Origin of the sequence: Pseudomonas sp. G(2018) (assembly GCF_005502415.1) — a bacterium.
Taxonomy (GTDB): Bacteria; Pseudomonadota; Gammaproteobacteria; order Pseudomonadales; family Pseudomonadaceae; genus Aquipseudomonas.
In genome coordinates this window covers 1-56976 of the sequence record NZ_SCOO01000025.1, presented here as the reverse complement: position 1 = coordinate 56976, position 56976 = coordinate 1, and the positions used below count along the sequence as shown (strand labels likewise).

General features: G+C 60.0%; 53 protein-coding genes. 31 read left to right on the top strand and 22 right to left on the bottom strand.

What is annotated here, in order from left to right; all coding sequences use genetic code 11:
- Window positions 1–108: 108 nt before the first annotated feature.
- The 3 genes from ccoM to FFS64_RS21445 form a co-directional block, all read right to left on the bottom strand.
- On the bottom strand, window positions 109–225 hold the full coding sequence (gene ccoM, locus FFS64_RS32010; protein ID WP_008056860.1) for a cytochrome c oxidase subunit CcoM: 117 nt from the start codon (window positions 223–225) through the stop codon (window positions 109–111).
- A 142-nt stretch (window positions 226–367) separates the two neighbouring features.
- Window positions 368–583, bottom strand: coding sequence for a hypothetical protein (locus FFS64_RS21450; protein ID WP_137807065.1), 216 nt, complete (start codon window positions 581–583; stop codon window positions 368–370).
- Between the two features lie 58 nt (window positions 584–641).
- Window positions 642–983: an aspartate-semialdehyde dehydrogenase gene (locus tag FFS64_RS21445; protein WP_095195399.1), complete on the bottom strand. Its 342-nt coding sequence runs from the start codon at window positions 981–983 to the stop codon at window positions 642–644.
- Window positions 984–1201: 218 nt separating this feature from the next.
- Between FFS64_RS21445 and rapA the strand changes: the two genes are divergently transcribed.
- On the top strand, window positions 1202–4048 hold the full coding sequence (gene rapA / locus FFS64_RS21440; RefSeq protein ID WP_137807064.1) for an RNA polymerase-associated protein RapA: 2847 nt from the start codon (window positions 1202–1204) through the stop codon (window positions 4046–4048).
- 151 nt (window positions 4049–4199) lie between these two features.
- Here rapA and FFS64_RS21435 read toward each other — a convergent pair whose 3' ends face one another.
- Window positions 4200–5549, bottom strand: a complete 1350-nt coding sequence (locus FFS64_RS21435) for an MFS transporter (protein WP_137807063.1) — start codon at window positions 5547–5549, stop codon at window positions 4200–4202.
- A 290-nt stretch (window positions 5550–5839) separates the two neighbouring features.
- On the opposite strand from FFS64_RS21435, the gene FFS64_RS21430 reads away from it, so the two are divergent.
- Window positions 5840–8056, top strand: a complete 2217-nt coding sequence (locus tag FFS64_RS21430) for a bifunctional diguanylate cyclase/phosphodiesterase (protein WP_305955747.1) — start codon at window positions 5840–5842, stop codon at window positions 8054–8056.
- Here FFS64_RS21430 and FFS64_RS21425 read toward each other — a convergent pair.
- A complete protein-coding gene (locus FFS64_RS21425) occupies window positions 8013–8909 on the bottom strand; it encodes an NAD(P)-dependent oxidoreductase (protein ID WP_171017115.1) in 897 nt (298 codons plus the stop codon). The genes FFS64_RS21430 and FFS64_RS21425 overlap by 44 nt on opposite strands.
- Before the next feature lie 197 nt (window positions 8910–9106).
- Here FFS64_RS21425 and FFS64_RS21420 point away from each other — a divergent pair, with 197 nt between their 5' ends.
- Complete coding sequence (locus FFS64_RS21420; RefSeq protein WP_137807060.1) at window positions 9107–11302, top strand: hypothetical protein; 2196 nt, start codon at window positions 9107–9109, stop codon at window positions 11300–11302.
- A gap of 268 nt (window positions 11303–11570) precedes the next feature.
- Here FFS64_RS21420 and FFS64_RS21415 read toward each other — a convergent pair whose 3' ends face one another.
- A complete protein-coding gene (locus FFS64_RS21415) occupies window positions 11571–11876 on the bottom strand; it encodes a DUF2288 domain-containing protein (protein WP_095195394.1) in 306 nt (101 codons plus the stop codon).
- A 349-nt stretch (window positions 11877–12225) separates the two neighbouring features.
- Here FFS64_RS21415 and FFS64_RS21410 point away from each other — a divergent pair, with 349 nt between their 5' ends.
- The 5 genes from FFS64_RS21410 (at window position 12226) to FFS64_RS21385 (ending at window position 17228) form a co-directional block, all read left to right on the top strand.
- Entirely contained in the window at window positions 12226–13353 is a 1128-nt protein-coding gene (locus FFS64_RS21410) for a branched-chain amino acid ABC transporter substrate-binding protein (protein ID WP_137807059.1), read from the top strand.
- A gap of 232 nt (window positions 13354–13585) precedes the next feature.
- Complete coding sequence (livH, locus tag FFS64_RS21400) at window positions 13586–14509, top strand: high-affinity branched-chain amino acid ABC transporter permease LivH (protein ID WP_095195392.1); 924 nt, start codon at window positions 13586–13588, stop codon at window positions 14507–14509.
- Window positions 14506–15762, top strand: a complete 1257-nt coding sequence (locus FFS64_RS21395; protein WP_095195391.1) for a high-affinity branched-chain amino acid ABC transporter permease LivM — start codon at window positions 14506–14508, stop codon at window positions 15760–15762. Before livH ends, FFS64_RS21395 begins: the two co-directional genes overlap by 4 nt.
- Entirely contained in the window at window positions 15759–16526 is a 768-nt protein-coding gene (livG, locus tag FFS64_RS21390; RefSeq protein WP_137807058.1) for a high-affinity branched-chain amino acid ABC transporter ATP-binding protein LivG, read from the top strand. Before FFS64_RS21395 ends, livG begins: the two co-directional genes overlap by 4 nt.
- Window positions 16527–17228 (top strand): ABC transporter ATP-binding protein, encoded by a 702-nt coding sequence (locus tag FFS64_RS21385; RefSeq protein ID WP_057716104.1) that lies wholly within the window; start codon window positions 16527–16529, stop codon window positions 17226–17228.
- Between the two features lie 186 nt (window positions 17229–17414).
- On the opposite strand, the gene FFS64_RS21380 is transcribed toward FFS64_RS21385, so the two are convergent.
- The gene (locus FFS64_RS21380; protein ID WP_137807057.1) at window positions 17415–18323 is read right to left on the bottom strand and encodes a LysR family transcriptional regulator; all 909 of its coding nucleotides are present in this window, start codon (window positions 18321–18323) and stop codon (window positions 17415–17417) included.
- Window positions 18324–18428: 105 nt separating this feature from the next.
- On the opposite strand from FFS64_RS21380, the gene FFS64_RS21375 reads away from it, so the two are divergent.
- The 3 genes from FFS64_RS21375 (at window position 18429) to FFS64_RS21365 (ending at window position 21610) form a co-directional block, all read left to right on the top strand.
- The gene (locus FFS64_RS21375) at window positions 18429–19028 is read left to right on the top strand and encodes a short chain dehydrogenase (protein ID WP_137807056.1); all 600 of its coding nucleotides are present in this window, start codon (window positions 18429–18431) and stop codon (window positions 19026–19028) included.
- Between the two features lie 207 nt (window positions 19029–19235).
- Window positions 19236–19901, top strand: coding sequence for a COG3650 family protein (locus tag FFS64_RS21370; protein WP_137807055.1), 666 nt, complete (start codon window positions 19236–19238; stop codon window positions 19899–19901).
- A 95-nt stretch (window positions 19902–19996) separates the two neighbouring features.
- Entirely contained in the window at window positions 19997–21610 is a 1614-nt protein-coding gene (locus FFS64_RS21365; protein WP_137807054.1) for an NAD(P)/FAD-dependent oxidoreductase, read from the top strand.
- 116 nt (window positions 21611–21726) lie between these two features.
- Here FFS64_RS21365 and FFS64_RS21355 read toward each other — a convergent pair whose 3' ends face one another.
- A complete protein-coding gene (locus FFS64_RS21355) occupies window positions 21727–22821 on the bottom strand; it encodes a PLP-dependent cysteine synthase family protein (RefSeq protein WP_137807052.1) in 1095 nt (364 codons plus the stop codon).
- Window positions 22822–23059: 238 nt separating this feature from the next.
- Here FFS64_RS21355 and nhaA point away from each other — a divergent pair, with 238 nt between their 5' ends.
- A complete protein-coding gene (nhaA, locus tag FFS64_RS21350) occupies window positions 23060–24247 on the top strand; it encodes a Na+/H+ antiporter NhaA (RefSeq protein WP_137807051.1) in 1188 nt (395 codons plus the stop codon).
- Between the two features lie 83 nt (window positions 24248–24330).
- Here the strand turns inward: nhaA and FFS64_RS21345 are convergent, their stop codons facing one another.
- Window positions 24331–24795 carry a glycine zipper 2TM domain-containing protein gene (locus FFS64_RS21345; protein ID WP_137807050.1) on the bottom strand — a complete coding sequence of 155 codons (465 nt, stop codon included), beginning with the start codon at window positions 24793–24795 and terminating at the stop codon, window positions 24331–24333.
- A gap of 167 nt (window positions 24796–24962) precedes the next feature.
- Here FFS64_RS21345 and FFS64_RS21340 point away from each other — a divergent pair, with 167 nt between their 5' ends.
- Window positions 24963–25199, top strand: coding sequence for a hypothetical protein (locus tag FFS64_RS21340; RefSeq protein ID WP_137807049.1), 237 nt, complete (start codon window positions 24963–24965; stop codon window positions 25197–25199).
- Window positions 25200–25204: 5 nt separating this feature from the next.
- On the opposite strand, the gene pdxH is transcribed toward FFS64_RS21340, so the two are convergent.
- The 5 genes from pdxH to dinG all read right to left on the bottom strand — a co-directional run bounded on the left by pdxH (window position 25205) and on the right by dinG (window position 33108).
- On the bottom strand, window positions 25205–25852 hold the full coding sequence (gene pdxH, locus FFS64_RS21335; protein ID WP_137807048.1) for a pyridoxamine 5'-phosphate oxidase: 648 nt from the start codon (window positions 25850–25852) through the stop codon (window positions 25205–25207).
- Between the two features lie 26 nt (window positions 25853–25878).
- Window positions 25879–26865 (bottom strand): OmpA family protein, encoded by a 987-nt coding sequence (locus tag FFS64_RS21330; protein ID WP_137807047.1) that lies wholly within the window; start codon window positions 26863–26865, stop codon window positions 25879–25881.
- 115 nt (window positions 26866–26980) lie between these two features.
- Complete coding sequence (locus tag FFS64_RS21325; protein ID WP_137807046.1) at window positions 26981–28126, bottom strand: serine hydrolase domain-containing protein; 1146 nt, start codon at window positions 28124–28126, stop codon at window positions 26981–26983.
- 234 nt (window positions 28127–28360) lie between these two features.
- Window positions 28361–30868, bottom strand: coding sequence for a beta-galactosidase (locus FFS64_RS21320; protein WP_137807045.1), 2508 nt, complete (start codon window positions 30866–30868; stop codon window positions 28361–28363).
- Between the two features lie 95 nt (window positions 30869–30963).
- Window positions 30964–33108: an ATP-dependent DNA helicase DinG gene (dinG, locus tag FFS64_RS21315; RefSeq protein WP_137807044.1), complete on the bottom strand. Its 2145-nt coding sequence runs from the start codon at window positions 33106–33108 to the stop codon at window positions 30964–30966.
- Window positions 33109–33207: 99 nt separating this feature from the next.
- On the opposite strand from dinG, the gene FFS64_RS21310 reads away from it, so the two are divergent.
- Window positions 33208–33672 carry a CopD family protein gene (locus FFS64_RS21310; RefSeq protein WP_137807043.1) on the top strand — a complete coding sequence of 155 codons (465 nt, stop codon included), beginning with the start codon at window positions 33208–33210 and terminating at the stop codon, window positions 33670–33672.
- Between the two features lie 86 nt (window positions 33673–33758).
- Here FFS64_RS21310 and FFS64_RS21305 read toward each other — a convergent pair whose 3' ends face one another.
- From FFS64_RS21305 to FFS64_RS21290, 4 genes are all read right to left on the bottom strand, one after another.
- A complete protein-coding gene (locus FFS64_RS21305; RefSeq protein ID WP_137807042.1) occupies window positions 33759–34517 on the bottom strand; it encodes a collagen-like protein in 759 nt (252 codons plus the stop codon).
- Entirely contained in the window at window positions 34510–34788 is a 279-nt protein-coding gene (locus FFS64_RS21300) for a DUF1145 domain-containing protein (protein ID WP_137807041.1), read from the bottom strand. The genes FFS64_RS21305 and FFS64_RS21300 overlap by 8 nt, the downstream gene beginning before the upstream one ends.
- A gap of 147 nt (window positions 34789–34935) precedes the next feature.
- Window positions 34936–35649 carry an OmpA family protein gene (locus tag FFS64_RS21295; RefSeq protein ID WP_137807040.1) on the bottom strand — a complete coding sequence of 238 codons (714 nt, stop codon included), beginning with the start codon at window positions 35647–35649 and terminating at the stop codon, window positions 34936–34938.
- A gap of 89 nt (window positions 35650–35738) precedes the next feature.
- A complete protein-coding gene (locus FFS64_RS21290) occupies window positions 35739–36434 on the bottom strand; it encodes an OmpA family protein (protein WP_137807039.1) in 696 nt (231 codons plus the stop codon).
- A gap of 190 nt (window positions 36435–36624) precedes the next feature.
- Between FFS64_RS21290 and FFS64_RS21285 the strand changes: the two genes are divergently transcribed.
- The 4 genes from FFS64_RS21285 (at window position 36625) to FFS64_RS21270 (ending at window position 38420) form a co-directional block, all read left to right on the top strand.
- Window positions 36625–37122: a DUF6231 family protein gene (locus tag FFS64_RS21285; RefSeq protein ID WP_137807038.1), complete on the top strand. Its 498-nt coding sequence runs from the start codon at window positions 36625–36627 to the stop codon at window positions 37120–37122.
- 4 nt (window positions 37123–37126) lie between these two features.
- Window positions 37127–37603 carry a YchJ family protein gene (locus FFS64_RS21280; protein ID WP_137807037.1) on the top strand — a complete coding sequence of 159 codons (477 nt, stop codon included), beginning with the start codon at window positions 37127–37129 and terminating at the stop codon, window positions 37601–37603.
- 125 nt (window positions 37604–37728) lie between these two features.
- The gene (locus FFS64_RS21275) at window positions 37729–38223 is read left to right on the top strand and encodes an LEA type 2 family protein (RefSeq protein WP_137807036.1); all 495 of its coding nucleotides are present in this window, start codon (window positions 37729–37731) and stop codon (window positions 38221–38223) included.
- Complete coding sequence (locus tag FFS64_RS21270; RefSeq protein ID WP_034146774.1) at window positions 38220–38420, top strand: SEC-C metal-binding domain-containing protein; 201 nt, start codon at window positions 38220–38222, stop codon at window positions 38418–38420. The genes FFS64_RS21275 and FFS64_RS21270 overlap by 4 nt, the downstream gene beginning before the upstream one ends.
- Window positions 38421–38571: 151 nt before the next feature.
- Here FFS64_RS21270 and FFS64_RS21265 read toward each other — a convergent pair whose 3' ends face one another.
- The gene (locus FFS64_RS21265; protein WP_137807035.1) at window positions 38572–39123 is read right to left on the bottom strand and encodes a cysteine hydrolase family protein; all 552 of its coding nucleotides are present in this window, start codon (window positions 39121–39123) and stop codon (window positions 38572–38574) included.
- 191 nt (window positions 39124–39314) lie between these two features.
- Between FFS64_RS21265 and FFS64_RS21260 the strand changes: the two genes are divergently transcribed.
- From FFS64_RS21260 to FFS64_RS21220, 8 genes are all read left to right on the top strand, one after another.
- Window positions 39315–41765 carry a penicillin acylase family protein gene (locus FFS64_RS21260; RefSeq protein WP_137807034.1) on the top strand — a complete coding sequence of 817 codons (2451 nt, stop codon included), beginning with the start codon at window positions 39315–39317 and terminating at the stop codon, window positions 41763–41765.
- Window positions 41766–41960: 195 nt separating this feature from the next.
- Window positions 41961–42995, top strand: coding sequence for a ligase-associated DNA damage response exonuclease (locus FFS64_RS21250; protein ID WP_137807032.1), 1035 nt, complete (start codon window positions 41961–41963; stop codon window positions 42993–42995).
- Window positions 42992–44680 carry an ATP-dependent DNA ligase gene (locus FFS64_RS21245; protein ID WP_137807031.1) on the top strand — a complete coding sequence of 563 codons (1689 nt, stop codon included), beginning with the start codon at window positions 42992–42994 and terminating at the stop codon, window positions 44678–44680. The genes FFS64_RS21250 and FFS64_RS21245 overlap by 4 nt, the downstream gene beginning before the upstream one ends.
- Window positions 44681–44929: 249 nt before the next feature.
- On the top strand, window positions 44930–45712 hold the full coding sequence (locus FFS64_RS21240) for a transporter substrate-binding domain-containing protein (protein ID WP_137807030.1): 783 nt from the start codon (window positions 44930–44932) through the stop codon (window positions 45710–45712).
- 56 nt (window positions 45713–45768) lie between these two features.
- Window positions 45769–46497: an ABC transporter permease gene (locus FFS64_RS21235; protein ID WP_095197439.1), complete on the top strand. Its 729-nt coding sequence runs from the start codon at window positions 45769–45771 to the stop codon at window positions 46495–46497.
- Window positions 46494–47204 carry an ABC transporter permease gene (locus FFS64_RS21230; protein ID WP_095197440.1) on the top strand — a complete coding sequence of 237 codons (711 nt, stop codon included), beginning with the start codon at window positions 46494–46496 and terminating at the stop codon, window positions 47202–47204. The genes FFS64_RS21235 and FFS64_RS21230 overlap by 4 nt, the downstream gene beginning before the upstream one ends.
- Before the next feature lie 28 nt (window positions 47205–47232).
- Window positions 47233–48351 carry a succinylglutamate desuccinylase/aspartoacylase family protein gene (locus FFS64_RS21225; RefSeq protein ID WP_137807029.1) on the top strand — a complete coding sequence of 373 codons (1119 nt, stop codon included), beginning with the start codon at window positions 47233–47235 and terminating at the stop codon, window positions 48349–48351.
- A 13-nt stretch (window positions 48352–48364) separates the two neighbouring features.
- Window positions 48365–49129, top strand: a complete 765-nt coding sequence (locus FFS64_RS21220; protein ID WP_095197442.1) for an ABC transporter ATP-binding protein — start codon at window positions 48365–48367, stop codon at window positions 49127–49129.
- 123 nt (window positions 49130–49252) lie between these two features.
- Here FFS64_RS21220 and FFS64_RS21215 read toward each other — a convergent pair whose 3' ends face one another.
- Together FFS64_RS21215 and dcd are read right to left on the bottom strand one after the other, a co-directional pair.
- The gene (locus tag FFS64_RS21215; RefSeq protein WP_095197445.1) at window positions 49253–49462 is read right to left on the bottom strand and encodes a hypothetical protein; all 210 of its coding nucleotides are present in this window, start codon (window positions 49460–49462) and stop codon (window positions 49253–49255) included.
- 107 nt (window positions 49463–49569) lie between these two features.
- Window positions 49570–50136: a dCTP deaminase gene (gene dcd / locus FFS64_RS21210; RefSeq protein WP_007940589.1), complete on the bottom strand. Its 567-nt coding sequence runs from the start codon at window positions 50134–50136 to the stop codon at window positions 49570–49572.
- A 352-nt stretch (window positions 50137–50488) separates the two neighbouring features.
- Between dcd and FFS64_RS21205 the strand changes: the two genes are divergently transcribed.
- Window positions 50489–50698, top strand: a complete 210-nt coding sequence (locus tag FFS64_RS21205) for a cold-shock protein (protein WP_002554837.1) — start codon at window positions 50489–50491, stop codon at window positions 50696–50698.
- Window positions 50699–50857: 159 nt separating this feature from the next.
- Here FFS64_RS21205 and FFS64_RS21200 read toward each other — a convergent pair whose 3' ends face one another.
- Complete coding sequence (locus tag FFS64_RS21200; protein WP_137807028.1) at window positions 50858–51865, bottom strand: DUF481 domain-containing protein; 1008 nt, start codon at window positions 51863–51865, stop codon at window positions 50858–50860.
- 175 nt (window positions 51866–52040) lie between these two features.
- Here FFS64_RS21200 and FFS64_RS21195 point away from each other — a divergent pair, with 175 nt between their 5' ends.
- The 4 genes from FFS64_RS21195 to FFS64_RS21180 all read left to right on the top strand — a co-directional run bounded on the left by FFS64_RS21195 (window position 52041) and on the right by FFS64_RS21180 (window position 56828).
- Entirely contained in the window at window positions 52041–52394 is a 354-nt protein-coding gene (locus FFS64_RS21195; RefSeq protein ID WP_137807027.1) for an MGMT family protein, read from the top strand.
- 44 nt (window positions 52395–52438) lie between these two features.
- Window positions 52439–53998, top strand: a complete 1560-nt coding sequence (locus FFS64_RS21190; protein ID WP_137807026.1) for an AmpG family muropeptide MFS transporter — start codon at window positions 52439–52441, stop codon at window positions 53996–53998.
- A 143-nt stretch (window positions 53999–54141) separates the two neighbouring features.
- Window positions 54142–55857 (top strand): proline--tRNA ligase, encoded by a 1716-nt coding sequence (locus FFS64_RS21185; protein ID WP_137807025.1) that lies wholly within the window; start codon window positions 54142–54144, stop codon window positions 55855–55857.
- A 17-nt stretch (window positions 55858–55874) separates the two neighbouring features.
- A complete protein-coding gene (locus tag FFS64_RS21180) occupies window positions 55875–56828 on the top strand; it encodes a hypothetical protein (protein ID WP_095197025.1) in 954 nt (317 codons plus the stop codon).
- Window positions 56829–56976: the final 148 nt, after the last annotated feature.

Genomic DNA, 56976 nt, shown 5'->3' with positions numbered 1-56976 from the left:
CGCTCCCACAGCGAACTCTGCCAAGGCCGATAGATTTTCGCAGGCAAAAAAAAAAGGGCAACCGAAGTTGCCCAAAATGCCTTGCGTGCTCATTGCGTCCAGAAAGACCTACGGTTTTTTCCGTTTGTGCGAATCCTTCCAGATAAAAAATCCGAACCCTGCAAAAAACACCAGCATGAGGCTGACGGTCAGCACTCCGGCGATCACCACGTTGTCGAAAAACATGACGCGTCTCCTGCAGTTGCCCTGTTGCGATGGGGCTAAGTTAACCAATCGGGCAGGAGAGAATATTGACCGGGATCAATGTTGCCCGGGACCGGGCATATAAGGAGGGGGAAACTGACCTGCATCAATCGATGCAGGGGGCTCAACGCTTTTTCGGCTTGCTCTTCGTTTTGGTTTTTTGGCTTTTCTTCGCTTTCCCCAACGGCATGGCCTGTTCGAACGCCTGGCGCACTTCATTCAGGCGTTTGTCGTTAAGGTCATGGATACGCTTGGCGCGTTCGGCGTTGAGGTCGATCAGCTTGTCGTCTTGGCTCATGGCGTTCAGTGCATCGCTGGAAATGAAATTCAGCTGCCGCATCGTTCGGCAGGGTTGCGCCAATAATGAGGTCTGGCGACGGCGCTGACCAGCCACACCCTCAAATCTCGATATCGACCCACAAGCCCTGGCGCGGCTGGTCTTCCATCAGCGGCGCCACCGGTACGGTATTGTCGGCATTGAGTTCGTCACCGGGGATCGCCAGGTGCGCTTCGGGATCATCATCGGCTTCACGCCGGCGCCGCTCGCGCTCCTGCTGTCGGCGCTGTTCCTCGCGCAATAACAGAACGGCTTCTTCGCGGTCGCGGTTTTTCAGGTCGATGGTGCTGTCGGTGGAACTCTCCTGCATCGGCACCACAGGCGCGATGTCCGGGCGCGGGCGAACCGGGTCGTGCTGGGAAGTGATCGGCACGGCACTCAGGGGGAGCATCGGTGGCAGCATATAAATGGGTCTCCTGTCTGCAGGCTGTCGGCTGCGGGAATGGCGACTTGAGCCATCGGTCGCAAACTGTGACCCAATTGGCACTCGTTGGTGCCGTAGTCCACGCACCGCCTGTAAGTGGGCTAACGTAAACCCGAGAGTTTTTCTGAGAGTCCTTTGGCCCTGAAGCCCTCATTCCGTTAAGATAGCCCGCTTTTTCAAGGTGGGAGTCAGGCAGCATGGCGCAGCAGTATCAACCGGGGCAACGCTGGATTAGTGACAGCGAAGCCGAGCTGGGTTTGGGCACCGTTCTGGCACAGGACGGCCGCTTGCTGACCGTGCTCTATCCGGCCACTGGCGACACTCGCCAGTACGCGCTACGGAATGCGCCTCTCACTCGTGTAAGGTTTTCGCCGGGTGACAGCATCACTCACTTCGAAGGCTGGAAACTGACCGTTCGCGAAGTTGACGACATGGATGGCCTACTGGTCTACCACGGCCTCAACGCCCAGAACGAAGTGGTCACCCTGCCGGAAACCCAACTGTCGAATTTCATTCAGTTCCGCCTGGCCAGCGACCGCCTGTTCGCCGGCCAGATCGACCCGCTGGCCTGGTTCTCCCTGCGTTACCACACCCTCGAACACACCAGCCGCCAATTGCAGTCCTCGCTGTGGGGTTTGGGTGGCGTGCGTGCGCAACCGATCGCGCACCAGTTGCACATCGCCCGTGAAGTCGCCGACCGTATTGCGCCACGGGTTCTGCTGGCAGACGAAGTGGGCCTGGGCAAAACCATCGAAGCCGGCCTGGTGATCCATCGCCAACTGCTTTCGGGCCGCGCCAATCGCGTGCTGATCCTGGTGCCGGAAAACCTTCAGCACCAGTGGCTGGTGGAGATGCGCCGCCGTTTCAACCTGCAGGTCGCGCTGTTCGACGAAGAACGCTTCATCGAAAGCGATGCCTCCAACCCGTTCGAAGACACCCAGCTCGCGCTGGTTGCCCTGGAATGGCTGGTGGACGACGAGAAGGCCCAGGACGCGCTGTTCGCCGCCGGCTGGGATTTGCTGGTAGTCGACGAAGCGCACCACCTGGTGTGGCACGAAGATCAGGTCAGCCCTGAATATTCGCTGGTCGAGCAACTCGCCGAAACCATTCCCGGCGTGCTGCTGTTGACCGCAACCCCGGAACAACTGGGCCAGGACAGCCACTTTGCCCGTCTGCGCCTGCTTGACCCGAACCGCTTCCATGACCTGCACGCCTTCCGCGCCGAGAGCGAAAACTATCGCCCGGTGGCCGAGGCCGTTCAGGAGTTGCTGGACCAGGGACGTCTGTCGCCACAAGCGCATAAAACCATCCATGGTTTCCTCGGCGACGAAGGCGAAGCCCTGCTGACCGCAGTCAACGACGGCGACACCGAAGCCAGCGCCCGCCTGGTGCGGGAACTGCTGGATCGCCACGGCACCGGTCGCGTGCTGTTCCGTAATACCCGTACCGCGGTGCAGGGTTTCCCGGAACGCAAACTGCACCCGTATCCGCTGCCGTGCCCGGACGAATACCTCGAACTGCCACTGGGCGATCACGCCGAGCTGTATCCGGAAGTCAGCTTCCAGGCCCAGCCGGACGCCACCGAAGAAGAACGCTGGTGGAAATTCGACCCGCGTGTCGAGTGGCTGATCGACCAGTTGAAAATGCTCAAGCGGACCAAGGTGCTGGTGATCTGCGCCCATGCCGAAACCGCCATGGACCTGGAAGACGCCCTGCGCGTGCGCTCCGGCATTCCGGCCACGGTATTCCACGAGGGCATGAACATCCTCGAGCGTGACCGCGCCGCCGCTTACTTCGCCGACGAAGAATTTGGCGCGCAAGTGCTGATCTGTTCGGAAATCGGCAGTGAAGGCCGCAACTTCCAGTTCTCCCATCACCTGGTGCTGTTCGACCTGCCGTCCCACCCGGACCTGCTGGAACAGCGGATCGGTCGTCTGGACCGGATCGGTCAGAAACACACCATCGAATTGCACGTGCCCTACCTGGAAACCAGCCCGCAAGAGCGCCTGTTCCAGTGGTACCACGAGGCGTTGAACGCGTTCCTCAATACCTGCCCGACCGGCAACGCCTTGCAGCATCAGTTCGGCCCGCGCCTGCTGCCGCTGCTGGAAGAGGCCGACGATGGCGAATGGCAAACACTGATCGACGAAGCCCGTACCGAGCGTGAGCGCCTGGAAGCCGAACTGCACACCGGCCGCGACCGCTTGCTGGAGCTCAATTCCGGCGGTGCCGGCGAAGGTGAGTCGCTGGTTGACGCGATTCTTGAGCAGGACGACCAGTTCGCCCTGCCGATCTATATGGAAACCCTGTTCGACGCTTTCGGCATCGACAGCGAGGACCATTCGGAAAACGCCCTGATCCTCAAGCCGAGCGAAAAAATGCTCGATGCCAGCTTCCCGCTGGGCGACGACGAAGGCGTGACCATCACTTACGACCGCAACCAGGCGCTGTCCCGCGAGGACATGCAATTCATCACCTGGGAACACCCGATGGTGCAAGGCGGCATGGATCTGGTGCTGTCCGGTTCCATGGGCAACACCGCCGTGGCGCTGATCAAGAACAAGGCGCTGAAACCCGGCACCGTATTGCTGGAACTGCTCTACGTCAGCGAAGTGGTTGCCCCGCGCTCGCTGCAACTGGGCCGCTACCTGCCGCCGGCCGCATTGCGCTGCCTGCTCGATGCCAACGGCAATGACCTGTCGGCCCGGGTGTCGTTCGAGACCCTGAACGATCAACTCGAAAGCGTACCGCGCGCCAGCGCCAACAAGTTCATCCAGGCACAGCGCGATCAGTTGACGCCACGGATCAACGCCGGCGAAGACAAGATCTACCCGCGTCACGCCGAACGAGTGGCGGAGGCGCAACGTCGCCTGGCGGCTGATACCGATGAAGAACTGGCACGCTTGACCGCGTTGCAAGCGGTCAACCCGACCGTACGCGACAGCGAACTGGTTGCCCTGCGCAAACAACGCGAGCAAGGCCTGGCCATGCTCGACAAGGCTGCGCTGAGACTGGAAGCGATCCGGGTGTTGGTGGCGGGTTAACCCCCCTGCTCCACCGGTAAACAAGAAGGCCCGCAGCGATGCGGGCCTTTTTATTTGCCTGAGTTTTGTAGTGCTGCTGATGCCCCCTTCGCGAGCAGGCTCGCTCCCACAAATCAGCCCCCTGTGGGAGCGGGCTTGCCCGCGATGGCGATTATGCAGTCGCCGCAGAACCTTCAGGCTCAACCACCGCCACCAAACCCTCTTTCATCCGCTTGGCATCCCTTACAAAACACCGCGACGCCAGCACCAGAAACACCATGGTGAAAAACAGTGCCACCGGAATCAGGTACATCGCATCATGCAGACCGACCGCCTTGAACGCCTCGGTCATCTGTTCGGCACCCGCCGATAACATGGCCGTGTGCGCAAAGTGATCGGACAAGGCACCGACCACCACCGGCCCCAAACCACCACCCAACAGATAAAGCCCGGCGAAGAACAGCGCCATGGCCGTTGCCCGCAGACGCGGCTCGACCACATCCTGGATCGCCGTGTAAACGCAGGTGTAGAAGTTATAGGCGAACAGCCAGCCCACACTGAAAACGGCCACGAACACCCCGATCTCGATCCGCCCCGAATGCAGCGCCCACGCCGTGCACAAGGTAGAAATAATCAGACTGAACGCGGCGAACAGCAGACGACCATTGGCCACCCGCTGGTGGATCTTGTCCGCGATCCAGCCACCCAGGGTCAGGCCGACCAATCCGGTTACGCCGACAATGACCCCGGTCGCCACTGCCGCTTCCTGCAATGGCATCAGGAAATAGCGCTGCAGCATCGGCACCAGGAACGAGTTACAGGCATAAGTCGCGAAGTTGAAGCACAGGCCGGCCAGCACCAGCCACAGGAAGGTCGGCACCGCCAGGACACGACGAATCGGCCGGTCAACCTTCTCCTGCGACACCTGCACGCTTTCGGCCGCACCGCGCTTGGGCTCCTTGATGTAGAACATGAAGACCGCCAGGATCAACCCCGGCACTGCGGCGATGAAGAACGGCGCACGCCAGCTGTCGAACGCCTTGACCATCGCGCCGATGGTGAAGAACGCCAGCAACAGCCCCAACGGCAGCCCCAGCATGAAAATACCCATGGCCCGCGCCCGGCGATGAGCCGGAAACAAGTCGCCGATCAGCGAGTTGGCAGCCGGTGCATAGCTGGCTTCACCGATTCCGATGCCCATGCGCACGATCAGGAAGCTCCAGAAGCTGCCGACCATGCCATTGACCGCCGTCAGTCCGCTCCATGTCGCCAGGCCCCAACCCATCAGTTTGCTGCGCGAACCGGTGTCGGCCATCCGCCCCAGGGGCAGACCGGCGATTGCGTAAACGATGGTGAACGCCGTACCGATGATCCCCAGTTGAAAATCGCTGAGGTGCCACTCCATGCGGATCGGTTCGATGATGATGGCCGGGATGGTGCGGTCGAAAAAGTTGAACAGGTTGGCCAGGAACAGCAGGAACAGAATGCGCCAGGCATTCGCCGCTTGGGTCGAGTTCTGCATGGGTCCGTCTCTTTTATTGTTATGGGGCTTCACTGCCAGCGCATCCGAGCCCGGAACCTGCAATCTAGTCAGACCCGCCAACGCTGTCTGTAATTATTCGTAAAGCTGATACCTGTCCATGGCGCCCGGAGCTGCTCATGCAACGAGTTATTTCCAAACGCTCTAACGCTCATTCCAAAATGGTAGACATCAATTTGCCACTACCGCTTGCGATCCGTACCTGACCTCTATACTTCACGACATTCGCCGGCGCTGCTTGCACCGGTCAGGTAAACAACATGGGGCATGCTATGGAGTGGCTTGGTCTGCATTTCATTACCGAGCTGCCAGAGAGCGGGCAGGTCATACTCAATTGCATACATGACCCTTTTCTGGTGCTACTGGCTTATCTGGTTGCCTGTGCCGGTAGCTTTGCCACGCTGGACATGGCCGAGCGCGTCGCCCATGCGGAAAAACCCGCCTCCCGACGCTTATGGCGCTGGGGCGGTGCCGGGTGCCTGGCCGGCGGGATCTGGGCCATGCACTTCATCGGCATGCTGGCGTTCCAGGCGCCGGTCAATGTGCATTACCATCTACCCATCACCCTTGCCTCCCTGTTGATCGCCCTGCTGGCTTCATGGCTGGCGATGCACACGCTCAGTCGCCCTGCCTTGAACTTTTGGCAATGCCTGAAGGCTTCGATCTGGATCGGCCTGGGTATTGCCACCATGCATTACGTGGGCATGTCCGCCCTGCGCTCGCCGGCGATGGCCTACTATCAACCGACCTTGTTCGCTCTCTCCATCGTGGTGGCGATTGGCGCCAGCCTCGCGGCATTGCTGCTGGCGAACTACTTGCGCAACGGCACCGGGATGTTCCATCAGTTGCTCAAATACAGCGCCAGCCTGGTACTCGGGACAGGCATCATCAGCATGCATTTCACCGGCATGGCCGCCTTCAATCTGGTGCTGCCCACCGGTAGCCTCCTCACCCAACCCGGGGAAAACAACCATCTGCAGTTGGGCCTGACGGTCGCGGTGATGACACTGCTGATCATCGGCAGCAGCGTCAGTGCGGCGCTGGCGGACAAGAAGCTGCAACACAAGGAGCATGACCTGCAGCGGGTCAACTCACTGCTCACCCAACTGGATCAGGCACGCATGTCGCTGCAACAGGTGGCGCACTACGACCCTTTGACCAACCTGATCAACCGCCGCGGTTTCAACCAGCTGTTCGCCGAGAAACTCATCGAGAAAACCCATGGGGGCGGCATGCTCGCCGTGTTGTTCCTGGACATCGACCATTTCAAGCGCATCAACGACAGCCTCGGTCACGACGCCGGCGACGAGTTGCTCAAAGTGATCGCCAGCCACATCAAAGGCTCGGTGCGCAGCCATGAGGACGTGGTGGCGCGCTTTGGTGGCGACGAGTTCTGCATGCTCATCAACCTGCATGATCGCGAAGAAGCGCGGCACATGGCGCAGCGCATCATGTTGAAAATGAAGGAGCCCATCGAGCTGGCCGGGCGGCGCATGGTCATGACCACCAGCATCGGCATCAGCCTGTTTCCCGATGACGGCAAGACCTGCGACGAGCTGCTGAAAAACGCCGACCTGGCGCTGTATCAATCCAAGGGCAGTGGGCGCAATGGCCTGAATTTCTTCAGTGCCAACCTCAAGGCCCGTGCCACGCTGGAGCTGCAACTGGAGGAAGAGCTACGCCATGCCCTGCGCGAAGACACCGGCCTGATGCTCTATTACCAACCGATCTACGACTTGAAAACCGGCCAGGTGAGCAAGCTTGAAGCATTGATTCGCTGGCAACACCCGGTCCACGGATTCCTCGCACCTGACCGCTTCATCCCCCTCGCCGAGGCCAACGGCCTGATCACCGAACTGGACAACTGGGTGCTGCGCAAAGCCTGTGAAGACCTCGGTGAGTTGTCGCGCCAGGGGTGCGAAGCCCTGAAGATCGCCGTGAACTGCTCGCCCCTGAGCCTGGCGCGCGAGGAACTGGCGGGGAAAATCGAACAGGCATTGCGCTGCGCGGGGGTCGCGCCGCAACGACTGGAACTGGAGGTGACCGAAAATGCCCTGATGGGCAATATCGCCGACACTCTGGTGCTGCTGCGACAGATTCGAGACTTGGGAGTGTCGCTGTCGATCGATGATTTCGGCACCGGATACTCGTCTCTGGCCTACCTCAAGCGCTTGCCGCTGAACACGTTGAAAATCGACCGCTCATTCATTCAGGACATTCCCAAGTCGACCCAGGACATGGAAATCGTCCAGGCGATTATTGCCATGGCCCACACTCTGCATCTGGACGTGGTCACCGAAGGCGTCGAAACCTTCGAGCAATACCAGTTTCTCGAATGCCAAGATTGTGACTTCGTTCAGGGTTACCTGCTCAGCCGGCCGGTGCCGCTGGCTGAATTACGTCCGGTGTTGAACGAAATCAACCAGCGCAGGCACACCTACACCCCTACGTCGTTGAATTTGGTGCACGGTACATCTGCACTAATGTAGACGGGTCTTTTTCCAGGAACCCCTGCCCGCCATGCAGTCGCATCAGTTGCGCCGCCAGGCCGCTGATCGGTGTCGCCGAACCCTGCTCGCGGGAAAACTTCACCGCCGTGTCCAGATCCTTCAGCAAGGTCCGCACATGCCATTTCACCGGTTCGAAACGGCTCTCGGCCATTTGCGGGGCGAGGATCTGCAAAGGTTTCGAATCGGCAAAACCACCGGCCAGCGCCTCGGCGATCAGGCTCGCATCGACACCGGAACGCTCCGCCAGCGCCACCACTTCGGCAATCACCAGCGCATTGCAGGCGACGATCATCTGATTGCAGGCCTTGGTCACCTGCCCTGCTCCGACAGCGCCCATGTGGGTCACGCGCTGGCCCAGATTCAACAACACGGGCTTGATGCGTTCCAGATTCGCCGCATCGCCACCGACCATGATCGCCAGGCTCCCCGCCTCGGCACCGACCACGCCACCGGACACCGGCGCATCAAGCCAGCCCATGCCGGTTCGACTGACAAGCTCTGTCGCCATTTCCCGCGTCGCGGTGGGTTCCAGGCTGGAGAAATCCACCAGCAACTGGCCGCTTTTCGCGCCTTCGACCACCCCGGTCGCGCCAAACACCACTTCACGCACCACCGAGGTATCCGCCAGGCACAACAGCACCAGATCCGCGTGCCGGCACAACTCTGCCGGGGTCGCGACCTGGCGGGCACCCGCCTCGACCAGCGGCGCGCATTTAGCCGGATTACGGTTCCACACCGTCAGCGGATAACCCGCCGCCAGCAGGCGTCGACACATCGGCAGCCCCATCAGACCGATTCCGGCGAAACCCAACGAAGGTAGTGTTGACATCATTTTGCCTCTTTTTGATTAAAGATCGCCGAACATCGGCCGATTCATCATGACTCAGGAAAGGATTCCCCCGAGCGACGCTCAGGCCACGGCTCTGACGCTTGGGCCAAATACGCGCTGATAAAAGACGCGAGTTCTCATCCGTGACGGTTCGACGACAGCGTGTCGCCCGACCAACCAGCCCAGGTACATGGCGAACAATGACTTCCAAAAACAACCCGGCCACTGCGGTATCCGACCTGACCTTGAGCCCCGCGGCGAACAGCCCTTCATCGTCGAAGCCATTGCTCCCGTCACGCCCGCTGGCGACCCAGCAATACCTGTATTTCACCGAAACCAACACCGACCGCATCCTCGACAACCTCGACGGCCTGCGCGACATGGTGTTCCCGCGTCCACCGCACCTTGAAGGCGACAACGAACAGCACAGCGACCAGGAATTCCCGTCAGTGTGCCTGATCGGCCTGGGCCGCTGCGGTTCGAACATCGCGCTGGATGTGGCGGAGCTGGTATACAACGCCCGCAAGTTCTACCTCAACGAATTCAACAGTGAAGACCGCCTGTCGCCGGACAAGCGCTATGCCGAAAAAGGCTACAGCCCAGCCCAGTGGATTCGCACCAACCTGCGCCTGATGCCGAACAAGGCGACCAAACCGGTGTTCCTGGTAGAGCCGCTGGTGATGCTCGGCGACCTCGACAAAGACATCGCCGGTCGCATCCGTTTCTCGCGCAAGGGTGAAAAAAGCGGTTTCCTGCGCGACTACAGCAAAATGAAAATCATGGACTTGTCGGAAGTCCACGCCGGTGGTGCCGGTAACGCGCCGATCCTCGGCCAATACCTGGCCAAGATCATCCTGAACAAGGACACCCAGCGTTTCTCCAGCCCTGACTGGAAGATGATTCACTCGTACCTGATCGACAGCTGCGGCATCAAGGCCAACCAATCGCGCCTGTACTTCTCGATCTTCAGTGCCGGCGGCGGTACTGGCTCGGGCATGGCTTCGGAATTCGGCCTGGCCCAGCAACACTCGTACATGAACAAGACGTTCGACACCAAGCCGATGGATGAACACGACAGCAAGAGCGGTCACTCCTTCGTTTTCGAGCCGATTTTCACCAGCGGCATCTGCGTGCTGCCGAACATTTCCGATCACCGCAGTGAAATGTCCGAAGCGCTGCACATCAACGCCGGTCGCCTGCTTTGTAAATACCTGTCGGAAGAATGGGACTTCTCCTACAACTTCGCCAACGAAGACAGCAGCGAAGCCAGCGTCATGGGCCGCATCCGCCCCTGGAACGCGATGATGCTGATTTCCAACGACATCATGCGTTACGCCGAAGAAAGCGACGACGGCAACATCCAGAACATTGATGTCAATGCCATGGAAAAGCACGCCAACCAATACATCTCGCAGCAGATCTTCAACATTCTGACGGCGCAAGCGGTAACGACCGACTACGACCAGAACTATTTCCGTCGCGCCGGCATCGACATCGGCGAAACCATTCGCCTGGACGCCAACGACCTGTTCATGAGCCTGGCCGGCCCGGTGGCGATTGCCTACGCCGAGTCCGTGGTCCCGGAAACCCCGGCGCCTACCAGCGACAAGTTCAAAGTGTTCGAGAAAGAGCCGCAGCGCCTGAACATCGACGATCTGTTCTTCCGCTCCATCGACCTGCCGCACTTCAACAAGGTCACCCAGGCCATCGAAGGCATCAGCCTGCTGCCAATAGAGTCCAAGCGCTATCGTGCGTCGCTGGAGCAGTACAAGAATTCCAGCTACGACGCGGCGGCCCTGCACGACCTGCACTTCTTCAAGAACTGCTCGTCGGTGGTGTCGATCGTTTCGCTGCCGAAGGACTACAAGCTGTCCTACATGGACCTGAACCGGTTGAAGACCCATCTCAACAACCTGTTCCCCAATACCACGCTCAAACGCTACGCACTGGTAATCGGTGCCTCGGCCAACCTGTCGCTGACCACCCTGATCGCCAAGAGCCCGTGCCTGTCGGACGACTTCCTGACGCTGATCGTGGCCTTCATCAAACGTTGCTTCGCACGCAGTCCGTACCGTTTCGACGAAACCCTGGATAACTCGATGCTGGACTTCATCGTCAACGAAGAGTTCGACGAAGCGCGGATTGATGACTTGCTCAACGAGTTCGAGAACCCGGCGAAGATCCTCGATACCAACTGGTACGCGATCAAACCGATGTACGAGAAGAAATACCGCGAGCTGATCAACGACAAGGACAAGTTCGTCTCGATCAACGACATTCGTTTGTCGCGCGATTGCGTGAAGAAAGCGATCAAATACCTGCGTGAGATCTACCGTCACCGCATCGGCAAGACCAAGGTTATTTCGCTGAATAACCACACAGGTAAAACCTTCTAAGCCGCGTCGTTCCCTTCGCGAGCAGGCTCGCTCCCACAAGGTCATCACTGAATCCTGTGGGAGCGAGCCTGCTCGCGAAGACTTCCTCGGATTCACGCAATTCCAACACCCAGAAACAATTGAGCAGCCCTCAAGCTGCCCGCTCAACTGTTCCCGTTACGTTTACGTCACCGTGAAGCTGTGGCTTTTCTCTACGGCAACGTGCCATCACGCTACTCGGCTACACACTTTTGGTCAGCGGCGACGCGCACCAAACGAGTGCGCACTTTCAAGCCTTTGCTCTTTCCTGGATCAGGATCCACGGCGAAACCACCACTGCCCACAACTGCGGATCACGTTCGAAAAGATCCAGCGCCCGCGTTTCAGACAGCTTGGCGACCTTGTCACAGGCCAGCCAGGCAGCCACTTTCTCGCCTTCGTCGGTGGCCACGGCCTCGGCGGCGGCGATCAAATCCAGGCCGGGGTCGACCCACAATAGGGCACCCTTGGCAAAGAACGGCTCCAACTCCTTCCAGGTAATAGATGCGGTTTCACCAAGCAGCTTGGCATAGAGGGTGCTAGGTTCTTCAGTCATGGGTCCGGTCCGGAAAAGAAATCGACGCAATGATAACGTCGGTGGTCGGGCAGAAAAACCCAGATGCAATTTGTGTCACTGAACGAAAAGCGCAGGAAAGCCAAGGAATGCACGGAATCTGGCTATAAGCCCGTCAACACCCCGCCGCAATTCTGACTTTTTCTTTCAAAAAAGCGACACCCTCAAGTTTTGCCCCCTGGCGCCAGCTTCCCAGGCTGACAATCGGCGCTCTACACTGTACCGGTACAGTTGCCGAGGGGCTTTTCCGGGGAATGTCGTAGATACTGACCCGGTTCTGCTGCCGACGGCGCCAGGACTATAAAAACTACAACAGTAAGAGTGGAGCACTATGACTAAGGCTACTAAGCAGATTTCCAAACTGTTTGCCGCTATGGTTCTGGCCGGGGTTGCCAGCCATTCGTTCGCAGCTGACACCATCAAGATCGGCATCGCCGGCCCTAAAACCGGCCCTGTAGCCCAATACGGCGACATGCAGTTCAGTGGCGCCAAAATGGCCATCGAACAGATCAACGCCAAAGGCGGCGTAGACGGCAAGAAACTCGAAGCCGTTGAATACGATGACGCCTGTGATCCAAAACAAGCGGTAGCGGTCGCGAACAAAGTCGTCAACGACGGCGTTAAATTCGTGGTCGGCCACCTGTGCTCCAGCTCCACTCAACCGGCTTCGGACATCTACGAAGACGAAGGCGTGATCATGATCACCCCGGCTGCCACCAGCCCGGACATCACCACCCGTGGTTACAAAATGGTGTTCCGCACCATCGGCCTGGACAGCGCCCAGGGCCCTGCCGCCGGTAACTACATCGCCGATTTCGTAAAACCGAAAATCGTTGCTGTCCTGCACGACAAACAGCAATACGGTGAAGGCATCGCCACCGCCGTCAAACAAACCCTCGAGAAGAAAGGCACCAAGCTTGCCGTGTTCGAAGGCATCAACGCCGGCGACAAAGACTTCTCCTCGATCATCGCCAAGCTCAAGCAAGCCAACGTCGACTTCGTCTACTACGGCGGCTACCACCCGGAGCTGGGTCTGATCCTGCGTCAAGCGGATGAAAAAGGCCTGAAAGCCAAGTTCATGGGTCCGGAAGGCGTGGGTAACGATTCGATCTCGCAGATCGCTCAGAAGTCCTCCGAAGGCCTGCTGGTGACCCTGCCGAAATCCTTCGACCAGGATCCGGCCAACGTCGCCCTGGCTGACGCGTTCAAAGCCAAGAAAGAAGACCCGAGCGGTCCGTTCGTGTTCCCGGCCTACTCGGCTGTGGAAGTGATCGCCGAAGGCATCAAGACTGCCAAGTCCGAAGACACCGCCAAAGTGGCTGAAGCCATCCACAAAGGCACCTTCAAGACGCCAACCGGCGACCTGAGCTTCGACGACAAGGGCGACCTGAAAGACTTCAAATTTGTGGTTTACGAGTGGCACTTCGGCAAACCAAAAACTGAAGCCAAGCCTCAGTAAGGCCTTGCCTGACTGACTGCCAATAAAGCCCACGGCCTGCCGTGGGCTTTGTTTTACGAACGTACCTGGGCCGCGCTGGCGTGATCCGCTAGTCTCCCCACCTGAAAATCTCAAAACCGTCATCAGCGGTTCGCTGGCAAACCCCGAATTCGAAGTGGATGCAGATCCACGGGATCGGGCGGGAAAATGACTCCACCAGTGAAATGCGTATCAGGTTTTTAGGAGCGCTGTAATGCCTGACATCTATCACTTCTTCCAACAGCTGGTTAATGGTTTGACCATTGGCAGCACGTATGCCCTGATCGCCATCGGCTATACGATGGTTTACGGCATCATTGGAATGATCAACTTCGCCCACGGCGAGGTGTACATGATCGGCTCCTACGTGGCGTTCATCGCCATCGCCGGGCTGGCCATGATGGGACTCGACAGTGTTCCGCTGTTGATGACCGCCGCTTTCCTGGCGACCATCGTCGTCACCAGTGCCTACGGCTACAGCATCGAACGGATTGCCTACCGCCCCTTGCGCGGCAGCAACCGTCTGATCCCGCTGATCTCCGCCATCGGCATGTCGATCTTCCTGCAGAACACGGTTCTGCTGGCGCAAGACTCCAAGGACAAATCCATTCCCAACCTGATTCCGGGCAACTTTGCCTTTGGGCCAGGTGGCGCACATGAAGTGCTGATTTCCTACATGCAAATCGTGGTGTTCGTGGTGACCCTGATCGCCATGCTCGGCCTGACGCTGTTCATCTCCCGCTCTCGCCTGGGCCGCGCCTGCCGCGCCTGTGCCGAAGACATCAAGATGGCCAACCTGCTGGGTATCAACACCAACAACATCATCGCCCTGACCTTCGTCATCGGTGCCGCGCTGGCGGCCATCGCGGCCGTGCTGCTGAGCATGCAATACGGCGTGATCAACCCGAACGCCGGTTTCCTGGTCGGCCTCAAGGCCTTCACCGCCGCGGTACTGGGCGGTATCGGCAGCATTCCGGGCGCCATGCTCGGCGGGCTGGTACTGGGTGTGGCAGAAGCTTTCGGTGCCGATATCTTCGGCGACCAGTACAAGGACGTCGTAGCCTTCGGTCTCTTGGTTTTGGTGTTGTTGTTCCGGCCAACCGGCCTGCTGGGCCGTCCGGAGGTTGAGAAAGTATGACTAGGAATCTTAAACAGGCGTTTTTCAGCGCCTTGCTGGTGTGGGCCGTGGCCTACCCGGTACTGGGTCTGAAGCTGACCATCGTCGGTATCCACCTCGAAGTCCACGGCACCAGCACCGCGACGCTGATCACCATCGCCGTGTGTTCGGTGCTGATGTTCCTGCGTGTCTTGTTCGACCAGCAGATCAGCTCGGCCTGGCGCTCCTCGCCAGGCATGCCGCTGATACCGGCCAAGGCCACCAACTTCCTGACCCTGCCGAGTACCCAACGCTGGTTCATCATTGCGTTGATCGCCGGTGCGCTGATCTGGCCGTTCTTCGGTTCTCGCGGCGCGGTGGACATCGCGACGCTGGTGCTGATCTACGTGATGCTCGGCTTGGGCCTGAACATCGTGGTCGGCCTGGCCGGCCTGCTCGACCTCGGTTACGTCGGCTTCTACGCCGTCGGCGCCTACAGCTATGCGCTGCTGTCGCACTACTACGGCCTGAGCTTCTGGATCTGCCTGCCGATTGCCGGCCTGATGGCGGCCACCTTCGGCTTCCTGCTCGGTTTCCCGGTGCTGCGTCTGCGTGGCGACTACCTGGCGATCGTGACCCTGGGCTTCGGTGAAATCATCCGTCTGTTCCTGCGTAACCTGACCGGCCTCACCGGCGGTCCGAACGGCATCAGCAACATCGAGAAACCGACGTTCTTCGGCCTGACCTTCGAACGTAAAGCCGCCGAAGGCATGCAGACTTTCCACGAATACTTCGGTCTGGCATACAACTCGATCAACAAGGTGATCTTCCTTTACCTGGTTGCGCTGCTCCTGGCACTGGCTGCGCTGTTCGTCATCAACCGCCTGCTGCGCATGCCGCTGGGCCGCGCCTGGGAAGCACTGCGCGAAGACGAGATCGCCTGCCGCGCACTGGGTCTCAACCCTACCGTGATCAAACTGTCGGCCTTTACCCTGGGCGCCAGTTTCGCCGGTTTCGCCGGTAGCTTTTTCGCTGCCCGTCAAGGCCTGATCACGCCGGAGTCCTTCACTTTCATCGAGTCGGCGATCATCCTCGCCATCGTGGTACTGGGTGGTATGGGCTCGCAGTTGGGTGTGATCCTGGCCGCCGTGGTGATGATCCTGTTGCCGGAAATGATGCGTGAGTTCAGTGAGTACCGCATGTTGATGTTCGGTGCCTTGATGGTACTGATGATGATCTGGCGCCCTCAGGGTCTGCTGCCCATGCAACGTCCTCACATGGAGCTGCGCAAATGAGCCGCGAGATCCTTAAAGTAGAAAACCTGAGCATGCGCTTCGGCGGCTTGCTGGCGGTCAACGGCGTTGCCTTGAGCGTGAAAGAGAAACAAGTGGTTGCACTGATCGGCCCCAACGGCGCCGGCAAGACCACCGTGTTCAACTGCCTGACCGGCTTCTACAAGCCGAGCGGCGGCAGCATCCTGCTGGACGGCGAGCAGATCGAAGGCCTGCCGGGCCACAAGATCGCTCTCAAAGGCGTGGTGCGTACCTTCCAGAACGTGCGGTTGTTCAAGGACATGACCGCGGTCGAGAACCTCTTGATCGCCCAGCATCGTCACCTGAACACCAACTTCCTGTCCGGCCTGTTCAAGACCCCGTCGTTCCGCAAAAGCGAGCGCGAGGCCATGGAATACGCCGAGTACTGGCTGGACAAGGTCAACCTGCGTGAATTCGCCAACCGTCCGGCCGGCACCCTGGCCTACGGTCAGCAACGTCGCCTGGAAATCGCCCGCTGCATGATGACCCGTCCGCGGATCCTGATGCTCGACGAACCGGCCGCCGGCCTGAACCCGAAGGAAACCGAAGATCTGAAGGCGCTGATCAGCGTGTTGCGTGAAGAGCACAATGTCACCGTGCTGCTGATCGAACACGACATGAAACTGGTCATGAGCATTTCCGACCACATCGTCGTGATCAACCAGGGCACGCCTCTGGCCAACGGTACGCCGGATGAGATCCGCGACAATCCTGAAGTGATCAAAGCCTACCTGGGGGAAGCGTAAATGCTGCAGTTCGAAAACGTTTCCACCTTCTACGGCAAGATCCAGGCCCTGCACAGCGTCAACGTCGAAGTCCGCCAGGGCGAAATCGTGACCCTGATCGGCGCCAACGGTGCCGGCAAGTCCACGCTGCTGATGACCCTGTGCGGTTCGCCTCGGGCCCACAGCGGCAGCATCCGCTACATGGGTGAAGAACTGGTCGGCCAGGACTCCTCGCAGATCATGCGCAAGAGCATCGCCGTGGTTCCGGAAGGCCGTCGGGTGTTTTCCCGCCTGACCGTGGAAGAGAACCTGTCCATGGGCGGTTTCTTCACGGCCAAGGGCGACTATCAGGAACAAATGGACAAGGTCCTCGGACTTTTCCCACGCCTGAAAGAGCGCTTCAACCAGCGCGGCGGCACCATGTCCGGCGGCGAACAGCAGATGCTCGCCATCGGTCGTGCGCTGATGAGCAAGCCCAAGCTGTTGCTGCTCGACGAACCGTCGCTGGGCCTGGCTCCGATCATCATCCAGCAGATCTTCGACATCATCGAACAGCTGCGCAAGGACGGTGTGACGGTGTTCCTGGTCGAGCAGAACGCCAACCAGGCGCTGAAAATCGCTGACCGTGCCTACGTGCTGGAAAACGGCCGGGTGGTGATGACCGGCACCGGTGAAGCGCTGCTGACCGATCCGAAAGTGCGTGACGCCTACCTCGGTGGCTGAGCCTTTGCGGTAAACAAAAAAACGGCCTTCGCGGGCCGTTTTTTTTTGCGCCAGTCTCAACAGCGACGTTGCCCCCCCTGTGGGAGCGAGCCTGCTCGCGAAAGCGGTGGGACATTCAACATTGATGTATCTGACACGCCCCCATTCGCGAGCAGGCTCGCTCCCACAGGATGTGCGCTTTCGGTTTTATAGCCGATCCAGCGCTTCCCCACTGCGCTTGAACCACCCCATCAAATAATCCGCCAGCACCTGCGTGCGTTTCGGCAAACCGCCCTGATACGGATGCACCAGGTACATCGGCATGCTTCGGGTCTGATAGTCACGCAACAGCCAGCGCAAACGTCCGTCAGCCAATTCCGCCGGCAGCAGGTAAGACGGCAAACGGGCAATACCGGCGCCGGCCAGTGCCGCTTTCTTCAGCAGGTTGTAATGGTTGCTGGCGAACGGCCCGGAGACCCGCACCCGCAGCAGTTCGTGTTGCTGGTGATACAGCCACTCCTCACGACCGCTGTAATGACTGTTGAGCAGGCATCGGTGTTCGGCCAACGCCCGGGGTGTCTGCGGTTCGCCGTATTGCTCCAGATAGGCCGGGCTCGCGCAGGTCATCTCGTGCCAGGCCAGCAGCGGACGCGCCACCAGTCGCTGGTCAATGGCCACGTCAGAGCGGATCGCCAGATCGAAGCCGTCGCGCGCCAGTTCGCGGTAACTGTTGTTGAGCTCCAGTTCGATCTGCACCTCGGGGTACTTGGCCGAGAACTCCAGCAGCAAGCCATCGAAGAAGGTTTCTCCCAGCGACACCGGAACTGTCATACGGACCGGACCGGCCATATCGTCCTTCAATCGTGCCAGGGCCTGACGCGCCCTCTCCACTTGTACTACGAGCGCCTGGGCTTGTGGCAACAACGCCGCACCGGCTGCCGTCAGGCTCAGGCGTCGTGTGGTGCGTTGCAGCAACACCACGGAAAATTGCGTTTCCAGTTGGCTGATACGCTTGGACAGCTGCCCCTTGCTGCAACCGAGCTGCTGGGCGGCCAAGGTAAAACTGCCCGCTTCGACCAATACGGCGAACGCCGCCAGATCATCCATTTCACTCATGGATTGTTTCCATTTGAAAACCAAAGGTTGCCTATTAGCGCGCTTATCAGCAGAAAAAACCACTCTAAACTGAACCCACATTCAATCCAGTGGAGGAACGGCAACATGAAAATTCTTTTGATCGGCGCGGGCGGCACCATTGGTTCGGCCATCGACAAGGAACTGTCCCAACGCCACGAAATCGTGCGCATCAACCGCAACAGCGGCGACTTTCAGGTGGACATCAGCGACAGCGCCTCGATTCGCAAACTGTTCGAGCAAACCGGCAAGTTCGATGCGCTGATCAGCGCCGCCGGCAACGTGACCTTCGCCCCCTTGGATGAGATGACCGAAGAGAGTTTTTCCCTGGGCCTGAAAGACAAGCTGATGGGCCAGGTCAATCTGTTGCTGATCGGCCGCGAGTTTGCCAATGACGGCGCATCGTTCACCTTCACCACCGGTGTGCTCAGCCACGACCCGATCCGCAGTGGCGCCTCGGCAGCGCTGGTCAACGGCGCGCTGGACAGCTTCGTCCGTGCCGCAGCCATCGAACTGCCACGCGGCCTGCGGGTCAACTCGATCAGCCCGAACGTGCTGGTCGAAGCCATGGGTAAATACGCCCCTTACTTCCGCGGCTTCAAACCGGTTCCTGCGGCGGATGTGGCATTGGCCTACGCCAAAAGTGTCGAAGGCTTGCAGACTGGTCAGACCTTTCACGTGGGCTAACACAACACGCTCGCTGTAGAAGCAGCCGGTCGACGCTCGATCGCTCGCGATGGGCATTAATGATGACAAGGGCTATCTGAATGAAAGCGGCGCCTTCACGTTTTTCGCGAGCAAGCTCGCTCCTACAGGGTGATTGATACCCGTTGGCAGGGTTGTGATGAACGGTCAGGCTGAGTAACGTGGCGGCACTTGTCAGGAGACCCCAAGATGCGTGTTGCCCGTTCCTTAGTCCTTGTTGCCCTGCTCCCCTTGTTCGCAGCCTGTCAGTTGCTCGACGGTTCGCGTGAAAGCGCCTCACACGTGGGCCAGACCCGCCTGCAAGGCCAGTTGAGTGCCGCCGACGGCAAACTGTTGTTCCAGCCCTGCGGCGAGCAACGCCGTTATGCAGTCAACGACACGGGCGGCACCAGCGTCCTGCAACAGGCCGCGAGCCTGGCCGATGCCCAGGGCAAGCTGTTTGCCGATGTGCGCGGGCGGATCGTTTCCGGTTCCGGCGACGGTCAACTCGACATTGAACAGCTGTATCGCATCGAGCAGACAGGTCACGCCTGTGACGATCCCGACTTCAAAAAGCTGATCCTGCGCGCGACTGGCCATGAGCCCGAGTGGAGTGTGAGAGTCAGCGGTAAAGGCATGATCATCGACCGCGTCGCCCAACCACCCTTGGCCGTCCCCTACGTCGAAGAGCAACTGGGCGATGGCCGCTTCAATCTCAGTACCGAAGCCAATAATCAACACATCGAACTGTGGGTCGCGCCGCAACGCTGCGTCGACAGCAGCAGCGGCAGCGTCCTGCACATGAGTGCCGAGCTGCGTATCGACGGCCAGGTGCAACGCGGTTGCGGGTATTTCGGCGGATCGCGCGACGACTGATCGTTTAAGCCTCACGGGACCCGGTCTTTGCGGCTTATAATCGCCGCCTTCAAACGCCCTGGCGCAGTTGTGCGCCCCGCGAACCGGATCCCGTCATGTTACGAATCACTGAACTCAAGCTGCCGATCGACCATCCCGATGAAGACCTGCGCCCTGCCATCGTGCAACGCCTGGGCATCGCCAGCGATGATCTGCTCGACTTCACCTTGTTCAAGCGCAGCTACGATGCGCGCAAAAAATCCTCCGAGCTGTGCTTCATCTACACCATCGACCTCAACGTTCGCGATGAGGCCGCGGTGCTGCACAAGTTCGCCGATGACCGTAACGTCAACGTGGCACCGGATGTCAGCTACAAAATGGTTGGCCAGGCGCCGACCGACCTGAGCGCGCGTCCGATCGTCGTCGGCTTCGGACCCTGCGGCATTTTCGCCGGGCTGCTGCTGGCGCAGATGGGCTTCAAGCCGATCGTCCTCGAGCGCGGCCCCGATGTGCGCCAGCGCACCAAGGATACCTGGGGCCTGTGGCGCAAAAGCGTACTCAACCCCGAATCCAACGTGCAGTTCGGCGAAGGCGGTGCGGGGACGTTCTCCGATGGCAAGCTCTACAGCCAGATCAAGGACCCAAAATTCCTTGGCCGCAAAGTCCTGCATGAGTTCGTCAAGGCCGGTGCGCCGGAAGAAATCCTCTACGTCAGCAAACCGCACATTGGTACGTTCCGTCTGACCGGCGTCGTGGAAAACATGCGTGAAGAGATCCGCGCCCTCGGCGGTGAAGTGCGCTTTCAGCAGCGGGTCACCGATGTGCTGATCGAAGACGGGCAACTGGTCGGCGTCGAACTCCACGGCGGCGAGCAGATTCATTCGAAACACGTGATCCTGGCCCTCGGCCACAGCGCCCGCGACACGTTCCGCATGCTCCACGGCCGTGGCGTGTACATGGAAGCCAAGCCGTTCTCGGTCGGTTTCCGTATCGAGCACCCGCAGTCGCTGATCGACCGCGCGCGCCTGGGCAAATACGCCGGCCACCCGAAACTGGGCGCCGCCGACTACAAACTGGTGCACCACGCCAAGAACGGCCGCTCGGTCTACAGCTTTTGCATGTGCCCGGGCGGCACCGTGGTGGCGGCGACGTCCGAGCCGAACCGCGTGGTCACCAACGGCATGAGCCAATACTCGCGTAACGAACGCAACGCCAACTCCGGGATCGTCGTCGGGATTACCCCGGAAGTCGACTATCCGGGCGGTCCGCTGGCCGGTATCGAGTTGCAGGAACGCCTGGAGTCCCACGCCTATGTACTGGGCGGCAGCAACTACGAAGCACCGGCGCAACTGGTCGGCGACTTCATTGCGGGCAAGCCGTCCACCGAACTGGGCAGCGTTGAACCGTCCTACAAGCCGGGTGTTGCCCTGGGTGACTTGGCGCTGGCCCTGCCAGCCTTCGCCATCGAAGCCATTCGCGAAGCCTTGCCAGCATTCGAGAAGCAGATTCGCGGCTACTCGTTACACGACGCGGTCTTGACCGGAATCGAGACCCGCACCTCGTCGCCACTGCGGATCACCCGTAACGAGTCGATGCAGAGCCTGAACGTGAAGGGCTTGTTCCCGGCCGGTGAAGGCGCGGGTTATGCGGGGGGGATTTTGTCGGCGGGTGTAGATGGGATTCGCATTGCCGAGGCCGTTGCCCGAGACATTCTCGGCATCGAGGCCTGATACAAATCCCTGTGGGAGCGGGCTTGCTCGCGAAAGCGGTGGATCAGCCAACATCTCTGTTGAAACTGAAACCGTATTTGCGAGCAAGCCCGCTCCCACATTTGTTCTTCAGTGTGTCAGATATTGGCGCGCAACACGCTGGCCGGCAGCGCCACGCCCTGTTCGACGCTCGCCGCTACCACTGCCATCAACCCGCTCAACTCATACCCCTCGGCCTTGAGCCATTTCTGGTCGTAGTAAGTCGTGGCATAGCGCTCGCCGCTGTCACACAGGATCGCGACGATCGACCCCGTCTCCCCAGCTGCCGCCATTTGCTGCGCCGCCATCAGTGCGCCGATCAGGTTGGTTCCGCTCGATCCGCCGACATGCCGGCCCAACCGCTCGGCCAGGTAATGCATGGCTGCCAGTGACAGCGCATCCGGCACCTTGACCATCGCGTCGATGACCTTGGGCAGGAACGACGCTTCTACCCGTGGCCGGCCAATGCCTTCGATTCGCGAACCGTGATCCAGGCGCAGGCTGGCGTCACCGGTCAGGTAGTAATCGAAGAACACTGAACGCTCGGCATCGGCACACAGCACACGCGTGCAATGCTGGCGATAGCGCACGTACCGCCCCAGGGTGGCCGTGGTGCCGCCGGTGCCCGGACTGGAAATCAACCAGCTCGGCTCCGGATGCTTTTCGAAACGCATCTGCTGGAAGATCGATTCGGCAATGTTGTTGTTCGCCCGCCAGTCGGTGGCGCGCTCGGCATAGGTGAACTGGTCGATGAAATGCCCATCATGTTCCCGCGCCAGGCGCTCGGACTCAGCGTAAATCTGTGTCGGATCGGCGACCAAGTGAGTCTGGCCACCGTAGAAAGCAATCTGCGCGATCTTCTCTTTGGACGTGCTGGCCGGCACCACCGCAATGAACGGCACCCCCAACAAACGGGCGAAATACGCCTCGGAAATCGCCGTCGAGCCGCTGGAGGCCTCAATCACCGGCGCACCGGGCTTGAGCCAGCCGTTACACAACGCATACAGAAACAGGGAACGGGCCAGGCGGTGTTTGAGACTGCCGGTGGGATGGCTGGATTCATCCTTGAAATACAACTCGATGCCCGGAAAACCCGGCAGCGGCAAAGGAATCAGGTGGGTGTCGGCGCTGCGCTGGAAGTCGGCTTCGATGATCCGGATGGCTTCGCGGGCCCACTGTCGGTTGTCGCTCATGTTGGTTTTCTCGTTGGCTCGGGCAGGAGTCTGGCTCAATCACCAAGCTTAGGAAAAATCCTACATCCCGCACAGGTACAGCTGAAGTTCAATACGCCTGGCAACTGCTAGGCTCAGCTGCGTTGAAGAAAGGCCGCTTGTAACGACATATAACAAAAAAGAATATAACTTTTGTTTTAACTTCTAAGGGCACGGGTTAGGGTGTTCGACCTTTTGAATCGATTAATGGAGAGCGACTTTGCCTCTGCGTAGCACTTTCACGCGTTTCTTTCAGTTGGAAGCTGCCAGCGGTCTTCTGTTGATCGCCGCTGCCATTCTGGCTTTGATCATCAACAATTCCTCGCTGTCGTGGCTGTATAACGGTTTGCTGGACACGCCCGTGGTGGCCCAGGTCGGTGCGTTGAAGATCGCCAAGCCGCTGCTGCTGTGGATCAACGACGGCCTGATGGCCCTGTTCTTCCTGCTGATCGGCCTGGAAGTGAAGCGCGAAGTCCTCGACGGGCAACTGTCCAAGCCCTCGCAAATCGTCCTGCCCGGCGCGGCCGCCATCGGTGGCATGGTGGTGCCGGCGCTGATCTACTGGTTCCTCAACCGTGACAACCCGCCGGCCCTGAGCGGCTGGGCGATCCCAACCGCCACCGACATCGCTTTCGCCCTTGGCGTGCTGGCGCTGTTGGGCAAACGGGTTCCGGTATCGTTGAAGCTGTTCCTGATGACCCTGGCGATCATCGACGACCTCGGCGCGATCATCATCATTGCGATCTTCTATTCCGGTGCGCTGTCGACCCTGTCCCTGGCGCTGGCCGCGGCCTGCATCGCGGCTCTGATCGGCATGAACCGACTCGGTGTGGTCAAGCTCGGCCCGTACATGATCATCGGCCTGATCCTCTGGGTTTGCGTACTCAAGAGCGGTGTGCACGCCACACTGGCCGGTGTGACCCTGGCTTTCTGCATTCCGCTACGCACGAAAAACGCTGAACCCTCGCCACTGCTGACCCTGGAGCACGCCCTGCACCCATGGGTGGCCTACGGCATCCTGCCGCTGTTCGCCTTCGCCAACGCCGGCCTGTCCCTGAGCGGCGTGACCGTCGAAAGCTTCACCCATCACGTGCCGATGGGCATTGCAATCGGCCTGCTGCTGGGCAAAACCATTGGCGTGTTCGGCCTGACCTGGCTGGCAGTGAAGTCCGGCATCGCCGCCCTGCCCCAGGGCGCCAACTGGGGCCAGGTGCTGGGCGTGGCGATCCTCTGTGGCATCGGCTTCACCATGAGTTTGTTCGTCGGCTCCCTGGCCTTCGTACCTGGCGCCAGCGAATACGCCGGGATGGATAGGATGGGGATTCTGACCGGCTCGATCCTGGCGGCATTGATCGGTTATGCGGTGACGGCGGCGGCGAGTCGCAAGAGCGCGCTACAACAGGTTTAGCCAAAGACTCCGCCATCCCTCGCCACACGCAAAAAACCCCGACCAGTCACCCGGTCGGGGTTTTCTTTTACCTGTATTCCCGCTTAGTGCGTAACGCGGCTTGTACCGTCAACCGTGGCAATACGCACACGCTCGCCAACACGGAACACTTCGTTTTCCTGAACCTGCTGCACGTAGGCGCGCATGCTGCCGTCGTCTTCACGCACGGTGATTTCGACGCCCTGGGTACGGGTCAGGCCCTCTTCGGCCGCCGAACCTACCAGACCACCGGCGACTGCGCCGATGACTGCAGCGACGATGCTGCCTTTACCGCCACCGATGGCGCTGCCACCAACGCCACCGACTGCGGCACCGGCGATGCTGCCGATCGGGGTTTTGGTGCCTTCGATTTTTACCGGACGCAATGCTTCGATGGTGCCCATGCGAACGGTCTGCACGCGACGCGCTTCGTCACGGGAGTAGGAGTCACCGGTCAGGCTCGATTGGCAGCCAGTGAGCAACATCGCCATCGTGGAAAAGGAAGCAACCAGCAGAACAGACTTACGCATAGAATCAACTCCAAAGGACAGGTAACCATTAAACTCCGCAGCTTGACGCCTGTCACGGCATCGCCTGGATAAAATTGTTTCGATTCAGGCCTTGTACAGGCACTTAAACGAATTCATCACACGGTAACGGCAAATTTCGCAATTTGCGCTGCGGGCACAGGATTTCCATGGATTACTTTATCATTGTGGTCACCACCGCCGCCGGTCTGTATTTCCACTGGTGGCTTTACGTGCGGATCAAACGCTGGATGGACCGCGATCTGGCGTTAGCGCTGGCGGGAGGCGACGAACGCAAAAAAGCGTTCATGCTCCAGCAACTGGCGAACGCTCAAGCGCAAAAGATCAAGCGTCGAGACCTGCCGCAATGGCTGGAAGCCGCTGCGGCAAACTATCCCGACCGGTAGACGGCTCAGGGTGCCAGACGTTCAAGAATCCAGTCAGCGCCTTGAGAGCGATAGTTGAGGCGATCGTGCAGGCGGCTCGAACGGCCTTGCCAGAACTCGATGCGCTCCGGCAGCAAACGATAACCGCCCCAGTGTTCGGGGCAGTGAGGCTGGCTGTCGTTGAATCGTTGTTCGGTGTCCTTGAGCAGCGCTTCCAGCTCGGCGCGACCGGCAATCACCCGGCTTTGCGGTGAAGCCCAGGCACCAAGGCGACTGCCCAGCGGGCGAACCTGATAGTAAGCATCAGACTCTTCAGGCGTGACCTTCACCACTCGCCCTTCGATGCGCACCTGGCGCTCCAGGGTCGGCCAGAAAAAGGTCATCGCCGCGAACGGATTCGCGGCCAGTTGCTGGCCCTTGGCGCTGTCATAGTTGGTAAAGAAGGTGAAGCCCTGGGCATCCAGCCCCTTGAGCAACAGGATGCGGCAATGCGGCCGACCGTCCTGATCGACTGTGGCCAAGGTCATGGCGTTGGCTTCCACCGGTGCCTGCTCGGTTTTCACTGCGTCGGCGAACCATTGGTGGAACAGCGCGAACGGCTCGGCCGGGGCTTGCGCCTCGGTCAGGCCATCACGGGTGTAATCGCGGCGCATATCAGCCAGGGCCTTGGTCATGGCGCATTCCTTTTTTGGTTAACGAATCACTTCTTTGTGGTATCGGCGTCAACGACTTTTTTCGTATCAGCTGCGGCTTTGGCTGGTGCAGTCTTCTTCGCCGGGGTCGCGGTTTTAGCCGGTGTCTTTTTTGCCGGGGCCTTGGCGGCTTTCTTGGCTGGCGCTTTTTTCACCACTGGTGCAGCCGCTTTCTTCGCATCGGCGGGCGCTGGAGTCACAGGCTTGGCAACCGGCTTGACGTCCTGGGCAGCCACCATGCGCACAGGTGCCGGGGCTGGCATGTTGTACTTGCTGAGCAAGGCGACCATGGTGTTTTGCGGAGTTACCAGCAGCTCCACGCGGCGGTTCAGGGCGCGCCCTTCAACGCTGTCGTTGGCGGCCCGCGGGGCTTCACTGCCCATGCCGCGCAGCATCAGACGGTCGCGTTGCAGGCCGCTGAGACGGAAAATCGCTGCGACCGACTGGGCGCGCTCCTGGCTCAGCTTGACGTTCGCCGGTGCGGCACCCGAGGTGTCGCTGTGGCCTAGCACCAGAACGGCAGTTTTAGGGTCGGCTTCAAGAATTTTCGCCACGCGGGTGAACGGACCCAGGGTGACTGGCAACAGCATGGCCGGGCGGTCCGGGTTGAACGAGCCTTCGACCGGTGCCGTCACCACCAGCACGTTTTCACGGCGTTCCAGTTGCAGGTTGCTGTCCTTGATCGCTGTGCGCAGGCGCGGTTCATAGTCGTCGAGCCAGGCCTGGGTAACTTTCGGATCCGGCATTGGTACGGCTTTGACTGTGGTTTTTTCTTTGCCGCCGAACGGCCAATACCAGGGGCTGCTGCTTTCTGTCTTGGCCACCGGGGCGCTCGCCGCAGGCTTCAAAGGTGCGGGAGCCGGTTCTTTGGCCGCGACCTTGTCGGAGGAACCGAACGGCCACCAGCTGCCGCCGTCCGCATCACTTTTCGGATTCTGTGCGCAACCGGTAATAGCGAAGCACAGTGCCAAGGCGAGGGTTGGTTTGGTTGACATTGGATATCCACAAAAATGAAGTCAAAAAATGATCAGGCCGATTCGGCCTGCATAAACAAATGATTTGAAACTGAAAAGGCTTTCCGGTTCCGGACCTGGAACCTTCGAGCGGGATTTACAGACAAGTGGCCAGTACCCGCACAAGCTTTTGTGCGCGCGGATCCATCAAGACGTACGGCCCCAGTGTATTTGTCACAAAACCGAAAGCCACATCGTACTCCGGATCAGCAAAACCGATTGAACCGCCAGCCCCCGGATGCCCGAACGCTCGCCGGCCAAGGCCGAAGGTGGCATTGGGCACATCGGGTTGATCGAGCATGCAGCCCAGGCCGAAACGGGTCCGCGTCAGCAAGGTCTTGTCCTCGCCGAGGCTGTGTTCGCGGGTCAACTCGTCAAGCATTTCGCCTTCCAGCAGGCTGCCATCGAGCAAGCCGGCATAAAACCCGGCCAGGCTGCGGGCATTGCCGTGACCATTGGCCGCCGGTTGCTGCATGCGCCGCCATTCCGGCTTGTTGGTGCTGGTCAACACCGACGGCGGGTTGGTGAAGGCCCGGGTGGTCATGGCGGTTGGTTCGCGCATGGTCACTTGCAGCAGGCGTTGGGCTGCGGCATCGCCAGCGTTGCCCTTGCCACGGGCGATGTGCGCCACACGATGAAACTCTTCATCGGCCAGGCCGACGTGGAAGTCCAGCCCCAACGGCTTGGCCACCCGGGCCACGATGGATTCACCCGGTCCGCGTCCGTCGGCACGCCGCAGTAATTCGCCGATCAGCCAGCCATAGGTGATTGCCGCATAGCCGTGCCCCTCGCCCGGTGTCCACCAGGGCGCTTCGGCAGCCAGGGCGCCAACCATGGTTTGCCAGTCGTAAAGCGCTTCGGGGGCCAGCAAGTCGCGCAGCGCCGGTAGACCGGCCTGATGGCACAGCAGTTGGCGCAGGGTCACGGCCTCTTTGCCGGCCGCGGCAAACTCGGGCCAGTAGCGGGCAACCGGTGCATCCAGTTGCAGTTTGCCTTCGGCCACCAGTTGCAGGGCGGTGACGGCGGTGAAGGTTTTGGTGCAGGAGAACAGGTTGGCGATGGTATCGCTGTGCCAAGCCTCGGCGCCGTCCTTGTCGGCGGTGCCGGACCACAGGTCGAGAACGGTTTCGCCGCCGATGCGGATGCACAACGCCGCGCCACGTTCCTGAGGATCGTCGAACAGCGCCGCAAACGCCTCACGCACTGCCTCGAACTTAAGCTCGTAATGACCCTGAATCTGCACCCGCAACTCCCCGGTAAACGCTTTACAAAGTGGCCCGCATTGTTCCAGCCCTGGAGGGTTTTGGGAACAGGGGCGGGCCGGGCGGTCAATCGCCCTCAGAATTGATCAGAAATTTTTTACGTCTGTTCAGACGCCTTCGCGAGCAGGCTCGCTCCCACATTGAATCTACGTCGCACCATAGATCTCTTGTGGGAGCGAGCCTGCTCGCGAAGAACGATAACGCAGTCTCAGGTGTTAATGACCGCTACCCGAATGCCCGCCCGCCTGCCCGGCGCCCTTCCCCGGGCCTTTGCCGGCTTCGGCCTTGCGCCCGCCTTCGGCGTCATGGCTGGCTTTATCGGCCTCGGTGCTGGCCTTCTGCGCTTCTTTGCCCAACTGATCGATGGCCGCCAGATTGCTTTTGCGCACGCTGTCGACAAAGCCCTGGAATGGCAGATCGGTAATGCCCACCAGACCGAAATGCCCGTTTTCGCCATCCAGCAAGCGCCCGGTCACGGGTTGGTCGAGATACTGGAACCAGTGCACACCGACAATCGACGGTTCGCTCAGCGCCTGTTTGAGGAAGTTCGCATAAGCCGGACCACGGTCTTCTTCCTTCGGCAGTTGCGTCACGCCCCCCCAGAACGGGCCGCGATCGGTCGAGCCGAAGTTGAACTCGGTGATCAGCACCGGTTTGTCGAGGCTGCGCAATTTGGCGAAGTCGTAACCGTCCTGGGGTTGCAGGGTGTACATGTTGAAGCTCAACACATCGCAATACTGCGCGCAGGATTCAACGGCCTCCGGGGTGCTGATGGCAAAGCGGCCACCGAGCAGCATCTGGTTCGGTGCGTGCCATTTGAGCGAGTCGGAAATGGTCTTGAAGTAAGTGTCGGCGAAGACCTTCTGGAAGTATTTGAAGTCGGCCTCGATTTCCGGGTGTTCGGCACTCGGCAGGGGCGGCACGAAACCAGGGTCCTCCATCAACTCCCATGCCGGCAGATCGATACCCCAGGCTTTGGAAAGACCGGCCTGGTTACGGTACTTGTCGCGCAGTTGCTTGAGGAACGCGCGTTTGGCCGGTACGTCGGTGGTCAATTTCAACGTGCCGTAGGCCAGCGCGTAACGGGCTTTCGGGTCGTCGCCAGTACCAGCCCAGGCCAGTTCGTTGTCGGCGAAATACCCAATCAGCCATGGATCGTCGCGATGGTCGCGGGCGGCGATGGCCACGGCGCGTTCGGTGGCCATGGCGAAACGCGGATCGAACGGGTCGGGCATGCCGCCCCACCAGTCGTTACCAGTACTGATGCTCGCGTAATCGCCGACGATCGACAGCGGCAGGGTGTATGGCACGCGTTCAGCGTCACCCAGCGTTGATGCGCTCCAGTTGCCTATGGTGTTGAAGCCCCAGGCTTGCAGGCGATCAAGGGTATGGCCGGCCCAGCGCTTTTCGTCGAGAGCTACTTTGCACGGTTCGGCCGGCGCGGGTTCGACCGCTTTCACCGCCGTCGCTTCCACGGCATCGCCCTTGGCGGCTTCGGCGACTCCGGATTCGGTCGACGCAACAACCGGCTTCTCGGCGGCCTTCTCTGCCACTGCCTCTACCGCATCGGCCTTGGCCGCCTCGGCAACCCCGGCCTTGGTATCGCTGCCCAGTGCACAAGGGTCGCCGTACAGGCGTTGCAGATTGGCGCCATAGAAGTCGAACCAACGGCCGAAATTGAAGCCTCGGCCCTGATCGACGCCGTTGCCACCACGGTTATCGCCCTCACCGAAATGATTGGCCAGCGGCTCGTCAGCCTTGGGCAGGGATTCGAACATCCCTTCGCGACCGGCAATGTAGGTCTGGTTGACGTCCGCTGCGACGGTGTTGATCCCCAGCGAATAGAACGGATACCCCAGCGGAGTTACCAGATACCAGCGGCCATCGCGCTTTTCGCTGCGGAAAAAACCGCTGCCCTTGAATGCCGGGCCCTGGGTCCAACCTCCGAACTTGTCCAGCGATGCCTTATTGCGCTCGGCCAGCCAGGTTTTCAGCTGTTGCTGTTCCTTGGCTGCGGCGTTTTTAAGTTGCTCATCGCTGCTGACTTTTTCCGGCCATTTGGCCCGGGTCGATTGGCCGTAGGCGTCCACCAGCCCTCCGTAAACGCCCTTGGTGACCGCTTCGCCATCCTGTACGCCGAAACGCTCAAGCAAAATGCTTTGAGCCGCTTTCGGTTGATCCATCGACAGGCTGACCGACACCACCTGGCTGCGATTGAGCTCACCGCTGCTGCTGGCCAGCAATACACGCTGGCCATCAACCGTCGTCGGCATCGGTGGCCCGGCCTTCATGCCCTGGCTCAGCGGCGAAGTCGGCACCAGCGGCACCAACAATGTCTGCGCCGGACCTGCCGGCAGGTCGATGCGGCTGACCAGGGTCTTGCCGTCGTTGCTCTGGATTTGCACATAGAGGGTGATCGGCCAGTTCATCGCGCTCTGGATGCGCAGGCTCATCATCCCCGATTGCGACCAGTCCCAGGCGCCGGCCTGCGGGGCCAGGCGCAAGGTCGGCCGGGCGACCGGGTTGAACGTCACCCGACGCAACACTTCGCCTTCGGCGGTTTGCTCGGCGTTGGCTTGCGGCAGGTCGGCGTTCTCGGTCGATACGCGCACCACATCCGCGGGGCGAACAAAGTTGAACAGGGTCTGCTGACCGGCAGGCGCCGCCAACAATGGGGCAGCGAAGATCAAGGCAAAAACGGCAGGCAGCGAACGGCGAATCATGAGAACGAAATTCTCCCTAACGACCTCGATGGGCCAGTGGAAAAGCGATGACAGAGAGATAGACAACGCGGCGGGCAGAATTGCCCACCGGCGTATCAGGAAATTTCACGACGGAAGGGAGGCAACGCATTGAGGATCGCCTTGCCGTAGCGCTGGGTGACCAGGCGTCGGTCGAGCAAGGTGATGGTGCCGCGATCTTCTTCGGTACGCAGCAAGCGCCCGCAGGCCTGGACCAGTTTCAGCGAGGCGTCCGGCACGGAGATTTCCATGAACGGATTGCCACCGCGCGCCTCGATCCACTCGGCCAGCGCCGCTTCGACCGGATCGTCGGGCACCGAGAACGGAATCTTGGCGATCACCACGTGTTCGCAATACGCACCGGGCAAGTCGACCCCTTCGGCGAAACTCGCCAGGCCGAACAGCACGCTCGAATCCCCACCATCGACCCGCGCCTTGTGCTTGTTCAGGGTTTCCTGTTTCGACAGGTTGCCCTGGATGAACACCTGCTTGCGCCAGTCGCGATCGAGACCGTCGAACACGTCCTGCATCTGTTTACGCGAAGAGAACAGCACCAGCGTGCCCCGGGAGCCTTCGACCAGTTCCGGCAGATCACGGATGATCGCCGCGGTATGCGCGGCCGCATCCCGGGGATCGGCATTGAGGTTCGGCACCCGCAACACACCGGCGTCGGCGTGATGGAACGGGCTCGGCACCACGGCGGTCACGGCTTTTTTTGGCAGGCCGGCGCGCATGCGGAAGCGGTCGAAGGTGCCGAGTGCGGTCAATGTCGCCGAGGTCACCAATGCGCCGTAGGCCACGTTCCACAAATTGCGCCGAAGCATTTCCGCCGCCAGGATGGGACTTGCGTTGACTTCGATATCGAACAGCGAACCGCTTTCCGCCAGGGTCAGCCAGCGCGCCATGGGCGGGTTGTCTTCCGGGTCTTCGACGGTGAATGCGGTCCACAACTCCCAGTTGCCCGAAGAACGGGACAGCAGGCTGCCGAACAGCGGATACCACTCCTCGGCCTGATTGCTGGCGATACCGATATTGACCTCGCCGTCCATGCCTTCCTTGAGCAAATCGGTGAGGCGGGTGAACAGGTCAGTCAGGCGGGCAAAGCCCTTCTTCAGTTCGATGCCCATCTCGCGCATGTGCTCGGGGATCACCCCGCCGACAAATCGATGACGGGGCCGTTCGCGCCCCTCGACGTCTTCGCCGGGCTTGAAGTCGGCGATCTGCTCGCAAGCAGTGAACATGAACTGCTGTTGGGTCTTGATCTCCCGCGCCAGTTCCGGCACCTGCTCGATCAGCTTGCCCAGATCCCCCGGCAGCGGGTGTTGGGCCAGCAGCTTGGTGAGGTTCTTGGCGGTGGTTTCCAGCCAGTCGGCGGTGGAGCGCAGGCGCGTGTAATGGGCGAAGTGGCCGATGGCCTTGTCCGGCAGGTGATGGCCTTCGTCGAACACATAGATGGTGTCGCGCGGGTCCGGCAGCACCGCACCGCCACCCAACGCCAGGTCGGCCAGCACCATGTCGTGGTTGGTGACGATGACGTCGACCTTACCCATGCCTTCGCGGGCCTTGTAGAAGGCGCACTGGCCGAAGTTCGGGCAATGGCGGTTGGTGCACTGGCTGTGATCGGTGGTCAGGCGCGCCCAGTCGGCATCTTCCAGGGCGGTGGACCAACTGTCGCGGTCACCGTCCCATTTATTACCGGCCAGTTTCTCGATCATGCTGGTAAACAGCTTCTGGCTAGCCTCATCCACCTCGATCTTGAAGCCTTCTTCTTCGAATAACTGCGCCGTGGCGGTTTGCGCGTGACCTTCCTGAAGCAGCATGTCGAGCTTGGACAGGCACATGTAGCGCCCGCGCCCCTTGGCCAGGGCGAAACTGAAATTCAGACCGCTGTTGCGCATCAGGTCGGGCAGATCCTTGTAGACGATCTGCTCTTGCAGGGCAACGGTGGCCGTGGCGATCACCAAGCGTTTGCCGGCGGCCTTGGCGGTGGGAATGGCCGCCAGGCTGTAGGCCACGGTCTTGCCCGTACCGGTGCCGGCTTCCACCGCGACAATCGCGGGCTCGCCACTGCGCCGGCCTTCGTCGTCGGTGTCGATGTCACCGAGAACCTTGGCGACTTCGGCGATCATCAGGCGTTGGCCGTAGCGCGGCTTGAGGCTCTTGGCTTCGAGAAAACGCGAATAAGCGCCCTGGATCGTGGTTTTGAGTTCAGTGCTGATCATGGATAGTCGGGCGCTAAAAACGCTGGATAAATTTTCAGTAGTTCGGATCGGCCGCTATCATACCCCGCTAATTAATCCCGCGCAGAACGGAGTACCCGAATGACCGCTTTTAGCCTTCTTTATAGCCTGCATGTCCTCGCCGCGCTGGTGTGGGTGGGCGGGATGTTTTTCGCCTGGATGGTCTTGCGCCCCGCAGCGCTCAAGGCGCTTGAGGGACCCGCCAGGCTGAAGCTGTGGCTGGAAGTGTTTCAAGGTTTTTTCCGCTGGGTCTGGGTGGCGGTGGTGCTGTTGCCCGTCAGCGGCGTGGGCCTGCTGAATCTGCACTTCAACGGTTTTGAACTGGCCCCGCGTTATGTGCAGGTGATGATGGGGTTGTACGTGGTGATGACGGCGCTGTTCATCCGGATTCAGGCGTTGATGCTGCCGGAGTTGCGCGCTGCCGTGGAGGCGCAGGATTGGCCGGTTGGGGCGGCGGTGTTGGGGCGGATTCGTCGCGTGGTAGGGATCAATTTGCTGGTTGGCCTGGTTGTGGTGGCGATTGCCGCGGCGCGGCCGATGTTCTAAAAGTTTCGCGGGCAAGCCTCGCTCCTGTAGGTGCGAGGCTTGCCCGCGAAGACAATCGATCAGGCAACACACATTTCAGATATTGACTACAACCGCTGCACCGTCACCGACCCCGCCGCTCCCGCAGGCCCCGGTTGCCCGTCAGCGCCAGGCTTGCCACTCTTGCCGCCATCGGCTTTATAGATAACGCAGCCCTTGGCCTTACCGCCTGCCCCCGGCTTTCCGCCAGGCCCGGCCGGGCCACCGGCACCGCCAGCCACCTGGACTTTTATCAGGTCTGCCGGGTAATCGCGTGGCACTGCCAATTTGACCAACGCCCCCGGCGCTCCTGGCTGACCGTCACTGCCATCGCTGCCATCGGCGCCCCGCCCCGCCTGGCCCCAGGCGCAACCCGGTGCCTGGCCATTGGCCCCGTCGAGTCCGACAAACCCCGGCGCACCCGCACCGCCGCGAGCATCCACCAACAACTGCGGCGCATTCAAAGCCTTGATCTGCAGATTCAGATTGCGTCCTGAACGGGCAGCCTTCTGGTAAGTGCCTGGCGCACCGCGAGCGGTGATCTGGCTGCCCTCGGACAACCGGGCACGGCTGACCTTCAGTTCCAGCGCCTGTTCACTGGGCACGATCGCGATCCGCGCATCACGCCCCAGGCGCAGTTCACCGACCGTGACTTCGGTCACGTTGGAGGGAATCAGCAATGTGCCGTAGTCGGCCACTTCCAGGCGTTCCAGCTGCAAGGTGCTGGCGGTGTTTGGCAGGCGCATCAGCGAGTTGGTTTCGACGCTCACCACCTGGGCGCAGGCCAATGGGCTGATGAGTGCGGCGAGCAGACAGAGTTTACGCATGGGAAGCCTTAGGTGCGGTGGGAGCGGGAATGGTTTGCAGGTGAAAAACGCCGAAAATGATGATCCTCAGGCGATCGCGCCATGGGTGAGCGCGCGCCCTGAGGCTGCGAAAGCACAACAGCGCTTCAAGTAGATGCAGGGTCGCCAGGAGACCGCCGGCCAGGTTGACCAGCAAGTGCAGCGGATGGATAAACGGCGTGAGCAGATTGACCAGCACCACCAACCAGAACAGCAGGGTCAACAGCTTCCCCAGCCCCCATAGCACCTTCATACCGCCCCCGATGAGAATTATTCTTTGCGCGCACAGTAGCGGCTTCCACGCGGGATAAGCCAGAGGGCAAACGAAAATTCTTCATGAAGGCCGCCGAATGGCCGTCGCAGTGATGCGAATTTTCACCCGACGGCTCTATTTCGCGGCTCAGCGATTGATGTGCAAATCCACGCGACGGTTTTTCGCACGGCCTTCTTCTGTCTCGTTATCGGCCACCGGCTGACTTTCACCCTTCCCTTCGCTGGTGAGCTTGCCCGGCGCCACGCCCTGGCTCAACAGATACTGCGCAACGCTGCTGGCACGTCGTTCCGATAGGGCCAGATTGTAGGCATCGGCCCCGACGCTATCGGTATGCCCCACCACCTTGATGCTCACCACGTCGGCGTCCAGTAGTTTGCTCATGATCGAATCGAGCTGGCTCTGCGCGTAGGGAGTCAGGTCGGATTGATTGAAGCCAAAAAACACGTCATTGCTGAGCGTGATGACTTCAGGCTGTGCGGGCTCCGCCGGTTTATCGCTGGTCGGGTATTGCGGCAGCGGGCAACCGTGATGTTCTACAGGGGTATTGGCCGGGGTGTCGGGGCAGCGATCGCGTCGATCGAAAACGCCATCTTCGTCTTCGTCACCGTCCTGGGCATAACAAATCAAACCACCGCTCAAGATACCGAGCGCCGCTCCACCGGCCGCCCAACCGCTACTACCAATAGCGCCCAAGCCTCCGCCGACCAGTCCGCCAATGACGCTGCAGATCGGCCAGGTACGTTGATTGAGGGGGGCGGTGCCATCACTGTGAGTAGCGCAACCGGTCAACAGGCTGCCAAGCAGCAGAACCGGCAAGACGGTCCGTGTGAGATTGGTCATTTTAAAAGCTCCTGTGTCACCGGCCTATGCCGGTCACACAGGAGTAAAGACCCGCATCCGCGACTGCACAAGCCGCGGATGCGAGGGACCTAGCGTTGGATTTTGATTTCCGTGCGACGGTTCTGGGCACGGCCGTCGGCGGTTTTGTTATCGGCAACCGGCTGACTTTCACCGGCCCCGGAGACAGACACAAAGTTGCTGCGCGGCACGCCTTGCTCGATGAGGTATTCAACCACCGAGTGCGCGCGTTTATCCGACAGTTTCTGGTTGTAGGTATCGCTGCCCACGCTGTCGGTATGGCCGGTAACGGTCAACCGGGCTGTAGGGGCCTCCGCTTTCAAGCGAGTGGCGATCTTGTCGAGTACCAGTTTGTCAGACGGAGTGAGTGTGGCTTTGTCGAACTGGAAATGAACATCGCGGATGACGATGGTTTCTTCCTTGACTACGACGACCTCTTCAACCACTGGAGCTGGAACTGGTGGAGGGCAACCATCGGCATCGACCTTCACGCCTCGAGGCGTGCCTGGGCACTTGTCGCGGCTATCCGGCACGCCATCGCCGTCTTCGTCGCCATCACCGTGAACCCAGCAATAGGCCGCCGCTGTACCGCCGACCACCAATGCTCCCCAACCAGCCCATGACGAACTTTCGATCGCACCAAGGCCCGCACCCGCGACACCACCGACCGCCGCACAGATCGGCCAGTCGGTTTTCTGCAAACCTGCACAACCAGTCAACACACTGGTTAGCAGAACCAGGGGTAACGCTGTCCGAACTATGCTCATCTAGTTTTCTCCTGAAGGATCGGCTTAGAACCGATTCAGGGAGTAAAGACCGGAGTTTAAAACTCCGCCAGCAATAGGCCATTGCTGTTTTGTCCCGTATTCACGGGGGATCGTCACTTTTACGGCAAACCCGCTCTAGGCTCGGACTGGCGGGCAGGCTAGTCTTGGCAGATCTGAGTGAGGATTTTTGATGATTGCAGGTATTTCTTCGCGCACGCCACAACAAGCGCTGGCCGCATTGCTGGATCGTTACGCCCCTTCGCGCCTGTTGCTGATTGGCGCCAGCGAGTTCCCCGCGCTTGAAGCCTTCAAGCTCGCGCACCCGGACAGCTGTGTGGCGCACGCGGCACCCGGGGCGTTACCTGCCGAGCTGGCGGCGCGCCGGTTTGACCTGGCGCTGGTGGTCGACTGCCTCGAACACCTGCCCAAACGCGATGGCCTGAATTTGCTGGGCGGCATCCGCAACCTCAACGCCAGCCGCATCGCGGTACTGGCCGACTTGCCGGCCAGCGGCTGGCAGGAAACGGATTTTTTCTCCCTGGCCCTGCAAGCCAGTGAACGCTTCCAGCGCGACGATCAGATACTGACCCTGTTCACCTATGATCTGCTTGATTACAAACAGGTGCCCGACTGGCTCAACTCGCGGTTCTGGGCCAATCCGGAAAACTTCGGGAAATATTGGTGGTAACGCAATGAGTACATCCATTTGCCCTTGCGGCAGCGGTACCCTGCTCGACGCCTGCTGCGGTCATTACCATGCCGGCCATCCGGCCCCTTGCGCCGAAGCCTTGATGCGTTCGCGTTACAGCGCCTACGTGCTTGGCCTGATCGATTATCTCGTGGCGACCACCCTGCCCGCCCAGCAGGCGGGGCTCGATCGGCAATCAATCAGTGACTGGAGCGCCCAAAGCACCTGGTTGGGCCTCGAGGTGGAAAGCTCCGAAGTACTCGGCGGCCAGCCGGAGCACGCTTTCGTCACTTTCACCGCACGCTGGCACGACGGCAGCGGTGAACACAGTCATCGCGAACGCTCGTCGTTCGTACAGAACGCCGGCCTCTGGTACTTCATCGACCCCACCGTCCGACTCGACATCGGGCGCAACGACGCCTGCCCTTGCGCCAGCGGGCAGAAGTTCAAGAAGTGCTGTTCGGGGTATTTCAGCGGTTGAGGTGAAGTTCGAAAAGATCACAGCCTTCGGTAGCGCCTGTACAGGATTTACATACACCTGCAGGAGCTGCCGAAGGCTGCAATCTTTTAACGACTAGACTGGGGATCAAGGAGGACAACACCACCATGATCACCCGGCGACTCACACACTATCTGCTCACCCTGACCTTTTGCCTGGGGCTCGGCGGCTGCGCATCCTGGTTCAGCAACGATGAGCCGGACCCCGAGGTGCATCTGGTCAAGGTAGAAGTGGTGCGGGCCAAACTCATGGAGCAGAAATTCGTGCTGCACTTTCGCATCGACAACCGCAGAGACAGCGACCTGACCGTGCGCGGCCTGGAGTATCGCATTCACCTGGCCGATATTCTGCTGGCCGAAGGCGAACATGAACACTGGATCACCGTAGGCCCCAAGGCCAGTCGTTTCTATAAGGTACCGATCCGCACCAACCTGTGGCCCAAGGTCAAAGACCTGGTCAAACAACTGAAAAATCCCGAGCAGGCCATTCCCTATCGTCTGGAAGGTGAGATGGAAACCGGTTTATTCATCGCCCACTACGTGCACCTGACGCGTAATGGCGTAATAATCCCCGCCGATCTAATTCCGGAGCAACCCCGATGACTCAGCAACCCCATGTCCATGGCCCTGACTGCAACCACGATCATGACCACCATGATCACGACCATGGCCATGTCCACGGCCCGAACTGCGGCCACGCCCACCAGGAACCGGTGCGCAACGCCCTGAAAGATGTCGGCCGCAACGACCCTTGCCCATGCGGCAACGGCAAGAAATTCAAGAAGTGCCACGGCGCTTGATGCTTCGGGCGAAGAGTTTCTTCGCCTGTTGAATCGCTTTCGCGAGCAGGCTCGCTCCCCACAGTGGATCTGTGCCAGACACACACGTTGTGCAGGCAGCAGATTTAATGTGGGAGCGAGCCTGCTCGCGAAGAGTCCCTGAGCGACACCCTCACTTCAGGATCTGCACGCTGCTGACCACCGTCGCATACTCCCCATGCAGATTCCCCAACGACATCCCATGCACCTCCTCGGCTGAATGGGCATTTCCGAAGAAATCGGCTTTGTCGAAGGTAAAGCACGCATCCTCCACCACCCACGTTTCAAACCCCAGATTGCCCGCCGTTCGCGCCGTGGACTCCACCGAGTTGTGAGTCGCCACGCCAACGATGATCAATTGTTCGATCCTCACCTCGCGCAACCATGCCTCCAGCGCCGTCGAACAAAACGCATCCGGCACCTGCTTCTGAATCAGTTGCTCGCCAGGCAATGGCTGAAACCGCTCCTGAAACTCCACCCCCTCTTGTTGCGGCCAGAACACCGAATCTTCCGAGCGGGACAAGTGCTGCACGTGAACGATCGGTCGCCCGCTGCGGCGCCAATAGCCCAACAGCTCCAGGATGCGCTCCTCGGCTTGAGGATTATTCCGGCGCCCCAGTCTGGGATGGAGGATGCCTTTCTGTTGATCGATGATGATCAGGGCTGCGTTTGTCTTGAGCTCCATGCCGACTTTTCTCACGCTGATAAATTGAATTTTCGCACTTCAGCATCACAATCCAGCGACAGGCAAGCCTGAAACGCAATCAGGATGACTTGGGCAAATCCTGAAATAAGATCTTCCCCCGCTTGCGCCGCCCCCTCCTGCTCACTAACGTAGCGACTTTATTGCGCTACCACCCCCGCAGGAGCTTTGCCATGGCCTCGCCAGCCCTTACACATTTTCTACCCCGGTTCGGCGTTGCCGCAGCAGTGGCGGGGGTTTTGAGCCTGACCGGTTGTCAGAGCTTCAATGCCCAGGACACCCTGCCGCCCACTGTGGGTGTACAACCGTTAAAGGGGCTGGCACAGAACGTTTCGGTGCGCCGCAATGCCATGGGCATGCCGTTGATCGAAAGCAGCACGTTCCACGATGCGCTGTTTACCCTCGGTTACGTGCACGCCAGCGACCGCATCACGCAAATGGTCACCCTGCGTTTGCTGGCTCAGGGGCGCCTGGCCGAAATGCACGGTTCGGACCTGCTGGATGCCGACCGATACATGCGTGCAGTCAATCTGAAGAAAAGCGCCGCTGAGCTGTACAAGGCGTCTTCGCCACGCCTCAAGCGCTTCTTTGAAGTCTACGCCCGCGGGGTAAACGCTTACCTGTTCCGCTACCGCGACAAACTGCCGGCCGACCTCGCTGCCAGCGGCTACAAGCCTGAATACTGGAAGCCCGAAGATTCGGCGCTGATTTTCTGCCTGCTGAACTTCAGCCAGTCGGCCAACCTGCCCGAAGAGATTTCCACGCTGGTGCTGGCCCAAACGGTCACCACCGACAAGTTGCCCTGGCTGACGCCTTCAGCGCCTGACGAAAAACTGCCGTTGGCCGAAAGCGAAAAGCTGCAAGGCCTCAAGCTCAACGGACAAATACCGGGCCTGGTGGAGATCAGCAAAGCCACAGGACAACTCTCTGACCTGAATCTGCTGGGCGCCACTTCCTCGAACAACTGGGCCATTGCCCCGCAACGCAGCCGCAGCGGTAAAAGCCTGTTGGCCAGCGACAGTCATGGCCCGATGGGCGTGCCGTCGCTGTTCAGCTACGTACAGATTCGCGCACCAAAGTACCAGGCCTCCGGCGTGACCATCGCCGGCTTGCCGATGGTGCTGGGCGGGTTCAACGGCAAAGTGGCATGGAGCATGACCACTGTCATGGGCGACAACCAGGACCTGTTCCTGGAGAAAATCAAACGCCAGGGTAATGGCCTGACCTACGAATCCAACGGCAAATGGACGCCTGCGATCGTGCGCAACGAAACCTATTTCGTCAAAGGCCAGCGGCCGATTCGCGAAGCGGTGTACGAAACCCGCCATGGCCCGCTGCTCAACAGCGCCCAGGGTCTGGCCCAGGGCAGCGGTTTCGGCCTGGCCTTGCAGACACCGAACTTCACCGACGACAAAACCCTGGACGCGTTTTTTGACCTGTCCCGTGCGCAGAACGTCGAGAAGGCCTCGGATGCCAGCCGCGAGATCCGCGCCATCGCCTTGAACCTGGTGTTCGCCGATGCCAGCAACATCGGCTGGCAAGTCACTGGCCGCTACCCGAACCGCCGCGAAGGCGAAGGTCTGTTGCCGTCGCCGGGCTGGGAGGGGCGCTACGATTGGGACGGTTACGCCGACCCGATGCTGCATCCCTACGATCAGGACCCGGCCCAGGGTTGGCTCGGCACCGCCAACCAGCGCGTCATTCCCCACGGCTACGGCATGCAGCTGTCCAATTCCTGGTCGGCGCCTGAACGTGGCGAGCGTCTGGCCGAACTGGCCGGCGCGGGTAAACATGACACCCGCAGCCTGATTGCCATGCAGTACGACCACACCACCACCTTTGCCGCCAAGCTGAAAAAGATGTTCGAAGCGCCAGGCATGGCTCAACCGCTCAAGCAGGCCATCGAAGCGCTGCCGGTTGCCGATCGCGGCAAGGCGCGCGAAGCCTATACCCGGTTGATGGCGTTCGACGGCAAACTCAGCCCGACCTCTGCCGACGCGGCAATCTACGAGCTGTTCCTGCAAGAAAGCACCAAACAGATCTTCCTCGACGAACTGGGGCCGGAAGGCAGCCCGGCGTGGAAAGCCTACATCGCCAATGGCAAGTTGTCTTACGCCGCACAAGCCGATCACCTTTTGGGGCGCGAGGACAGTCCATTCTGGGATGACGCACGCACCGCGCAGAAGGAAGACAAGCCGGCCATCCTCGCACGCAGCCTGGCCGCGGCGATCAGCGCCGGTGACAGTCAGTTGGGCGGCGATCACAAAGCCTGGCAATGGGGCAAACTGCACCGCTACGAATGGAAGAACAGCAGTGGCCAGACCGTGCGCGGTCCACTGCCGGCCGGCGGCGATCACACCACGCTCAACACCGCCGCGTTCGTCTGGGGCCAGGATTTCAACACCACGCTGGTACCGGCCATGCGCTTTATCGTCGACTTCGGCCAAGCCGAACCGCTGACAGGCCAGCTCGCCACGGGCCAGTCCGGCAACCCGGCCAGCCCGAACTACCTGAACGGCATCGACCCATGGCTCAAGGGGCAATACATGAGCTTGCCGATGCAGCCGCAGAACTTTGACCGGGTGTACGGAACCAAGCGGCTGACCCTGACACCGGGTAAATAAATATCGCCGCCTATCTCTGTGTGCGAGCCTGCTCGCGAAGGGGCCATGCCAGTCAACATTGAAGGTGACTGACCCACCGCTTTCGCGAGCAGGCTCGCTCCCACATTGATTTGATGTTCATCCCCGAAAAATCGATAGAACTTCTCGCCTCGCGCGAACCTCATAGCTAACAAGTGCCTCCAGTTGGGTAACAACATGGAACTTGTTATCGCGCGTCCCGAAGGTTTGTACTGTCCCGCGGGGGATTTCTATATCGACCCGTGGCGCCCGGTCGAGCGTTCGGTCATCACCCACGCCCATGGCGACCATGCACGTATCGGCAACCAACACTATCTGGCGGCGGCGCCCGGTGAAGGGATTCTGCGCGCGCGACTGGGCCAGAACATCAACCTGCAAACGCTGCCCTATGGCCAGCGGTTGCTGCACCACGGCGTCACCTTGAGCTTTCACCCCGCCGGCCACGTACTCGGCTCGGCCCAGATACGGCTGGAATATGGTGGGGAAGTCTGGGTCGCTTCCGGAGATTATAAAATCGAACCCGACGGTACCTGCGCCCCCTTCGAGCCGGTGCGTTGCCACACGTTCATCACCGAATCGACCTTCGGCCTGCCCATCTATCGCTGGCAACCCCAGGCGCAGGTGTTCGCCAAAATCAATCAGTGGTGGCAAGCCAATGCTGCCGAAGACAAGGCCAGCGTGCTGTTCTGCTACGCCTTGGGCAAGGCCCAGCGCATCCTCCACGGCATCGACGCCAGCCTCGGCCCAATCCTGACCCATGGTGCGGTTGAGCCACTGAACCGCGTTTATCGCGAGAGCGGCGTCTACCTGCCGCCGACGATCTATGCCGGCGACGTCAAAAAGAGTGACCTGATCATGCGCAAAGCGCTGGTCATCGCCCCGCCCTCGGCTGGCGGCAGTACCTGGATGCGCCGCTTCGGCGATTACAGCGACGGTTTCGCCAGCGGCTGGATGCGTCTGCGCGGAACCCGTCGGCGCCGCGGCGTGGATCGGGGCTTCGTGCTGTCCGATCACGCCGACTGGCCGGGCCTGCTCTGGGCCATCGAGCAGACCGGTGCCGAACGGGTGATGGTCACCCACGGCTCTGTCGCGGTGCTGGTGCGCCACCTGCGCGAAAAAGGCCTCGATGCCCACAGCTTCAATACCGAGTACGGCGATGACGAAGAAGAACCTCAAACCGCTGAACCCGAGTACATCGAGGTACTGCCATGAGGGCTTTCGCCGAGTTGTATGCCGAACTCGATGCCACGACATCGAGCAACGCCAAACTGGCGGCCATGCAACAGTACTTTTCTCAGGCCACCCCGGAAGATGCCGCATGGGCTGTGTATTTTCTGTCCGGAGGACGGCCCAGGCAGCTGGTCCCGGTGCGCATCCTGCGGGAGCTGGCGGTGGCGTATTCAGGCCTGTCGCCGTGGTTATTCGAAGAGAGTTATCAGGCCGTGGGCGATCTGGCGGAAACCATTTCGCTGGTGCTGCCCGAAGCGCCACACACGTCAACTGACGGGCTGGCGGTATGGATTGAAGACAAATTGCTGCCTTTGCGCGGCGAATCTCCCGAGGTGCTGGCCGAACAACTCCCCAGGCTCTGGTCGCAACTGGACCGCGCCAGCCTGATGCTCTGCATCAAATTGATCACTGGCAGTTTCCGCGTCGGCGTCTCCAAGTTGCTGGTAACCCGCGCACTCGCCTCCATGGCTCATCTGGACAGCAAATGCGTGGCCCAACGTCTGGTCGGCTATACCGACCTGTCCAACTGCCCCGGCGCAATCAGTTACTTGAAGTTGATCGCCGCGCACTCAACCGATGAGCATGTCCAGCGCGGTGGCCAGCCGTATCCGTTTTTTCTCGCCCATGCCTTGGCGCAACCGGTCGAACAATTCGAAGCACTGCTCGGCCCGGCCAGCCATTGGCAAGTGGAATGGAAGTGGGACGGCATCCGCGCCCAAGTGGTCAAGCGCGCCGGGCGACTGTGGATCTGGTCGCGGGGTGAAGAGTTGGTCACCGAGCGTTTTCCCGAACTGGAGAGCCTGATCCACTGCCTGCCCGACGGTACGGTGATCGACGGGGAAATCGTGGCCTGGAAAGCCGATCACCCTGAAACCGAGGACGCCTTCAACCCTCAATCGCCGACATCACCCGCCGTGCAACCTTTCGCCTTGCTGCAGCAACGGATCGGTCGCAAAACCCTGAGCAAACAGATCCTGAGCGATGTGCCAGTGGTCATCCTCGCCTACGACTTGCTGGAATGGGCCGGCGAGGACTGGCGCAACCAGCCGCAGGCCCGGCGGCGCGCGCAATTGGAGCAGATCATCGCCCACAGCAACCACCCGGTGTTGCTCGCTTCGCCGTTGCTCACCGGCGACGACTGGTTCGACCTCGCCCGGCAACGCGAAGCGTCTCGCCGATTGGGGGTCGAAGGCATGATGCTCAAGGCCCGCGATGCGCTCTATGGCGTTGGCCGGACCAAGGATGTGGGCGTCTGGTGGAAATGGAAAGTCGACCCGTTCAGCGTCGACGCAGTACTCATTTATGCGCAACGCGGTCACGGACGCCGGGCCAGTCTTTACAGCGATTACACCTTCGCCGTGTGGGACGGTCTACCAGGCACCAGCGCCCGCGCGCTGGTGCCGTTCGCCAAGGCTTTTTCGGGGCTGACCGATGAAGAAATGCGCCAGGTCGACAATATTTTGCGCAAGACCACGCTGGAAAAATTCGGCCCGGTGATCAGCGTCAAACCGAGCCTGGTGTTTGAACTGGGGTTCGAGGGGATTGCCTTGTCAAAGCGGCACAAGAGCGGAATCGCGGTGCGGTTTCCCAGGATGCTGCGCTGGCGGCAGGATAAAACCGTCGAGGAAGCGGACAACCTGGCGACCTTGCAAAATTTATTGGTTTAACCCGGTCCCCTGTGGCGAGGGAGCTTGCTCCCTCGCCACAGGGATTTGCGTCTACCGGATCCAAAAAAGTGCAGGCTTTCCACCGCGCCCGTTTTCGTGCACTAATCGCATCCGGCAATTTCCTGAAAACCTTTTAAACGCTTGTTCGGCACTCTGGTTCGGAAATTGCTACTTTCATTAGGTCTTACGCTTACCAGTAACAATAATTCTGCGCCACAAGCGCTCATATTGGTTCTTAGGGATTGAATAATGAAAAAAGCATTGCTGACCCTTTCTGCACTGGCATTGTGCGTAGCTGCTGGCTCTGCGCTGGCAAAGGAATACAAGGAATTGCGTTTCGGCGTTGACCCTTCCTACGCACCGTTCGAGTCGAAAGCGGCCGACGGCAGCCTGGTGGGCTTCGACATCGATCTGGGCAACGCAATCTGCGCCGAGCTGAAGGTCAAGTGCAAATGGGTCGAAAGCGATTTCGACGGCATGATTCCGGGCCTCAAGGCCAATAAATTCGACGGTGTGATCTCTTCGATGACCGTCACCCCGGCCCGCGAAAAAGTCATCGACTTCTCCAGCGAACTGTTCTCCGGCCCAACCGCCTACGTGTTCAAGAAAGGTTCTGGCCTGACCGCAGACGTCGCTTCGCTGAAGGGCAAGACCGTAGGCTACGAGCAAGGCACCATCCAGGAAGCCTATGCCAAAGCCGTGCTGGACAAGGCGGGCGTGAAAACCCAGGCCTATCAGAACCAGGACCAAGTGTATTCGGACCTGACTTCCGGTCGTCTCGATGCCGCGATCCAGGACATGCTGCAAGCCGAACTGGGCTTCTTGAAGTCGCCAAAAGGCGAAGGCTACGAAGTCAGCAAACCGGTCGACAGCGAACTGCTGCCATCCAAGACGGCGATCGGTATTAAGAAAGGTAACACCGAGCTGAAAGCGCTTTTGGATAAAGGTATCAAAGCGTTACACGATGATGGCACCTATGCCACCATTCAGAAGAAACACTTTGGCGATCTGAATCTGTACAGCGGCAAATAATGCCCGGCGCCCATCTCGCGATGGGCGCTTTTTTCATCCGATCAGGTTGCTGATTTATGTTCGAAAACCTCCTGCAAAATCTGGGGCTCTCAGCCTTCAGCCTCCAGGGCTTCGGTCCGTTGCTGATGCAAGGCACCTGGATGACCATCAAATTATCGGCGATGTCGCTGCTGGTGGCCGTGTTGCTCGGTCTGCTCGGCGCCAGTGCCAAACTGTCGAAAGTCAAATTGCTGCGCCTGCCTGCCCAGTGCTACACCACGCTGATTCGCGGGGTGCCGGATCTGGTGCTGATGCTGTTGATTTTCTACAGCCTGCAAACCTGGCTGACGTCGCTCACCGACTACATGGAATGGGAATACATCGAGATTGACCCATTCAGCGCCGGCGTACTTACCCTGGGCTTCATTTATGGCGCGTACTTCACCGAAACCTTCCGTGGTGCCATCCTCTCAGTGCCTCGTGGCCAGGTCGAAGCGGCCACCGCCTACGGTCTCAAACGCGGCCAGCGGTTCCGCATCGTGGTGTTCCCGCAAATGATGCGCTTTGCCTTGCCGGGTATCGGCAACAACTGGATGGTCATGCTCAAGGCAACCGCGCTGGTGTCGATCATTGGTCTGGCCGACCTGGTCAAGGCCGCCCAGGATGCGGGTAAAAGCAGCTATCAACTGTTCTACTTCCTGGTACTCGCCGCCCTGATCTACCTGGTGATCACCAGTGCCTCCAACATCATTCTGCGCTGGCTCGAACGCCGTTACGCTGCCGGTACACGGGAGGCCGTACGATGATCGAACTCCTGCAGGAATACTGGAGAGCCTTCCTTTACACCGACGGTCAGAACATCACCGGCCTGGCCATGACCCTGTGGCTGCTGAGCGCTTCGATTTTCATCGGCTTCATCGTATCGATTCCGCTGTCCATCGCCCGGGTTTCACCGAACGTCCTGATTCGCTGGCCGGTGCAGTTCTACACCTACCTGTTCCGTGGCACGCCGCTGTATATCCAGCTGCTGATCTGCTACACCGGGATCTACAGCCTGGCCTCGGTGCGTGAGCAACCGCTGCTCGACAGCTTTTTCCGCGATGCGATGAATTGCACCATCCTGGCGTTCGCCCTGAACACCTGCGCCTACACCACGGAGATTTTCGCCGGGGCGATCCGCAGCATGGCCCACGGTGAAGTCGAAGCAGCCAAGGCCTACGGCCTGACGGGCTGGAAGTTGTATGCCTACGTGATCATGCCTTCAGCCCTGCGTCGCTCGTTGCCGTATTACAGCAACGAAGTGATTCTGATGCTGCACTCGACCACTGTGGCGTTCACCGCGACCATCCCTGATGTGCTGAAAGTCGCGCGGGATGCCAACTCGGCAACCTTCCTGACCTTCCAGTCGTTCGGCATCGCCGCGCTGATCTACCTGACCGTCACCTTTGCGCTGGTCGGCCTGTTCCGTCTTGCCGAACGCCGATGGCTGGCCTTCCTCGGGCCGACCCACTAGGGCTTATCACTGCTTCAGGAAACAAAAGATGCGCCACCAGATCCATGACCTGCAGTCCCCCCTGCCGGGGACCGCACGCCAGATCCACAGCTTCCACTTCGGCCCGACCTCGGCCCGAGGCAAGATCTACATCCAGTCGTCCCTGCACGCCGATGAAATGCCCGGCATGCTGGTGGCCTGGCACCTCAAGCAACGCCTGGCGGAGCTGGAAGCCGCCGGCCGCCTGCGCAGCGAAATCGTCCTGGTGCCGGTCGCCAACCCGGTCGGCCTGGAACAAGTGCTGATGGATGTACCGCTGGGCCGCTACGAGCTGGAAAGCGGGCAGAACTTCAACCGCTGGTTCGTCGATTTGAGCGAAGAGGTCGGCAACGACATCGAAGGCCAACTCGGCGAAAATCCGCAACGCAACCTCCATCTGATACGCAACAGCCTGCGTCAAGCGCTGGCACGCCAGACCGCCAGCACCCAGTTGCAATCCCAGCGCCTGACCTTGCAGCGACTGGCCTGCGATGCCGACATGGTGCTGGACCTGCATTGTGATTTCGAAGCGGTCGCGCACCTGTACACCACGCCCGAAGCTTGGCCGCAGGTCGAGCCGCTGGCCCGCTACATCGGCGCCGAAGCCAGCCTGCTGGCCACCGATTCCGGCGGTCAATCGTTCGATGAATGCTTCACTCTGCTCTGGTGGCAGTTGAAGGAGCGCTTCGGCGAGCATTTCGATATTCCGCTGGGCAGTTTTTCGGTCACCGTCGAATTGCGCGGCCAGGGTGACGTCAATCACCCACTGGCCAGCCTCGACTGCCAGGCGATCATCGATTACCTGACTCACTACGGTGCGATAACCGGCGAATCGGCCCCACTGCCTGACCTGCCCTACCCGGCCACGCCGCTGGCTGGTGTCGAACCTGTGGCCACGCCGGCCGGCGGCCTGCTGGTGTTCACCGCACTGCCGGGGGAATACCTGGAAGCCGGGCAACTGATCGCCGAAATCATTGACCCGATCTCCGACCGTGTCACACCGGTCCATTGCACCGCCGCCGGGTTGATGTACGCCCGTTCGCTGCGCCGCATGGCCACCGCCGGCATGGTGATCGCCCACGTGGCGGGCGCCGAAGCCTATCGCAGCGGCTACTTACTTTCGCCTTGAGGATGCTTGTTCCATGTACAAACTGACCATTGAAGGCCTGCATAAAAGCTATGGCGATCATGAGGTACTCAAAGGCGTTTCGCTCAAGGCCAACACCGGCGACGTCATCAGCCTGATCGGCGCCAGCGGCTCGGGCAAAAGTACCTTTCTGCGTTGCATCAACTTTCTCGAACAGCCCAACGACGGCGCCATGAGCCTCGATGGACAAGCGATTCGCATGGCCAAGGATCGCCATGGCATGCATGTAGCCGATCCTGATGAACTGCAACGGATCCGCACCCGTCTGGCCATGGTGTTCCAGCACTTCAACCTGTGGAGCCACATGACCGTGCTGGAAAACATCACCATGGCCCCGCGCCGGGTGTTGGGCTGCAGCAAGCAGGAAGCCGAAGACCGTGCCCGCCGCTACCTGGACAAGGTCGGGCTGCCGGCGCGGGTGGCCGATCAATACCCGGCGTTCCTCTCCGGCGGTCAGCAGCAGCGCGTGGCGATTGCCCGGGCGTTGGCCATGGAACCGGAGGTCATGCTGTTCGACGAGCCGACCTCGGCGCTGGACCCGGAGCTGGTGGGCGAAGTACTCAAGGTGATCCAGGGCCTGGCAGAAGAAGGCCGGACCATGATCATGGTCACCCACGAAATGAGCTTCGCACGCAAAGTATCGAGCCAGGTGCTGTTTCTGCACCAAGGCCTGGTGGAAGAAGAAGGCGCACCGGAAGACGTGCTGGGCAATCCGAAGAGCGAACGCCTGAAGCAATTTCTCAGCGGTAACCTCAAGTAAACATCATCTCCGCGTAGGAGCGAAGCTTGCTCGCGAAGGCGGTGTGTCATCCGACATCATCCTTGCCTGACACAAAGCCTTCGCGAGCAAGCTTCGCTCCTACAGTCCTATTTTTGGCGCTAATCAAGCCACAGGCGCAGGAGGCGGCTCATCCGGCAGGGTGGGCTCACCTGGCTCGGTGGGTTGTTCGTTGGGGGTATCGGGATCAGGTTGGCCGGGGATGCCCCCCGCCATGCTGATCGGCGGGTGTGCCAACAAGGACCAGGCCAAAACGCCAACCTGATTGGGCTCAAGCCTTGCCAGTTCGGCACTTATTTTCGGGTCGATCTTCATATAGCACTCCTGAGCGAAGGCCCGAACCGCCTTGCGCGGATCGGGGCAGTACACTCCATAGAGTGTACGCCCGCTCAAGAATTCCCACGGTTTGTCAGACGGTTGACTCAGGTCCGCGGCAGGGTCACGCCGCGCTGGCCCTGGTACTTGCCGCCACGGTCTTTGTAGGAAACTTCGCACTCTTCGTCAGACTCAAGGAACAGCATCTGCGCCACGCCTTCGTTGGCGTAGATCTTCGCCGGCAGGTTGGTGGTGTTCGAGAATTCCAGGGTCACGTGACCTTCCCACTCCGGCTCAAGCGGAGTGACGTTGACGATGATCCCGCAGCGAGCGTAGGTGCTCTTGCCCAGGCAAATGGTCAATACGTTGCGCGGTATGCGGAAGTATTCGACGGTGCTGGCCAGGGCGAAGGAGTTCGGCGGGATGATGCAGACGTCGCTGTGGATGTCGACGAAGCTGCCGGCATCGAAGTTTTTCGGATCGACGATGGCCGAATTGATGTTGGTGAACACCTTGAAATGATTGGTGCAACGAACGTCGTAGCCGTAACTCGACACGCCGTAGGAGATCACACGGCTATCGTCGCTGCCGCGCATCTGGCGCTCGACGAACGGCTCGATCATGCCGTGTTCCTGCGCCATGCGGCGAATCCACTTGTCCGATTTGATGCTCATGGCGGTGTCCTGAATAGCGAGGTGGAAAAAACTGTCCGGCATCTTACCGGTGCGCGCCGCCGGGTTCAAAGTGCTGGGCACAATTCTCGACGATCACCCTGAATTTACGGACCTTCGAAACAATACGGTGCACCGTCGATCATGAAAACCGAGAAACCTTCGCAAGAAGCATTGGCACGTTCCGGAAAAAGGGTTAAGGTGGCGCCACTGTGCTGCTTGTGTCACTGAGAATCTCTACACGATATGTTGAATTTCGATCCAACCATCTACAAGAATTTTTCCTGCTCTTTGCACTCAGTCTCGGCCAGGGTTCTTCCTGAGTCGCAGTTATCTTTGTTCAAGGAGTTACACCATGTCTAATCGCCAAACCGGTACCGTTAAGTGGTTCAACGATGAAAAAGGCTTCGGCTTCATCACTCCACAATCCGGTGACGACCTGTTCGTTCACTTCAAAGCTATCCAATCCGACGGCTTCAAAAGCCTGAAAGAAGGCCAACAGGTTTCTTTCATCGCTACCCGCGGTCAGAAAGGCATGCAAGCTGAAGAAGTTCAAGTTATCTAACTTGTACTTGCTTTAGTAAAAGGCCCCGCCCTCAAAAGCGGGGCTTTTTTGTGCCCGTGTGTTTTTCACGGGCAAAAAAGATCGCAGCCTTCGGCAGCTCCTACAGGATGTACGTCAAACCAGGTAGGAGCTGCCGAAGTCTGCGATCTTTTTTACGTGTTACCAGGTCACGCCAAACCCGGCGGTGTATCGCGTCTTGTCCAGGTCGGCATCGTCGGTACCGCTGATAATGTCCCGTTCGGCCTTGAGATTGAGCGATGCCCAATCGGTCACCTTGTAGCGCAAGCCCATCTCTGCATCCAGTGCATACTCGGCCACGCCCGACAGCGGCTTGCCCACTTCGCCGTTGGTGAAGAACTCCACCTTCTTGCCGATCAGGTAACGGTTGTAATCCCACTTCATCGCCACGGAATAGAAGCTCTCCTTGCTGCCATCGGCGAATTGATAATCCGTGTGATTGATCAGCGAACCGAGGGAGAAAGCGCCCAATTCGTTATCCCAGAACTGATAACCAGGACCGGTACCGACGGTGCGCTGACGGGACAGATCTTCGACCTTGTCGCGCTTGTAGACCAGGCGACCCTGCCAGAACCATTTTTCCGTCAGGAAGCGATCGAGGGAGTATTCACCACGCCAGTTGTCCGTGGTGGTCACGTCATCCTGGTATTCGCGGTTGTACTCGCCTTCCGCGATGTGTCGCCAACGACCATGACGCGCAGTGGTCTTGAAATCGATGTCGTAATCATCGGTATCTTTCTCGGCGCGCTGATAATCCAGAGCCGCGTCGATATTGCCCTTCCACACCAGATCCTCGACCACCGGCTTGGGTTTGAGGATCTGCTGGATACTGGCCAGTTCGACGGTCTTGGGTCCATCGCCGTTGGCCAGAGTGACCTTACCGTCATCCGCCGCGTGCAACGCCTTGGCCTTTTCACCCGTGTAGGCATCCTGCTTGACCAGCATCTGCTGATCGCTTTCCAGGGTTTTAACCTGTTTCCAGTCGATTGGCACGTCACCGGCGTACTCGGTCTTGATCAGCAGCTTGCCACCGTCGAAAAGAACGATCTTGCCGCTCAGCTTGTCACCGTTCTTCAACCAGACGGTATCCGCGAGCAAGGGAGAGGACGCGCTGACGACAGCGAGGCACAGCAGAGTTCTGAACAACATAAGCAAATACAGACTCAAGATTGCGAAAAAAAGTCGGCATTATCCGCAGGAATAAGGCTCTAGCAAGGACTGACACGACTATTTCGAATGAGTTCATTTCTCAACACGCGATCCACGAATTACTCTACAAACGGTACTGTGAATTTTTTCAGGCTATATTTCAGGAACACCGGACGTGAACGAACCCACCGTTGAATCCGAGAGTGCGGCACAAATCCGACGCACGGCGCTGTACCTGACCCTGGCGCAAGTGCCCGAAGGCAAGGTGGTGAGTTACGGCCAATTGGCGGAACTCGCCGGCCTCGGCCGCGCCGCTCGCTGGGTGGGACGGACATTGAGCCAACTGCCCGGTGACAGTAAATTACCCTGGCACCGAGTACTCGGTGCAGGCGGACGTATCAGCCTGCCCGCGGGCAGCCCATCCGGGGACGAACAACGCGCACGACTGCGCATGGAGGGCATCAGTATCCTGAATAATCGTGTTGATATTCGGCGCCATGGCTGGCGCCCGGTAGAGCACAGCGGTTAGAGTGCGCGCTTTGTTTCCGTATTTCTTGAGGCAGACTCCAGCCCATGCCCCGTAAAACCTGGCGCGCCGCGCTCGCTGCCTATGCCAGCCCCTCGACGCTTGTACTGTTGCTGCTGGGTTTCGCCGCCGGCCTTCCCTACATGCTGGTGTTCTCGACACTTTCGGTCTGGTTGCGTGAAGCCGGCGTGGCTCGCGAAACCATCGGCTATGCAAGCCTGATCGGCTTGGCCTATGCCTTTAAATGGGTCTGGTCACCGCTGCTCGACCAATGGCGCCTGCCATTCCTCGGCAAGCTGGGTAGACGCCGTTCCTGGCTGGTGCTGTCCCAGGCACTGGTCATCCTCGGTTTGATCGGGATGGGTTTCTGCGACCCGCAAAAGCATTTGTCCTGGCTGATCGCTATCGCGGTGGTCGTCGCCTTTGCCTCGGCGACGCAAGATATTGCGGTAGATGCCTACCGCCTGGAAATTGCCGATGACACTCGCCAAGCGGCCCTGGCGGCCAGTTACATGTCCGGTTATCGGATCGCCGCACTGCTGGCGACGGCTGGCGCCCTGTATTTTGCCGAAGGTTTCGGCTCCACCGGTTTCAACTACAAACATTCTGCATGGGCCGGCACCTACATTTTGTTCGGTGCCCTGATGGTCCCGGCACTTCTGACCAGCATTTTCATGCGCGAACCACCCGTTCCACTGCGCACACAATTGCAGGCCGGGCGCTACAGTTTCGTGCATCAACTGGCCTCAGTGTTCGTGCTGATCGTACTGCTGGTTTCCGTACCGGCCATGTTCACCCAGCTCTACAACACCGACTTCGCCAGCGTGCTGTTCGAAGGCGCGAGCCCGCTCGACCTGTTGCTCGAAGACCGCGCGTTCCTGCGGGCCATCCTCTACACCACGCTCACTGCCCTATGCCTGTCGGCCATGGGCCGTCGCGGCCTGGCACCGGTGCTGACGCCGGTCAACGACTTCATTTTGCGTTATCGCTGGCAAGCGCTGTTGCTGCTTGGGTTGATCGCTACCTATCGGATGTCCGATACGGTCATGGGCGTGATGGCCAACGTGTTCTACATCGATCAGGGCTTCACCAAGGACCAGATCGCCAGCGTCAGCAAAATCTTCGGTTTGATCATGACCCTGGTCGGCGCCGGCATGGGCGGCCTGTTGATCGTGCGCTTCGGCATCCTGCCGATCCTGTTCATCGGTGGCGCTGCGTCGGCGGGCACCAACATACTGTTCCTGATGCTGGCCGACATGGGGCCGAACCTGCAGATGCTGGTGGTCACCATCTCCCTGGACAATTTCAGCTCGGGCCTGGCGACCTCGGCGTTCGTCGCTTACCTGTCGAGCCTGACCAACCTGAAGTTCTCCGCCACCCAATACGCCCTGCTCAGCTCGATCATGCTCTTGCTGCCCCGCCTGATCGGCGGCTATTCCGGGGTCATGGTGGAGAAATTCGGTTATCACCATTTCTTCCTGATCACCGCCCTGCTGGGTGTGCCGACGCTGCTGTTGATCGCCTTGCACTGGTTCCAGGAGAACCGCCGCGAAGGCCCGACACCAACGCCTGACCCCGTGCCCACCCAGGTCGCGGAAGAATCGTAGGAAATATCTGCAGGACACGTTGCAAAGGGCGGCGAGATTGCCGCCCTGCTGCCATACCGCCGACCGCACGCCTGTACGACAGCGGATCTCGCCCGTACAATGCTCTGTCATTTCTCGTCATCAGCAATCGATAACGGCCAACCATGCGCACCAGTCAATTTTTGCTCGCCACACAGAAAGAAACACCTTCCGATGCGGTCGTGATCAGCCATCAGCTGATGCTGCGCGCCGGCATGATCCGCAAACTCGCCTCTGGCCTGTACACCTGGCTGCCGATGGGCTTGCGAGTGATGCGCAAGGTCGAAGCCGTCGTTCGCGAAGAAATGAACGCTGCCGGCTCGCTCGAAGTGTTGATGCCGAGCACTCAACCGGCTGAGCTGTGGCAGGAATCCGGTCGCTGGGAAGAGTACGGCCCTGAACTGCTGCGCTTCCAGGATCGCCACGGTCGCGATTTCTGCGCCGGCCCGACCCACGAAGAAGTCATCACCGATCTGATGCGCAACGAGCTGAGCAGCTACAAGCAGCTGCCGATCAACCTGTACCAGATCCAGACCAAATTCCGAGATGAAATCCGCCCACGCTTCGGCTTGATGCGCGGCCGCGAATTCATCATGAAGGACGCCTACTCGTTCCACGCTGACCAGCCATCGCTGCAGGTCACCTACGACCGCATGCACCAGGCGTACTGCAACGTATTTACCCGGCTGGGCCTGAAATTCCGTCCGGTTGAAGCCGACAACGGCTCCATTGGCGGCGCCGGCTCCCACGAATTCCACGTACTGGCCGAATCCGGCGAAGACGACATCGTCTTCAGCAACGGTTCCGACTACGCCGCGAACATCGAGAAAGCCGAAGCCGTGCCGCGTGAAACGTCCCGTCCGGCACCGGCTGAAGAGCTGCGCCTGGTCGATACGCCAGATACCAAGACCATTGCCGCGCTGGTGGAAAAATTCAATCTGCCGATTGAAAAGACCATCAAGACCCTGGTGGTGCACGCCGAAGAGAAAGGCAAGCTGATTGCCCTGATCATCCGTGGTGACCACGAGCTGAACGAAATCAAGGCCGCCAACCAGCCTGGCGTCGCCAGCCCGCTGGTCATGGCTTCCGAAGCCGAACTGCGTGACGCCATCGGCGCCGGCGCCGGCTCCCTCGGCCCGCTGAACCTGCCACTACCGATCATCATCGACCGTTCCGTCGAGCTGATGAGCGACTTCGGCATCGGTGCCAACATCGATGACAAACACTACTTCGGCGTGAACTGGGAGCGCGACCTGCCGGTTCCGACCGTTGCCGACCTGCGTAACGTGGTCAGCGGCGACCCTAGCCCGGACGGCAAGGGCACCCTGGAAATCAAGCGCGGCATCGAAGTCGGACACATCTTCCAGCTGGGCAACAAGTACAGCAAGGCGATGAAGTGCGAAGTGCTGGGCGAGAACGGCAAGCCGGTCACCCTGGAAATGGGCTGCTATGGCATCGGCGTTTCCCGCGTGGTCGCGGCCGCCATCGAGCAGAACAACGACGAGAAAGGGATTATCTGGAGCGATACCCTGGCGCCGTTCCAGATCGCCCTGGTACCGCTGCGCTACGAAACCGACATGGTGCGCGAAGCCACCGACAAGCTGTATGCAGAACTGACTGCAGCCGGCTTCGAAGTGCTGCTGGACGACCGCGACAAGAAAACCAGCCCGGGCATCAAGTTCGCAGACATGGAGCTGATCGGCATCCCTCACCGCATCGTGGTCAGCGACCGCGGTCTCGCCGAAGGCAACCTGGAATACAAGAGCCGTACCGAGGCCGAGCCGCAAGCGCTGCCGGTTGCTGACGTACTGCCGTTCCTTCAGGCCCGTATCCGCCGCTGAAACCAGATAGAGACGTCATGTTCAAGCGAAACACCTTAGGCCTCGGTGGTGCCGCCCTGTGCGGCACCCTGCTGGTCAGCGGCTGTGCCAATCACATGTCGCAACGCAGCGAGCACGAGGAACGTGTCGAGCGCAAACTGCTCGATCACAGCCTGCAGATCGATGTTGGTGAGCCCAAGGTGCTTGAGCTGCCGCAACGTCGGGTGAAAATCCACGAGCAGAAGACTTTCGAAGTCACTGAGTTCGAAGTCACGCGCCATTACGATCGCTACACGCCGTACCAACCCTGGCGGGAGGTCTACGAGATCCCGCTGGGCGCGGTGGCGGTGGTGGGTGGTGTCGGCGCGAACGTGGTCAACGTGTTTGCCCTCGGCAACCTTCCCGATAGCGTGACCCGGGACTGGTTCAGCTATGGTTTTGCCGGGCTCAATCCGTTCATGAACGTGCAATCCAACGGTCGCGCGCAACAGAACCTGGCCGGGATCGACGAAGTCCAGCTCGACAAGCGTACGGAATACTCGAGCCTGCCGTGGAGCGAGCGTCCGGTCGAGGTCAAGGCCGGCAAGGAAACTTTCGAGCTGAGTACCGACAAAAACGGCGTCTTGCGCCTGAACCTGTTGGACAGCCCGTTCGCCGAACATGACCTGAACCATCTGGGCAAGCTGCAGATCAGTGTCGCGGACGGCAAGGATGACGTGCACACCGACTCGACCCTGGCATTGAGCAGCACCTTGCGCGGCAAGCTGCTCGAAGCCCACGGACTGATTTACGACGACCTGGAAGATGACGAAGTGAGCCAGTGGGTGCACCGGGTCAAACGCCTGTCGGAACTGGGTCTGGAAGAAGAAGCCAGCGAACTGGAACAGAGCCTGATCGAACTGACCCGCAACGATCCAGAACTGCAGACCGAATTCCTCAAGTCCCTGACCAAGGATGCCGGGCGCCTGGTGGCGGATCCGGGGCCGAATTAAAGCCTGAAAAGATTGCAGCCTGCGGCAGCTCCTACATTGGATCGCATACATCCTGTAGGAGCTGCCGCAGGCTGCGATCTCTTGATTTCAAGACCTTAACGCTCAAACAACTCCATCTGCTCAAACCCGCCCCGCAAATCCTCCAGCC

Coding starts and splice junctions, on each gene's coding strand:
- FFS64_RS21415 (WP_095195394.1), bottom strand. CDS start 11,876: ATGACTGAAGAACCTAGCACCCTCTATGCCAAGCTGCTTGGTGAAACC.
- FFS64_RS21220 (WP_095197442.1), top strand. CDS start 48,365: ATGTACAAACTGACCATTGAAGGCCTGCATAAAAGCTATGGCGATCAT.
- FFS64_RS21185 (WP_137807025.1), top strand. CDS start 54,142: ATGCGCACCAGTCAATTTTTGCTCGCCACACAGAAAGAAACACCTTCC.
- FFS64_RS21345 (WP_137807050.1), bottom strand. CDS start 24,795: ATGCGTAAGTCTGTTCTGCTGGTTGCTTCCTTTTCCACGATGGCGATG.
- FFS64_RS21245 (WP_137807031.1), top strand. CDS start 42,992: ATGAGGGCTTTCGCCGAGTTGTATGCCGAACTCGATGCCACGACATCG.
- FFS64_RS21190 (WP_137807026.1), top strand. CDS start 52,439: ATGCCCCGTAAAACCTGGCGCGCCGCGCTCGCTGCCTATGCCAGCCCC.
- ccoM (WP_008056860.1), bottom strand. CDS start 225: ATGTTTTTCGACAACGTGGTGATCGCCGGAGTGCTGACCGTCAGCCTC.
- FFS64_RS21240 (WP_137807030.1), top strand. CDS start 44,930: ATGAAAAAAGCATTGCTGACCCTTTCTGCACTGGCATTGTGCGTAGCT.
- FFS64_RS21410 (WP_137807059.1), top strand. CDS start 12,226: ATGACTAAGGCTACTAAGCAGATTTCCAAACTGTTTGCCGCTATGGTT.
- FFS64_RS21230 (WP_095197440.1), top strand. CDS start 46,494: ATGATCGAACTCCTGCAGGAATACTGGAGAGCCTTCCTTTACACCGAC.
- FFS64_RS21180 (WP_095197025.1), top strand. CDS start 55,875: ATGTTCAAGCGAAACACCTTAGGCCTCGGTGGTGCCGCCCTGTGCGGC.
- FFS64_RS21375 (WP_137807056.1), top strand. CDS start 18,429: ATGAAAATTCTTTTGATCGGCGCGGGCGGCACCATTGGTTCGGCCATC.
- FFS64_RS21205 (WP_002554837.1), top strand. CDS start 50,489: ATGTCTAATCGCCAAACCGGTACCGTTAAGTGGTTCAACGATGAAAAA.
- FFS64_RS21290 (WP_137807039.1), bottom strand. CDS start 36,434: ATGAGCATAGTTCGGACAGCGTTACCCCTGGTTCTGCTAACCAGTGTG.
- FFS64_RS21425 (WP_171017115.1), bottom strand. CDS start 8,909: ATGATGTCAACACTACCTTCGTTGGGTTTCGCCGGAATCGGTCTGATG.
- rapA (WP_137807064.1), top strand. CDS start 1,202: ATGGCGCAGCAGTATCAACCGGGGCAACGCTGGATTAGTGACAGCGAA.
- FFS64_RS21250 (WP_137807032.1), top strand. CDS start 41,961: ATGGAACTTGTTATCGCGCGTCCCGAAGGTTTGTACTGTCCCGCGGGG.
- FFS64_RS21435 (WP_137807063.1), bottom strand. CDS start 5,549: ATGCAGAACTCGACCCAAGCGGCGAATGCCTGGCGCATTCTGTTCCTG.
- FFS64_RS21445 (WP_095195399.1), bottom strand. CDS start 983: ATGCTGCCACCGATGCTCCCCCTGAGTGCCGTGCCGATCACTTCCCAG.
- FFS64_RS21300 (WP_137807041.1), bottom strand. CDS start 34,788: ATGAAGGTGCTATGGGGGCTGGGGAAGCTGTTGACCCTGCTGTTCTGG.
- FFS64_RS21320 (WP_137807045.1), bottom strand. CDS start 30,868: ATGATTCGCCGTTCGCTGCCTGCCGTTTTTGCCTTGATCTTCGCTGCC.
- FFS64_RS21295 (WP_137807040.1), bottom strand. CDS start 35,649: ATGACCAATCTCACACGGACCGTCTTGCCGGTTCTGCTGCTTGGCAGC.
- FFS64_RS21285 (WP_137807038.1), top strand. CDS start 36,625: ATGATTGCAGGTATTTCTTCGCGCACGCCACAACAAGCGCTGGCCGCA.
- FFS64_RS21355 (WP_137807052.1), bottom strand. CDS start 22,821: ATGAGCGACAACCGACAGTGGGCCCGCGAAGCCATCCGGATCATCGAA.
- FFS64_RS21370 (WP_137807055.1), top strand. CDS start 19,236: ATGCGTGTTGCCCGTTCCTTAGTCCTTGTTGCCCTGCTCCCCTTGTTC.
- FFS64_RS21430 (WP_305955747.1), top strand. CDS start 5,840: ATGGAGTGGCTTGGTCTGCATTTCATTACCGAGCTGCCAGAGAGCGGG.
- dinG (WP_137807044.1), bottom strand. CDS start 33,108: ATGATCAGCACTGAACTCAAAACCACGATCCAGGGCGCTTATTCGCGT.
- FFS64_RS21265 (WP_137807035.1), bottom strand. CDS start 39,123: ATGGAGCTCAAGACAAACGCAGCCCTGATCATCATCGATCAACAGAAA.
- livG (WP_137807058.1), top strand. CDS start 15,759: ATGAGCCGCGAGATCCTTAAAGTAGAAAACCTGAGCATGCGCTTCGGC.
- FFS64_RS21260 (WP_137807034.1), top strand. CDS start 39,315: ATGGCCTCGCCAGCCCTTACACATTTTCTACCCCGGTTCGGCGTTGCC.
- FFS64_RS21235 (WP_095197439.1), top strand. CDS start 45,769: ATGTTCGAAAACCTCCTGCAAAATCTGGGGCTCTCAGCCTTCAGCCTC.
- FFS64_RS21395 (WP_095195391.1), top strand. CDS start 14,506: ATGACTAGGAATCTTAAACAGGCGTTTTTCAGCGCCTTGCTGGTGTGG.
- FFS64_RS21305 (WP_137807042.1), bottom strand. CDS start 34,517: ATGCGTAAACTCTGTCTGCTCGCCGCACTCATCAGCCCATTGGCCTGC.
- pdxH (WP_137807048.1), bottom strand. CDS start 25,852: ATGACCAAGGCCCTGGCTGATATGCGCCGCGATTACACCCGTGATGGC.
- FFS64_RS21385 (WP_057716104.1), top strand. CDS start 16,527: ATGCTGCAGTTCGAAAACGTTTCCACCTTCTACGGCAAGATCCAGGCC.
- FFS64_RS21380 (WP_137807057.1), bottom strand. CDS start 18,323: ATGAGTGAAATGGATGATCTGGCGGCGTTCGCCGTATTGGTCGAAGCG.
- FFS64_RS21450 (WP_137807065.1), bottom strand. CDS start 583: ATGCGGCAGCTGAATTTCATTTCCAGCGATGCACTGAACGCCATGAGC.
- FFS64_RS21330 (WP_137807047.1), bottom strand. CDS start 26,865: ATGTCAACCAAACCAACCCTCGCCTTGGCACTGTGCTTCGCTATTACC.
- FFS64_RS21310 (WP_137807043.1), top strand. CDS start 33,208: ATGACCGCTTTTAGCCTTCTTTATAGCCTGCATGTCCTCGCCGCGCTG.
- FFS64_RS21200 (WP_137807028.1), bottom strand. CDS start 51,865: ATGTTGTTCAGAACTCTGCTGTGCCTCGCTGTCGTCAGCGCGTCCTCT.
- FFS64_RS21340 (WP_137807049.1), top strand. CDS start 24,963: ATGGATTACTTTATCATTGTGGTCACCACCGCCGCCGGTCTGTATTTC.
- FFS64_RS21280 (WP_137807037.1), top strand. CDS start 37,127: ATGAGTACATCCATTTGCCCTTGCGGCAGCGGTACCCTGCTCGACGCC.
- FFS64_RS21225 (WP_137807029.1), top strand. CDS start 47,233: ATGCGCCACCAGATCCATGACCTGCAGTCCCCCCTGCCGGGGACCGCA.
- FFS64_RS21365 (WP_137807054.1), top strand. CDS start 19,997: ATGTTACGAATCACTGAACTCAAGCTGCCGATCGACCATCCCGATGAA.
- FFS64_RS21275 (WP_137807036.1), top strand. CDS start 37,729: ATGATCACCCGGCGACTCACACACTATCTGCTCACCCTGACCTTTTGC.
- FFS64_RS21270 (WP_034146774.1), top strand. CDS start 38,220: ATGACTCAGCAACCCCATGTCCATGGCCCTGACTGCAACCACGATCAT.
- dcd (WP_007940589.1), bottom strand. CDS start 50,136: ATGAGCATCAAATCGGACAAGTGGATTCGCCGCATGGCGCAGGAACAC.
- FFS64_RS21420 (WP_137807060.1), top strand. CDS start 9,107: ATGACTTCCAAAAACAACCCGGCCACTGCGGTATCCGACCTGACCTTG.
- livH (WP_095195392.1), top strand. CDS start 13,586: ATGCCTGACATCTATCACTTCTTCCAACAGCTGGTTAATGGTTTGACC.
- FFS64_RS21215 (WP_095197445.1), bottom strand. CDS start 49,462: ATGAAGATCGACCCGAAAATAAGTGCCGAACTGGCAAGGCTTGAGCCC.